Raw genomic sequence first — 57671 nt, 5'->3', positions numbered from 1 at the left:
GGTTGGTGGGAGTTCAGACGGTGCCGATAAGGGATGAGGCCGTCGGGTCGATGAGTCCCTGACCGCCGGGGCAATTTCCTGGAACAATCGACCGCCGCATACATGGGGCGTATTCCGCGCACTTCCGGGCCGGTGAAGGGCTGCGAGACCGGGGGAGGCCAGGCAGTCGCGGGCGGGGGCGTAGCAGTGGTTGGGTCTGCGGTGGCAGCGCCATCGACGGCGGGATCACAGGCTTTACGATCTCCCACAGTCGTCCGGAGTAATACATGTTCACCCCACGACCGACTTGACGAGCCGAACTCACATAGGAGACGACCTTATAGTCGGTTCTAACTCCAGTTCATGCTGACTGCCGCAAAGGAAAGGATCCACGTCAGTGTCAGGATGAAGGCGACGCGAACGAATCCCTTGGGCCACCCTGCCGAGTTTCGCGTTGTGGGGTCCTTGGCGTCCCTGACCTTATAGGTGGAGCGCAACTTGGTGCCCCAGCCGATGGTCGCAATAGCGAAGCAAAGTATGGTGCCTGAAATTGCCACCACGAAGGCCGAGATAGGTTCGTCCTTTGACTGCGAAATCAGAGCCCCTGCGCCCGCTGGAAGGAGGCCACCGACCGTCGCGAGGATTCGCTGACGCCATGAATGCATTAGCATCGAGAAGCGGATCCCGAAAATTACCCAACACAGAACTAGGAAGATCAGGATGAGTGAATTGCTCGGTTGTGGAATCATTTTGCCTTTAGATTGAATTACCTGGACGGTATCTCGTGAGCCGGGAGTTTAAATCGATGCGATCCTATGTCGATCTTCATGTCAGATGCCCAAGATCCCTGCGGCCACCGCGCAGACCATGGCGCCCACCGCGCAGACGTCAGCGACCCATGAGACCGTGAACCCCTTTGTCACCTGAGCTTCTTTCGCACCCCTCCGCCCTCGTCCCACTTGTTTTTCGATGCGCGCGACAGCGCGGTCGGCTGACCCTACAAAGTTGTCGATGATCGATCCGCCGAATCCGGTGGAGTAGATCTCGTCTCCTGTCCGTGTGATCAAGTTCAGCGTTCCTCCGCCACCACCGCGCACCTCGGCGACAGCGTCGTACGGGACCGAGTAGGTGACCAGTGGGTTGATCACGGTCACGAAAGAGGAGCCGAGCCTGATGTGTGAACCCATGACGCGTCGACTGAGCGCGATCGTGAAGAGACATGCGGCTACACCCGACAGCGGTCCTCCTTCGAGGTTGTGGGAGAGGCTGACAAGCAGACCAACCGCTACCAATCCGAAGCCCACGGTAAAGACCCAGGACAGGATCCTGAACCAAGTCCTGCGTAGGATCTCGTCCTCACGGTTCTTCTTCGACACCAGCGCGACTTCTTTCTTGGTCGTCCGATCGAGGTCACTGTGGCTACCTCCATTTCCTATCGGTGCTCGAGTTAGTGGATCGGCTGCCGGGGCAGGTGCGGGGCCTGCCCCGGCATGTCGTTCACTAATGCGAGATCGTTAAGCCCCCAGCAGGAGATGCTATGCAGAATGCACCCTTCCCAGTACTGATGACCTAAGAGGGTGGCACATCAACCTCTTAGCGGTGTGCTATTCGGCTCGTATCAACTCACTGACCATTCTGGAGTGGCGAGGGTCACTCAAGTTGATCTCTTTGAATGACGCTGCCGGCCATACCGGTCTGTCGTTGATCCACGGAACCACCACCGAAGCGCCACTGACTTCTCCGGTTAGTGCAGCGATACCGATGGGCTCTGGCAGATCTCGAAGACGATCACGCATGGGACCATACTTGAGAGCCAGAGCGCCCATTGGCTCGACCTCGTCGCCCCCAGATCGAGGGAAGAAGACGAGCCAGGGAGCTTCGGATGCGTAGCTATGAAGCAGCACGTATCTGACATGGACGCTTGGTTGCAGGCGGGCAACGCGCGCCATCCCCCATGCTCGCCGGCAGCCGAATGCCGCAATGACTGCCCAGACGACAGTTATCAGCGGAAGGATGAAGATCCAGAATGGAATGCTGTCCGGATTCCGAAAGCCCATCATTGCCGCCAGAGCACTCAGGCAGAGAGTGCCAAGGAAGGGGAGCGCATGGCTCGAGTTCTGCAGCCCTCTGACCCGCCACCATGCAGCTCGTCGAATATCTACCTCTCGACGCATCGTCGATCCCGTCAAGCCTCGATATTTGGCTTGGCTTTCACTGGCTTCGATCATTCGGCCGAGAGCGAAGCTGGCCTGTCCCTCTTCGTTTTGCATGTTCATCCCTATCCCCTTCATGTCAGCAGAATCCAGGGTTCACCACGGCAGGGACGGCGCAGGCCCCGAGTCCGGTTGCACCCGCGAACCCTAGTTCGCCACCCCTGACCAGCGGGTCACGCTTGGCGCCGTGCCGGCTCCGGCCGCTTGCGTGGCGGCCCATGGGAAGCTCTTCAACTATTCGCCCGGAGCGAACTCCCATTTGCCAGGCACCGCCGGCCGATGCTCCTAACACTGAATTCCTTTCCTGGATGCGCACGCGCATGCCAGCGCGAGGAACGGGTGGGTGAGCCATGCGGGCTCACCCACCCAGGTTGGGTTCCTCGATCAGCAGGCGCCGGCGTAGGCGCCTAGGCTGGCGCTGCCGGAGCCGCGGAATCCTGTATTGAATGCCGCGTTGATCCCCATGTCGCCGTACGTGCTTCCCTAGTTTCCGTTATTCGGGGCGCAGCATTTCAGACAACGCCCGAAGATGCTGAGGATCACCCAGGTCAAGCGGTCGGAATCCGGATTCGGGCCAAACGGGCCGTCCTTCGATCCATGGAATGGCTATGGCTCCTGCAAGCAGACGTCCTGCAAGTGCGGCTTTGCCGACTGGTGAAGGAAGCTCCCTGAATCGATTGCGCAGCGGTCCATAACGGAGCGGCAGCATGCCCAATGGCTTGGCGTCGTCATCCTCTGCTTCATCGAAGAGGACGAGCCACGGAGTCTCTGAGGCGTAACTGTGCAGCAGGGTGTAGCGCATGCGCTGTCCCGGTAGCCGTGCCGCACGTGCCATCCGTACGGCTCGCCGACAGCCGACCCCGGTCATGCCGAGGACGATGGCAGTCAGGAGCGGCAAGGAATAGATCCAGAAGGGAACGCTGGCATGGGGGTGCTGGGCCTTGATGAGTAGGACTGCTCCGTTGAGAGCCAGCACGCCGAGGAGCAGCGGAAGGTGGGCCGCGCGCTGGAGCCCACGTACACGCCACCAAGCGACTCGTCGAACGTCTGCTTCGGGCCGAACGGCCGGCGTTTCCAACCCTCGGTAGGTTGCCTGGCTCAGCGCAGCATCAGCCAGCGCTGCGAATCTGAGCGAACCTGCGGTGGTATCCATTTGTGCCTTTGCCTCGTTCATTAGCAGTATCCGGGGTTAACCGCCGAAGGAACCGCACACGTCGCGAGTCCGAAGCCGCCACCACCTGCGAACTCAAACGAGCGCACCAAGGGGTCGCGCCGCTGTGCATGCCGACCATTTGGTCTGGCATGCCTACCGCTGCTCGTTCTCGCATGTCGCCCCATGGGCATGTGCTCTACGATTCGACCGGTTCTTGCTGCTGCCTGCCACAGCGCGCCGAACCCCGCGCCAACGCCAAGCCCAACTGCACCGTACTGCATATTTAGGCTGAAATTTTCTGAGGCGTAGTCGAGTCCGCCGGTTGAAAGGTCAGCCAGAGCCTTTGCTGTGATTACCGCTGCTACGGCAAGAGCGCATACTCCGAGTGATACGAAACATGCGGAGAATGCAGCCACGTCGGCTATGGTGCGCCAATTATCTCCAACCCAGTTTCCGACGGAAGAATTTTTGACACTGTCCCAAGCGCCCCCGATTCCGGACTTGATGCTGCCCCAGATGCTGTCCTTCTTTCGACGTTCTGCGTCGGCCTTGGCCTTGGCTGCCTTGATGGCTTGGGCGCGGTCTGCGGCCTGCTGCTTGGCGCGAGCTCTCGCGTGACCGTCGTCGATCATGTAGTGGGTGGGGTTGGCCTTGTACGCGGCGTACTTCTGGCGGGAAGGCTTGTCCTTCTTGGGTGTCTGGGTCCAGACGTACTTGCCGCTCTTGTACGTGTACTCAGCCGTGACGCCTCGGTCGTTGCCCCATTTGTAGTCGGCGGTTGTGCCGCCGTCGGTCGGGCCCAGCGGGCGCAGGCCGGAGGGGTCCGACTGGGTGACCGGGTTGTTGTGGGCGTAGGAGTAGGCGTTCATCTGGGCCGGGTCGTCGTGGTCGATGACGGGGTCGACGGAGAGGAAGCGGCCGAGGTTGGGGTCGTACTCGCGGGCGCCGAGGTGGGTGAGGCCGGTGGGGTCGGTGGTGCCGCCGACGAATCCCTGGGTTCCGGGGAATGCGCTGCTGCCGGCGGAGCGGGTCTTGCCGAAGGGGTCCTGTTTGCGGCGGGTGATGTCCAGGGTCGTGAGTGCGACCGCGGTCAGCGAGGTGCCCTGGTGGTCGCTGAAGAGGTAGGAGATTCCCTTGCTGGTACGGACGGCGACGTTGTTGCCGTTGTGCTGGTAGTAGCGGGTGCCGGCTTTGGTGCCGGTGGTGGTCAGCGTGATCTCGTTGCCGTTCGGCAGGGTGAGGGTGCTGGTGCCGTCGCCGTTCTTGGCGAGCAGGCGGTTGCCGTCGGCGTCGTAGAGGTAGCTGGTGGTCTTGCCGCTCTCGGTGAGGGTGGCGAGGTGGCCTTCCGCGTCCCAGGTCAGGTCCTGGCTGCGGGTGCCGATGACGCGCTTGGTGGTGTTGCCGGTGTTGTCGTAGGAGAACGTGGACTTCTGGCCGTTGTTCGCGCCGCCGCTGACGGTGGCTTCCTGGACGGCGTGGGGCAGGCCGGTCTTGGCGGCGGGGTGGGTGTAAGTGGTGGTGGCGTCGGTGCCCGTCTGGGTCCCGGTGCCGTGCTCGATGAGCTTGGTGCGGTTGCCCAGGGCGTCGTAGCCGTAGGTCTGCCAGTACGTGTCCGGGCCGCCCACCGTCGTCGCCGAGGGCGCCGTCGAGCAGTCCGTCTTGGCCGTCCACGCCTCGGTCAGGCGGCCGAGCTTGTCATTGCTGAAGCACTGGGTGTCGACGGTCCGGGCGGTGTCCTGGCCACTGGCCGTGGTGATGCCGGTGACGTTGCCTGCCTGGTCGTAGTTGTAGGTGCTGTCGTCGATGCGCTGCGGCGCCAGGTCCCGGTCGGTGGTCTGCCGGGTCATGAGGCCGGTGAACTCGTCATAGATCTGGGACTGGTAGACCTGCTTGCCCAGTACGCCGAACTCGGTGCGCGTGGGGCGGGAGAACACGTCGTAGAGCGTGTTGGAGACGAGCGTTGCTCCGGCTCGGCTGGTGCGGATCGGCAGGTCATCGCCGTTGTAGTTGACCGTCACTCGTTCCGAGGTGACGTCGCCGATCGCCGGGTTCATCGTCCAGTCGAGGAGCCCGGTTTCGGCGTTGTAGCCGTAGGTCCATCCGTAGCTGCCTGCCAGGCTGCCTGCGCCTGAGGGGATGGTGACGGTGGTGGAGGTGGGCTGGTAGCGGTCGGTGAATCCGCCGGTGGCGGTTGTGTAGGCCGCACCGCCCGTGTAACGGGTGCTGGAGGTCAGCTGGCCCTTGGCGAGCGTGTCGTAGGTCCACTTCGCCAGCGAGGTGCTGCCCTGCTTCAGCTCGGTCTGCCGGCCGAGTTTGTCGTAGACCGTGGTCAGCGTGGTGCCGCGCTCGTCGGTGCTGCTGGTTGCCTGACCGGCCTTGTCGTAGCCGGTGGTGACCAGGCCCTTGTCCGGGTCGTCGGCCTTGATCTGCTGGCCGCGGCCGTCGAAGGTGTAGGTCCACTCGTTGCCGGACGGGTCGGTGACCTTGGCCGGCTCGTCGTACTTGCCGTAGCCGTACGTCGTCTTCTGCGACGTGGTGCGCGCGGCGTTCGTGTATTCCAGGAGGTCCGTGGTGCGACCGAGCGCGTCCACGATGGTGGTCGTTGCGGTGGCGCCTGACGGGGGGATGACGGTGGTGCGGTCGCCGTCGTACGTGGTGGTGGTGCGCCACTGCTCGTCGCCGAGCTTGCGGGAGATGGCGGCGGTAACCCGGCCGAGCCCGTCGTGGACGTTCTCCACTGCGGCTGGGATCTGGTTGTCCGCGCCGGTCACCAACGTGGCCGAGGGAGCACCGTCCGCGTAATAGGCGCCGTAGGTCTTCCAGGTGAAACCGCGGGTGTCGTACTTCTTCTCGGTGATGATCCGGTTGGCGGTGCCGACCGCGGGGGCCTGCGTCTCCCGCTCGCGCATCAGTCCGTCGTACAGGGTGTAGCCGGTCGCGTAACTGCCATCGCGCTTCAGCACGTTGGTGGTGACGGCGTTCGGCTCGGTCTTGGAGATCTTGTAGCTGTACTGCTGTGAGGGCTGGTCCGCGTGGTCGGCCTTGGCCCAGCCGGGAGACCACACCTTCAGTACGCGGCCGAGACCGTCGTGCACGGCGTCGGTGCGCTTGCCGTTGGGGTCGATGTTGGCGGTGGCCACGCCACGGGCCGGATCGTACTCGGTAGTGGTGATGTGGCCGAGCGCGTTGGTCTCGGTCTTCTTGGTCGCCGCCTCACCGGTGGCGGGGGTGTAGGCGGTGGTGGTGGCGGCGCCCAGGGCGTCGGTGCTGGTCAGCTCCCTGCCGTGGATGTCGTAGGTGTCGGTGGAGGTGGTCAGGTAGCCGGTGCCGGCCTCGTCCTGTTCCTCCAGCCTGGTGACGTCGCCCTTGGTGGGGGCGGTGTCCAGGGAGGTGGCGTCGTCGTAGTAGTGCCGCTCCACCGAGACCAGGTCGGCCGGCAGCGACGGGGTGGTGCCGCACGCCTTGGCGACCGTCCGGTTCTCCTTGATCAGAGTGAGGATATTCAGCGTGGTGTTGCGGGCGTACGTGGTCGTGGTGCACTTCTCGTCGCCGGTCTTGGCGGTGTCGCCGAGTGCGGACTCGGAAGTGATCTGGCCGTAGCCGTCGAACTTCCGGTCGACCTGGGTGGAGCGCCAGCCGGCGCCGACCGCCGTACGGGTCTTCTCCGACGCGTTCCCGGTCGCATAGGCATGCAGCGTCGACAGACCGGTGCGGGCCTGGTCGGCGGTGGCGGCACCGTGCCAGGGCTGGTAGGCGGTGGTGGTGGTCAGCGAGCCGCCGGCCCCGTTGAACGTGGCTTCCTCGCGGGTCATACCGGCGAAGGCGGGGTGGTCTGCGACCTTGATGCCCTCGTGGTCGGCGACGTCGGCTCCGTCGATGCCACGGAAGTAGCGGTACTCCTTCAGAGTCTGCTCACCGTCGGCCGGAGCACCGGTACGGACCTGGACACGGCCGTAACCCTTGCGGTCGCCGTAGGTGAGGTACTTGGACTTGGTGAACTCGTCCTCCGCCTTCCCCCAGGCCAGACCGTCCAGGTAGGTGTAGTCCGTCTCCTTCACCGGTGCGCCGGCGGTGTTGTCCGACTCCAGGACCTGGGTGACCACGTAGGTGTGGAACCAGTCCAGATACGGTTCGTAGTTCTCGGCCGGGGCGTCCGGAGGCGACCAGATGACCGGGTAACAGCGGCGGGTGTTGGTAGCCGGGGCCGGTACGTCACCGGCCTTGCAGTCCGCCGGGGAGTAAGTGACCCCGAGCGTTCCGCCCGTCTCCGTCTTGATGGCGTAGAGGCGGTAGCGAATCATCGGGGGCACCGGGTCGGGGTCACCGCCGGTGGTGGCGCCCTCGACACGGTTGGCCAGCTTGACGCCGTAGGTGGCGACCGACGGCAGGGTGACGTCGCCGGTGCCCGTGTGCCCGGTGCGAGTGATCGATGCCAGCCACAGGGCGGGCGAGGTGCCGTCGCCGGTGGAGGGGAACTGCTGGGTCAGTGCCCAACTGTCTACGGGCTTGAACGCCCCGCCGGTGACGATCGAGGTGTCGATCTTCGTAAGGCGCTTGCGGGTCCAGAACGACGGCGAGAAGCGGCTCGTGCACTCGGCCCCGGAGGCGCAGTACTGGTCGAACGGTACGTCCGGCCAGTTCTTCGCGTTGGCGGAGTCGAAGGTGGTGCAGGTGCTCAGACAGCGCTCCGACACGGTGAAGTCGACTTTGGCCGCGGGGGCGTAGTAATTGGTGGTCCGAAGGCCGTACTCGATGCGCTTGAGGTAGCCGCCGCGGTCGTAGACAGTGGCGGTGGAGGCGCCGGTGGAGTCATTGACGTTGCGGCCGTAATAGTTCGTTTCCTTGCCCCAGTAATAGGACATGGCATCGCCGTGCGGGTCGATGACCAGATCAAGATTCCACCGCCACGCCTGCTGGCACCAGGAGTCCTTGAACTCGGTGGCGTGGCAGGGCTCGCCGCTCTGGTTCCCGAACACCGGGACCGTCCAGGCCGAGTTGGTCTCATCCTTGGCGGACGTCCAGCCGGGCGCGTGGTTGTAGCCGAAGTAGTAGCGGGTGCCGTCCGGCGTCGTGATCCGCCAGTACTCCCCGTTGTCGTCGCCGTTGGCCAGGGCGGTGTTGGTGAACTTCTCGGCCTTGCTGCCGTCGTCACTTTCCAGGTGCCACTCGCCGGTGGTGTCGTCCTTGACCAGGGTGTTCGTCTGGCCGCCGAGGTTGAGGACGGCGTTGTCCTTCTTCCAGCACAGGTCGCCGACCTTGGCGGTGGTGTTGCTGCCGGATGTGTCGTCGGTGCAGGAGACGTACTGGCGCTCGATGTAGCCCGGCTCCATGGACCAGCCGTCGCCGATCCAGTTGGCCTGGTTGTTCGTCGCCGCGGTGCGGCCGTCAACCGCCTGCGAGGAGTACGACAGGCTCAGATCCGGCTCCACACCTCCGGGTACCTCCGGGGTGTCGATGTCGTAGGCCCAGGAGAACCCGCCGTTGCTTCCACCGGCCGACCAGGAGCCCGACGGAGCGAGCGAGGTAGCCCCGAAGTCACCGGAGGAACCCGATGCAGCAGCCGTCGCGGCCAGCAGCACCGTGCCCCCATCAGCGGACAGACCAGTAACCGAGCGCTGACCGGAGAGGGCCTTGCTCACCGGCGCCGACGCTGCCTCATCAGCTGATGCCACATCGTCCGCAGGGTCTGCGGCAGGGAGCGCGACGGACGCTGTGAGCGTCCCGCCCTTGGTGTCGTTGGCCGTTTCCAGGGCCCTGCCGAGCCGGCAGCCCTTTGCCTCAGGTGTCACCAGGGCGCAGGACGGCAGCGGACGCAGCTCCAGGCGTGCGGCCCAGTCGCCTCCGTAAGCCTGCCGGAAACCGGAGTAGTCGACCTTCACATCGACCGAGCCCTTCGCACCGGCAACGGGTTGGACGGCGAACAGCACGCCCTCGACGCCGAGCTTCCCGGCGGTATTGCGGTCCAGAACCTGAACCTGCGCGCGTTCCGGCCCGGCAGTGGCGCTACGGCCCTTGTCAGGGGTGCGACCGATGCGCACCTCCGGTGAACCCGCGCTGACGGAACCAGACTTGGGGAGGGTCACCGTGCCCGTCCCGGGCTTCGGCCACGCTATCTCCGGTGCGGACTTCCAGGCGTTCTGCGCGGCCTGGTCAGGCTTTGCAATTTGATGCTTCGTCACATTCGACGTAGATACCGGGTCCGGTTTCCGAAGCTTCGAAAGACTCAGCTCCGCTGCAGCGGCCACTGGCCCCCCAAGCAGGCCCGCGAAGAGATACACCGCGAGAGACGCGGCGATCAGCCGCACTCTCGCGACACGTCTTCTGGCACCACGCCGAGAGAGACGGGTACCCCCAGTCAGCAATCTGGACACAAATTCCCCCAACAGGAGAAGCGCAGGGTCGATTAACCCAGGGACGTTAACACCGGACCTCGGCTCCACGGTCGAATCGGTAGGCGTAAATGCAATTCCTTAACCAACCTGTAAGCGAAAATGATCAAGATGGGGCGAGACGGGTGCTTTGCGCCTTTTCGGTGTCGCTGCGGACGGAGCCAGATGCGCTCTTGACCTGCTGAAAGTGCCTCCATGAGGCAGCTACTCGCCACCTTGGTGGTCGTAACGCAAATATGCATTGCAATGGGACATTTAGGGTGTGTTGAAGTGTCGGATCTGCGTCCGGACGTCAGCTCATTGCCCTGTATGGTGCGCCGGAAAGATGTGTACGGTCCGAAAGGGAACCCAGATGGAAAGTCCGCGAGAGAGAACTAGGCGTTCGGCGCCCCTGCGCATATCAATGGCAGCAGTGGCAGCTATTGTTGTAGTGATGCCCGCCGTAACTGCCTTGCCCGCTATCGCCGATGAGAGTAATCCGGCCACATCGCCTACCAGCCTCGAGCGTAACTCCGAAGAAGATAGTGCTCTGAGTAGAGCCGTCAGCTCCGGTGAGCCGGCAGAATTGCTGTCCCGCAGGACCGAAACCACGCAGCTGTTCGCGAATCCTGACGGATCATTCACTCAGGACACCTACACGCTGCCGCAGTTCGTGCGGAAGTCCGGATCCCTCGTAGAGATCGACACGACCCTCAAGGCCAACAGCGACGGCTCCTACTCGCCGAAGGCCACGGAAGTGGGCGTGCAATTCTCCGGCGGTGGCAACGGACCACTCGCCACCGTCATGCGCGACGGCCGCAGCATGTCGTGGAGTTGGCCCAAGCCACTGCCCAAGCCGACCGTGGACGGCGACTCCGTCACCTACGCAAACGTCCTGGAAGATGTCGACCTGAAGCTCAAGGCGGGCTCCGCCGGCTTCGGACAACTACTCGTGGTCAAGAGCGCCCTGGGCGCCGCAAACCCGGCACTGGCCGAGATCAAGCTCCCGCTGACCACCGACGGACTGACGGTGAACGCAGACGCGCACGGCAACATCCGCGCCGTCAACCCCGCCGGCCAGGAGGTCTTCACCGCCCCCACTCCGATGATGTGGGACAGCACGCAGCCGGTTGCCGCCCGCAGCAGCGAGCCCACAGCTCCGCCCCAGGCACACGAACTGGAGGCCCCCTACGGAGCACAGCAGGCCGCCATGGACGTCGAGATTGCCGACGGCTCCCTGTCGCTCACTCCGGACACGGACGTCCTCAAAGGCGCGGACACCACGTATCCCGTCTACATCGACCCGTCGGTCTCCGGCTCACGCGAAGCGTGGACCATCGCCTACAGCACCTCGCCCAACACCGCCTACTACAACGGCAACGGCTGGGACGAAGGTGACGGCAACAAGACCACGAGCTCAGCACGTGTCGGCAACCCCGGCGACGGCACCTCGCGTTCCTTCTTCCGGATGGACTCGGACAACCTCTGGAGCACCAAGAAGGTGATCTCCAGTTCCACCTTCCGGATCAAGAACAGCTACTCCTACTCGTGCACCAAGCGTGAAGTGCAGGCGTGGCTGACCAGCACCATCACCTCGTCGAACACCTGGAACAACCAGCCGTCGTGGTCGAGGAAGCTGGACACCGTCTCCGACGCCAAGGGATGGTCCTCGGCCTGCCCGGCCGGCAACCTCGCCTTCGACGTCACCGACGCAGCCAAGGACGCTGCCTCCGGGCACTGGCACAACATCACCGTCGGCCTGCGCGCCACCACCGAAGGCGACGCGTACGCGTACAAGCGGTTCACCGCCAGCAGCGCCGTGCTCTCCACCACCTACAACACCACCCCCAACCCGCCCTCCGGCCTTGACACCATCCCCAGCACCAAGAACTCCGCCGGCTGCGGCGACACCGCCCCCTACGGGCTGATCGGCAACACCGACATCTACCTCACGGCGAAGGTCTCCGACCCCGACGGCGGCACCGTCAAGGCCCAGTTCAACCTCTGGCCCACCGGCCACCACCCCAACGACGACCCCAACGGCGTACTCGTCGTCAGCAAATGGGTGTCCGTCACCTCCGGCACCGTAGCTAAACTGAAGGTCACCAAAGCCGAGCTGACCCCCTACCTGTCCATGGGCAACGGCAACTTCTCCTGGAAGGCTCAGGCCGAGGACGGGACGCTCCAGTCCGACTGGGTCCCCGGCACCGGCAAGCCCGGCTGCAGGTTCGTCTTCGATCCCACCCGGCCCTCCACTCCGCCGACCGCCACCTCCAGTCAGTTCCCCGACGGCTCCGACGGCTGGCCCGCCACCACCGGGAAAGCACGCACCGAAGGCACCTTCACGATCAGCAGCGGCGGCGTCACCGACGTCACCAAGTACGAGTACTGGACCGACTGGGACGGCACCGTCCGCAGCGCCACCCCCAGCGCCCAGGGCGGCTCCGTCGCCATCAAGCTCACCCCGCTCGCCGCGGGCAACCACACCCTCTACGCACGCAGCATCGACAAGGCCGGCAACATCTCCGATCGCGCCGTCTACATCTTCTACGCCGACAGCCCCGGCATCACCGACAAGCCCGGCGACCTCAACGGCGACGGCAACACCGACATATACGGAGTACGCACCGACGGCACACTCTGGCTCTACCCCGGCCAGGGCGACGGCCGGCACGCCCCCTACACCGTCGCCAGCGCCACCAAGTTCAACGGCGCCTCCATCAGCCACCGCGGAGACTGGACCAACGACGGCTACGAAGACCTCATCGCAGCCGTCCCGGATGCCAACAACCAGAAGAAGCTGTACCTCTACCCCAACAACGGCCTCGGCTACGCCTGCACAACACTGGGTGAATCCGCCGACGGCGCCTCCAAGTCGTGCAGCTACGACCGCCAGGAAATCACCACCTACAGCACCGAGAACAACCACTGGACCGACGCGTCCCAGATCCTCGCCATCGGTGACGTCGACGGCCCCCTCGACACTGACGGCGACGGCGCCCCCGACACCCCCGGCCACACCGACCTGCTCGTCAAGGAAGGCAACTTCCTCTGGCTCTACTACGGAGCGGACACTCTCAGCCTTGACGAGTACGCCGACCCCATCCTCATCGGCAACGGCAGCTGGGGCGACTACGACATGACCGCCCCCGGCGACGTCAACGCAGACAACCGGGTCGACATGATCGCCCGTAACCGGACCGACGGCCGCCTGCGCCTCTACGCCGGCACCGGACCCGCCGGCGAAGGCTTGGGAAGCAGCACTGCCACCATCAGCGCCACCGGCTGGGACAGCACCACCCATCCCTTGATCACCTCGTCCGGCGACGCCAACGGCGACGGCAAGCCCGACCTCTTCGCCACCAGCCACGACACCGGCAAGGAGTTCTACTTCTATCCCGCCGTCACCCCGACCGGCATCGGCACGCCCACCGCTGTCGGCACCAGTGGATGGCTCAACTTCCAGCAGCTCAGCTGACGTTCAGGATCACGCAGTGATGGTGGGCCTCCTCTGCCGGGGCGGTCCACCATCACTCAACCCGCCGCACCGCGAGCACTACACGGCGATTCACCCTCTGTTGAGGCCGACAATCAGCAAGGGGCGTCGGATGATGTGCCTCGCCACGGTCCCTATGCGGCTGCCTGCCTGCCCGGGCCCGGGTGAGCCGTTCCCACTCTGACGCTGCATGCCGTCACCATTGAGCCTCCGCCATCCTGATCTCTGCTGGTGGGCGGGGGTGGCGTGACGGCCCGGCGTGATGCTCGGCCTGGTGGCGGGCGGCAGTCACGCGTCTTGATCACCTGGCAGGCGTCAACGCCGGTCTGTCCGTTCACAGGTCGTGGGGCCGGGCGGGTTCGTAGGCTCGCGGGATGACGGAGATCACCGAGGTGTCCGACCGTGTCGCATCCCGCCGGGCGGAACTCGACGAGGAGGAGAAACTCCTGGTCAAGCGCCTGGAGGAAGTTTGTGCCGAACGTGAGGAACTCGCGGTGGCCGAGCGGGTGTGGGAACGGACGCGTGCCCAGCTGGAGGCGGAAGGGCCGTCGACGCAGGCGGTGACGGCGCAGGTGGGAGGCCGTGGGGTGCTGCTGATCCCGCACCGCGAGCCCGGCATGGGAGAGGAGAGCCTGCCACCGGACTACCGGCGGATCATGACGATCGTGCGAGATTCCGGCGGTCCGGTGCGGGTGAAGGACGTCGGCAGCGAGCTGGGCCTCGAAGTCGAGGTAAAAGGTCGGCTGGAACCGCTGCGCGCGAAGATGACCAAGCTCACCGACCGGGGCTGGCTGCGCAAACTGCCCGACGGAGGCTTCCGCGTGCTGCCCTGACCGCACGACCTGGGCCGTAACCGCAGTGCCCCCGGTGGCCGTTGACTCGGCATGGGCACATCGGCGAGACGACCTTGCGCCGCTGGCGCGACGAGCTCCTGGCTCTGCTCGCCGCCCAGGCGCCCCGCCTGGACCGGGCGTTGCGGAAGGTCGCGCGACGCGGCGGCGAAGTCGTACTGATCGACGGCACCCTCGTTGCGACCGTCCGGCGCACCGGAGGCGACAACCGGCGTAACTACTCCGGCAAGCACCGGCGCCACGGCCTGCACTTCCTCGCCCTCACCGACGAGAAGGGGCGGCTGTTGTGGATCTCCGCAGCCCGTCCCGGCGCCACCCACGACGTCACCGCCGCCCGCCGCGACAACGTCGTCCGCCACCTGCGCGAGGCCGGGCTCGGCGCGCTGGCCGACCTCGGCTTCGTCGGCCTCGATACCACCCCCGACTCCGACGACCCGGTCGTGATCACCGGCTTCAAGGCCACCCGCGCGGCCAAGCTCAACCCCGCTCAGAAGCAGGCCAACCAGGTCCTCGCCGCCGCACGAGCCCCCGTCGAGCACGGCTTCGCGAACCTCAAATGCTGGCGCATTCTGACCAAACTCCGCACCAACCCGGCACGGGCCACCCACCTCCTGCGGGCCCTCCTCGTCCTCACGAACCGCGAGATCCGCCGCTGAATACTGGCTAACGATCAAGACGTGGGACTTCCGCCGCCGACCAGCCCGAGTACCCCACCGACACGTCACACCCAGCCCCGTTCACCAGCGGAAAGGCGGCCGGGCCGGGCGGCCTCGCCGCCATGCTGACCATGTCGCTCCCTCTCCGCGGCGGGCGCCGGATCAGCCGACCTGGAGGCTGACTTCGATGCCGTTCCGTGTCATTCGGGAGTACGGGCAGATCTCGTGCGCCTTGTCCAGGAGCTTCTGCGCGACCGCGGGCTCGACGCCAGGCAGGTGCGCGGTCAGGTCGGCGAGGATGCCGAACCCGTCGCCGTTCTTGCCGATCGAGACCCGGGCGGTGACGCTGGAGCCGTTGATGTCGACCTTCTCCGCATCGGCCACGATGGCGATGGACGCGTGGAAGCAGGCGCTGTATGTGGCGGCGAAGAGCTGCTCGGGGTTGGTCCCGCGGCCGGCTCCGCCGAGCTCCTTGGGCTGGCTCACGGTGACGTCGAGCCTTCCGTCGTCGGACGAGACGCGGCCCTCGCGGCCGCTTTCCGCGGTGGCGACGCCGGTGTAGAGCAGGACGTCGGTCTTCTGGATGCGCATGACTGGCCTTTCCGTTCTGTTGGTTGAGTGTCGAGAATGTGACGGAGGCGCAGGCGCACGAGCAGCACGTGCCTCCGGAACCGCGTCACCGGGCCGGGATCGGCTGAGTGAGGTTCACCGGGTTGCCGTCCGGGTCCTTGATGTGGGCGACGCGCTGTCCCCACGGCATGTCGTTGGGGCCTCCGCTGACCGAGCCGCCGAGCGCCTCCACCTGGCCGAGCGTCTCGTCGACGTCGTCGACACCGATGCTGAGCAGGATCCGCGACGCCGCCCCAGTCCCCGGGTTCGCCTTGGCCACCAGCCCGAGGTCGGTGTCGCCGATGCGCAAGCCGAGGTAGAAGGCCGGGCCTTTCGCTGGTACCCGGAAGATCTCCTCAGCGCCGAACAATTTCGTATAGAAGCCGAGCAGAACGTCCTGGTCGGCAGTCACGATCACTGGCTGGATGGTGGACATTGCACTCCTGTCGAGAACGGTCGTATCGCTTGGTAGACCGTTGGAGGACGGTGAACTCATCGGCAAAACCAGCCCGCAGGACGATCTACAACTCAGGCTGCCGCCCACGACCAGCACGAGCACCCCGAAACGAGTTCACGCCACCCCGCTGACCAGCCGCTTCAAGGTGGCGGAACCTCATTAGGGCCGGCGCGGGCAGCCGGTGCCTGGAATTGCGCGCTTGGCCGGATGTTCGGAGGAGCTGACGCCGGTCCTTGGCCGGAGGTTTCCGCGCCGGGCGTTTTTGCGTGGGTGGCCATTGAGCTCGGTGGCGGCGTTGAAGTGCTCACGGCGGGGCCGAGGCGCCCGGCCACTGACGGATTGACCGCGGCGGCATGTACCTGGCAGGAGTGCGTCAGGAGAGTGTAAAATCCTCCTCGGAGTGCCGGGAAGCCTGGTCGGCGAACAAGGGACAACTGTCTTCGCTGACCGAGGGAATCCACTCATGGTGCTCGTTGCCGTCTTCGGAGCCGCGCTGCTCATCGCGGTGCTGCTCTCCGGGCTTGCCGCCCGGACCGTTCTGTCCACCTCCTTCCTGTTCCTTGTCGGCGGTGCACTGGTCAGTGACGGTTTCCTCGGCCTGATCCACATCACTCCCGACAGTGAAATCGTCGGTGTCACTGCTGATCTGGCGCTGTTCGCTGTGTTGTTCACCGATGGCATGCACGTCTCGTTCCCGAAGCTGCGCGCCCAGTGGAAGAACCCAGCCCGGGCCCTTGGCCTGGGAATGCCCCTGGCCTTCGTCGGCATGGCGCTGGTCACCCACTACGTGGCGGGGCTCGACTGGATGACATCGTTCCTGGTCGGAGCGGTACTGGCGCCCACGGATCCGGTCTTCGCCTCCGCGATCGTGGGGCGTAAGGAAGTTCCGGCCAAGCTGCGGCAGTTGCTCAATGTGGAGAGTGGTATCAACGACGGGCTCGCGCTGCCGGTCGTACTGATCCTCATAGCGGCTGCCGGGCCGACCACCGGTCACGCCGAAGCCTCCCTTCCGAAGATCGGTCTCGAACTGGGCCTGGGGCTCGCCTTCGGGGTGGTGCTGCCCCTGCTGGTCAACGGGCTTGTGCGGTTGCGGCTACTGGGTGCGGAGCCGAAGCTGCAGCCCTTGCTGCCGCTGGCCGCAGGGATCATCCTCTACGCGCTCTGTCACCTCACCCACGCCAACCCGTACCTTGCCGCGTTCTCCGCGGGCGCTGTTCTCGCGGCGATCTCCCCGGAAGCGAAGGCCGCTTTCGAACCGCTCGGCGAGGCACTGGCCGAGCTGGCCAAGTTCGCGGCTCTGCTCGTCTTCGGTGCTCTGCTGACACCTCAGCTCTTCGGAGACCTGTCCCTGGGCGGATACGTGGCGGTGGTGCTGGCCATCGTGCTGATTCGGCCGGCCTCACTACTGCTTTCCCTGATCGGGACGCGCTTCGACCGCCGGGAGCGGATGGTCGCTGCGTGGTTCGGGCCCAAGGGCTTTGCTTCGGTGGTCTATGGCCTACTGGTGCTCCAGGCGGGCATCCCGCAAGGAGAAGCTGCGTACACCCTGATTGCCGTGTGCATTGCGTTCTCGATCATCGCTCACAGCAGCACGGACGTACCGATCGCGCGACTCTTCGATATTGATGACCTGGCAGGCATTCCTGAGAACGCCGCCGTGGAACCGGCGTCGAGGGGCGTGGCCGAGAACAGCAAGGAGATCAGTTCCGTCTGAAGCCGACCACAGGAAGGGGAAAGGCCCATGGCCAAACCGGTACATGCGCTGCTCGGCGGTATCTGGTTCCGCTGTCATGTCTGCGAGTGTGAGATCTTCCGGGACCGCGAGGTCAAGCTCAACAGTTCCGGCATGGAGTTCTTGAAGCTGGCGTGGGCCGATGAGTCGGCGACAGGTCTCATCTGCTGGGACTGCGGATACGTCCACCTGTTCGTGAACCGCGACATAGAGCTCTACCGGGTCAAGCGGTGACTTGCAGCCGGAGGGTGTTCCTACGGGATTGGTCAAGACACGTTACTCGCGATGCGGGCATGAATGACCAGGGTGGGGACTCGGTGTCGGTGTGGCGGGTGGAAGGGCCGGTTCTCGTGGCGGCCTATGTCATTCCTGTCGTCGTAGGGGTGAAGGCGGTCATTGGCTGGGGAGTGTGGGCCTTGTCTCCGGCAGCGGAGACCGCGGGGTCGGCCGGACTGTGGACGGGGCTGGCGGTTGGCGTTGTGGTGTTCTTCTGGTGGACGATTCTCAGGGTCCGGCTCGAGGTCGGCCCTGGCGGCATCGTGGCGGTCAACCCATGGGGGACCGACCGTCTTCTCCTGGACGAGGTGGCTTTCGTGCGGCTTGGCGCGTGGGGTGCGGAGTTCCACCACGGAGACGGCTTCAAGACCACGGCATATGCTCTCAGCGAGCTGGCCACGGGGACCTCGCGGGACCAGCGCTTCGCGGAGCTGCTGGCCGTTCTGGAAGCAGACCCTGATTCCCCGCCGGGGTGACGCCTGACAATGACGGCGGTCATGGGCTGACCGGCCGCGGTTCGTAGAGAGTTCCGTCGCGCAGCATGGCGTAGTGGACATCGGCCCGACGCCTGGCAAGGCCCGGCAGCGCTTGAGTGTGGTGCTTGCCCTGCGCGATTTTCTCGTCGGAGTAGCCCGGGACGTGGGGTCGCCCGAGCGGCGAATGCTGAGAGGAGGAAGGCGTTCGAGCTGCCGGTCCCGTGCGCCCTGAGTGGAGGCCACTGCACACAGGAGCCTGCCTGCGCGGTAGAAAGGGGGCATGGCCGAGAGAGAGGCCCCGATCGGGGGCACGAGTGATGTTGAGGGAGTGACCCGTGCGGTCATCGCGGCGTCGCGGGTACTGGTTGCTGTGTCGGCACGGTCATTGTCCGAGATCGAGGAGCGTGTGACGCTCGCGCAGTTCCGCATGCTGGTGGTGCTGTCGACGCGCGGGACCACGAAGCTCGTCGCTCTGGCCGATCTGCTGCACGTGGCGCCGTCGACCGCCATGCGGATGGTCGACCGGCTGATCGCCGCAGGGCTTGCGGACCGGCAGGTCAATCCTGACAACAAGCGGGAGACCCAGCTCCGGCTCACCGAAGAGGGCCACCGGACGGTCGAGGACGTCACCGCGCGCAGGCGCCAGGAGATCACGCGCATTGTCGAAAGGCTCGCTCCGGGGCAGAGAACGGTTCTGGTCGAGGCGCTGACGGCATTCAGTGAGGCGGGCGGGGAACCGATTGCGCAACCGGCTGAGCCTGGCGGCGCGTACCCGCTGGGCTGGCCTGATCTCCAGGCCGGTCCCACCACCTGACAACCCCTTCGAGCGGCGGGACGCATCGTCGGGCCGCATCTGAACGAGGGAGGCGTTGCCAGGGGCGGCGACGCTCTCAGGCGGGTGTCTGTGAGTGTGTCGATACGCTCAGAGGCACATGTGAGGGGGCGCGTTGGGAAGGCGGGGTCGAGGGTGCTGCGTGCAGGGCGCGCAGGGTTCCCTGGTGGCTGAGCCAGCCGACGGGCCTGCCTGTCGTTTCATCCAGGACGGGGACGCCGGTGCCTGATGCGTCGACCAGTTCCTTCAGGGCGGTGGCGAGCGAGTCGCTCGTAGTGACGCGGGGTGGCTGCTCGGCGATCTCACCGACCAGCGTCGGCGCGCCTGCGGGCTGCTGGGCGAGTGCCTGGGCGGCGGACTGTGCGGTGACCACTCCCAAGTAGTCACCGGAGGCGTCGAGTACCGGCAGTGCACCGTGCCCGGACAGGCTCAGCAGCCCGGATGCCTCGCTCAGGGGACTCGTCGCCGGCACGGCGGTGGGAAGTGTTTCCATGACATCGGCGACCTGTTGCCGGCCGATTCGGGCACCGTGCGCGGGGCGTGCGAGATCGATGCCCCGGCGAAGGAGTTTGAGGGTGTAGATCGTCTCGTGGGACAGCATGCGGCTTGTTGCCGTCGCGAGCACGATGGCGAGCATCAGAGGCAGGATGATCGTGTACTCGCCGGTGAGTTCGAACAGGATGACGACTGCTGTGATCGGTGCCCGTGAAGCGCCGGCGAACACTGCGCCCATGCCCACCAGAGCGTAGGCGCCGATTGCCCCCGCGGTGGCAGGCATGACTTCCGCCGCCGTAGCGCCGAAGGCGGCGCCGAGCATCGCCCCGATGAACAGACTCGGCGCGAAGACTCCGCCGGACCCGCCGATGCCGATCGTCACGCTGGTGGCCACCATTTTCCCGACCAGGAGCAGCAGGAGGAAGCCCACGGCATAGCGGCCTTCCGTGGCCTTCTCCAGCACGGGGTATCCCACGCCGTACATTTCGGGGAGAGCGAGGAGGACCAGTCCGAGGGCCAGGCCGCCCACAGCAGGGCGGAGCCATTCCGGGCCGCGCCAGGCCCAGTCGCAGGCGTCCTCGATCGCGTACAGAACGCGCGTGAAGACGATGCCGGCCACGCCCGCCAGGATGCCGAGGAGAGCGAACAGGCCGTACTGCGTCAGGTGCTCGACGTGGAACGCGGGGAGGCTGAGGAAAGCGACATCGCCGAAGGCGGCGCGCCCGATGACACTGGCGGTGACGCTGGCGAGCACCGTGGCGCCGAACGCCTCCACGCTGAACGTTCCCAGGATCAGCTCCATGGCGAAGAAGACGCCTGCCAGTGGTGCGTTGAACGTCGCCGCGATCCCGCCGGCCGCGCCGCAGGCGACCAGGAGTTTCATCCGGCCCTCGGTCACCTTCGTCACCCGTCCGAGGGTCGAGCCCAGAGCGGAGCCGATCTGGACGATGGGCCCTTCCCGGCCCACCGATCCGCCGGAGCCGATCGTCAGCGCGGACGCGAGCGTCTTGACGACGGCGACCTTGGGACTGATGCGTCCGCCGCACTGAACGACGGCGAGCATGACCTCGGGCACCCCGTGCCCGCGTGCCTCCTTGGCGAACCGGTTGACCAGCGGACCGTAGAGAAGACCGCCGATCACCGGGGCCAGGACCACGAAGCCGGGGCCCAGCCACGCCACATGCGGATGGTCGCTGCCGGGAGCCGACGCGTAGTCGGTGTGACCGGAGAACAGCCTGGTGAACGCTTCGATGCACCATCGGAAGACGATCGAACCGGCCCCGGCTCCCGCTCCGATGACCAAGGCCATCACCATCAGCCCCAGCGGAGCGGTCCGGAACCGTTGGAAACGGGCCATGCGGAATCTGTCCCCATCCTTGCCGTCGATCGCCGAGGGGCGTGAGCTGCTCGGCCCTCTCTTTCATTGCATTATGCAAAGCTAGTCAAGTCGGCCCTTCGCCGGCTTGGCCGGGCGGTCTCGGTGCGCGCCGAATTAGCCATGTATGTCCGGTCTCTGGCGCTGGTCGGGGGACAGCAAGATCGTCGGGCGACCCATCTGCGCTGTGATGCCGATCATGCGGTGGGCGGCCTGCCGGGAGGAGAATGTGCAGGTCCGTACCGTTGGTGGACAGCGGATTACGGTCCGGCCGGAGCGAGTCGGTAGGAGCGCACCACTGTGATCACGCAGACCGTGCCGAAGGTGGCGGCAAGCAGGACGCACCAGGTCAGTGGCCACAGCGGATTCCAGGGCGCCACACCGCGCGGGGGGACCCGCCCCGCGGGGTCGTAGACCATGCCGATGCGGTCACCTGGCCCGACGGCGGGACCGCAGCCCCTCCAGAGCTGGACCGGTACTTCCGTGCCGTCCATGTGCCGCACGGAGCAGAGGTACTTCGCCTTGCGTGTTGTCCCGTCGGGGGCGTACGCCACTCCCGTCACCACCACGTCCTGCCGTCGGCCCAGTTCGGCCAGGACCGAGTCGGCCGTGGTCCGTGGAACCGCGAAGGCAAGCAGCAGGCCCACGACAGCGGCTGCCCCCACCAGCAGCTTGCCGCTCTTCGCCGCCAGGAGGTAGATCAGTACGCCGCAGACGGCGGCGGAACCCAGCCCTTCGGCATGTTTCGTCGGAATTCCGACGAGGACCGAGGCGGCTCCGAGGCCGGTCACAGCGAGCACCGCGACAGCGGCGACGACAAGCCCCTCGGTCACCAGCCACACCGGTGGGGCACCCGGGTATTCGGCGGGCCCCAGGAGGGTTCTGCGCATGTGGTTGGCCAGGGGGCTTCGGTCCTGCATACTCCCCTCCGGGGCTTGGTTGGGTGGGTGCTTGAGGGAGGCAGTAGCGATCTGTGTTGCCTTGGGCGCTGCCCGGTGGACAGCAGGACAGTGCGCTGTCTCAGGGCGGTGGCCGTACCCACTCGATGAGGCAGGTCCGACTGCGCATTCCGGACCCGCGGAGCCGGAGGGGTATCGGCCACAGGGTCTCGTCCGTGGCCCCCCTTCCGCCCGGACTGGTTCTTCATTGCTGGTGGTAGCGCAGCAACAGCATCGCGGCGTCGTCGTGCAGGGGGCCGTCGACGTGGCGGACCACGTCTTCGCGCAATGTCTCGAGGGCTGTCTGGGCGTCGGTGGCTGCGAGCAGAGCGGTCCGGTTACCCAGAGGGTAGAAGGTGCCTGTACGGTCCCGTGCTTCCGTGACGCCGTCGGTGTACAGCAGCAGCTGGTCGCCCGGGCCGAAGCGGGCGCGGTAAGGCTGTGGGGGTTGCCCGCCGTGCAGGCCCAGTCCCAGCGGAAGCGCGTAGGCAGTGGGGAGCGGAAAATCGACGGTGCCGTCACGACGGACGAACATCGGGGCCGGATGCCCATGGTTGAGGAGGACCACTTCCTCGTCCCTCACCTCCGCCAAGACGGCGGTCACGAACTTCTCACCGTTCACCTCGCGGGCCACGCTGCGTTCGAGACGAGTGCCGAGTTCCGTCAGGTCCCGCGCGTCGTGTGCGGCCTCGCGGAAGGCGCCCAGAACGACAGCGGCTGTCTCCACCGCCGCAAGGCCCTTGCCCTGCACATCGCCGACGATGACGCGGATCCCGTGAGGTGTGGACACCACCTCGTACAGGTCTCCGCCGATCCGGGCCTCCGCGACTGCGGAGGTGTATGAGACGGCGATGCGCAGCGAGCCCGCGCTGGGCGGCACCGGCCGCAGCAGTACTCGCTGCGCCACCTCGGCGATGGAGCGGACACTGGCCAGCTCCTCCTCGCGCCGCCCCCGCATGAAGGCCGCGGCGACAGCGGCCACGGTGACTCCTGCCACCGAGCACATGGCCGTGAAGCCGCGGCGCGTGTCGAACAGCCCGTCGTACATGCCGAGGCCCACGCAGAGGACCAGCGCTGCGGCACCCGTCAGCGCGGGACGCCGCCACGTTCCGATCAGTCCGGCGAAGGCCGGCCCGAGCGATACCAGAGGAAGGAACCCCACGGTGGGGCCCGCCGTGAGGTCCACCAAGGTGACGATCACCATGGCCACGGCCGGAAAGCAGGCCAGCAGCACGGCTCTGTGCCGCTGCTCGCTGCTGGTCATGGTGTTTCTCCGCTCGTGCCACCCTCCCGGCTGTGCCGAGTGCATTCCTTTAGGTTACGCAAAGATTGCACCAGCCAAGAGTCCGCGGGGAAGCCTCGTTACGCAATCGAAGCCTCCCCATGCCAGCCTTGGTACCGGTCTGGCCAGGCGGTCCGCCGGGCTTTACCCCCGGTGCTGTCCTGAGCATTTCGCGCCTGATCCGTGCCCCGCCGTACGGTTCACCGGCGGGCCTACAGCTTCTGTTCGGGCCAGTTGAGGAGGCGGGCCCCGATCACGGCTGTCTGCAGTGTGTAGCGGTGGCGGGGGTCTGTCGGGTCGGATCCGGTGAGTTGGTGGATGCGTTCAAGGCGGTAGGTGAGTGCTCGCACGCTGAGGGCGAGCCGGCGGGCGGCCTCGGCAGCCACGCAGCCGGCGTCGAAGTAGGCCGTGAGGGTCTGCAGGAAGGGTTCAGGGCCACCGCGTGCTGCGAGGAGTGGACCCAGAGTCGTGAGGACTAGGTCGGCCATGGCCTGACGGTCCCGGGTCAGGACGGGGTAGACGAGCAGGTTCGAGGCATGAAGTACGGGCTCCTCCAGCTCCAGCCGGCCGGCCAGGTCCAGGGCGCTGCGGGCTTCCTCGTAGGAGTGGACGACTCCGCCGGCGCCCCGGTGGGTCCGCCCAATCGCTGTGCGGCCGCCGTCCGTCGCGGCGTACGCCTGCCGGGCGAAGTAGGTGAGGACGTCCGTCTGGTCGCCCGGGGCGACGCAGACGAGCAGACCCTCCTTGGTGGTGAGCAGAATCCTGCGTTCCCCGAACCGGCCGATGACCGCGCGTTCGACACGCCTTGGTACCGAGTCGCCTTCTGCGTAGGGGGCAGGCCCCTGCGCGACGGCCACGGCATGGGCGTGGGAGAGCTGCAGGCCGAAGCGTTCGGCCCGCTCGGCAAGGCGGCCCAGGTCGCTGCGCCCGTAGAGGAGGTCATCGATGAACTCACGCCGCGCTGCCTCCTGCTGCCGCACCGCAAACCGCTGTGCTCTTTCGTACCCCTCACAGAGAGCTTCGACAGTCTGCTGAACCGCGCTGAGCACGTCGTCCGGAGTACCGGGCAGACCCGGCCAGGCGGCTCGTATCTCCGCGATGTGCTGAACGATCGGGGAGCGCAGGGACGAACCGCCGCCGGCTGCCTCCTCCCCGAATTCGCGGAGCGGTTCCAGTTCGGTCCGGGTGAGCCGTCGTCCGGTGATCGAGGAGGACGCCAGCAGCGCGGCATAGTCGTCGAACGTGTCGGTGGTGCGGTCCTGCCCCATGTTCGACCCCCGCTGTCACGTTCCGGGCCCGGCGCTGAGCCGGACCAGGAGAGCTTGGTTCTGGTGGGCACGATTCAGGTGCCGGTCTTATCGGTGTAGGTGAGGAAATGGTCCAGGCCGACACGGTGGAGGGTGCTGCGTACCTGGGCGTTGGCGCCGATGACCACCACGGAGGTTTCTCTGTGGCGTGCGTTGCGCACGGCCGTGAACAGGACCTGGGTGCCTTCCGTGGTGAGGAGGCTGACTTGGCGCATGTCCACCTGTAGTTGCGGTGGCGTGGAGGTGAGTGCTGTGGTGATGCGGCGGCCGAATCGCTGGGCGTTGCGTGCGGTGATCTCTCCGCGAAGCCGCACCACGGCCGGTGCAGAGACATCTATGCCCCTGTGCAAGTACAGCAGCGAACGGGCGGTGACCAGCATCATCCGGAGCGCGGTCGCTGCTGCCAGTAGGCAGAGCAACTGCGCGGCGTCGGAGTGAAGTGTGGCGCCGGCCCAGAGTGACACAGCGGTGAGGGCCAGCCAGACGGCTGCCTTGGCCAGGTACGCGTGGTGCTGGTTCATCTTCCACCGCCCGGGTTGTGCTGGTAGATGTCGGGAATGCCGTCGTGGTCGTCGTCCAGGTCTTCGGCCTTGCACAGGCGCCGGTAGATGCGGTCACGGCGTTTGAGGAGGATGGCTGCGACCGTGGCGGCGGTGAGGGAAGCCACGAGGACCGCGGCTTTGATGTGATCGGCCTGGGCCGGGTCGGGGAAGGAGAGTTCCCCGATCAGGAGTGCCACGGTGAACCCGATGCCGGCCAGGACCGAGAGGCCCAGTACATCGGCCCATGCCAGGTCCGGGTTGAGCCGGGCCCGGGTGAAGCGGGCGGTGAGGTAGGTCCCGGCGAAGATCCCGACGGTCTTGCCCACCACCAGACCGACTATGACGCCCAGTGGCTCCGGGCGGGTGAACACCGCCTGCAGAGCCGCCGGAGAAACACTGACACCTGCGGCGAACAGTGCGAACAGCGGGACGGCGACGCCTGCGGAGAACGGCCGCAACAGATGGGCGGTGCAGTCGCCGGGCGAGACCTTCTCGGCCCGCCGCCCCTCACCGGGGCCGTCCGGGGTGGTCCGGAGGATCAGCCCCATAGCGACCCCGGCGACCGTGGCGTGGATGCCGCCGTTGTACATCAGCACCCAGGTGACGACGCCCAGTGGCACGTACCACCACCAGCCGCGCACCCTCATGCGCTGCAGCAGCCAGAAGAGGACGAGACCGGCAACAGCGCCGGCCAGGGCCAGCAGGTTCAGATCACTGGTGAAGAACACAGCGATGATGAGAATGGCGCCGAGGTCGTCGACGACCGCCAGCGTGAGCAGAAAGGCGCGCAATGCGGAGGGCAGACTCGTGCTCAGCACCGCGAGTACGGCCAGTGCGAACGCGATGTCGGTCGCCATCGGAACGGCCCAGCCGGTCAGGGAACCGCCCGACGCCGACGAGACGGCGACGTACAGAACAGCGGGCACCGCCATGCCGCACAGGGCAGCGGCGACGGGCAAGGCCGCTGCGGCCGGAGTGCGGAGCTCCCCGACCACCAGTTCCCGCTTCAGCTCGATTCCGGCGACCAGGAAGAACACGGTGAGCAGACCATCCGAGGCCCAATGCCCCACAGACAGGTCCAGGCCCAGCCACGGGATCCCGAAGTGGGCATCACGCACCGCCTCGTAAGCCCCGCTCCACGGAGTGTTCGCCCACACGAGGGCGACCAACGCGGCAACGAGCAGCACCAGGCCGCCGACCGTTTCGGTTCGCAGTGCCTCGGAGACGGCTCGGCGTTCGCCCCAGGGCAGCAGCCCAAGCAGCGTCGGACGTTCACGATCGGCGTCGGACAAGACGTACCCCTCGGGGAGATGGACGACTGACGGAGACACCTGTCCCCTGAACGCCGACCAGACTTCCCGGCACACCAGCGCGAATTTTGACGCGTTGCTCACACCCTACCGAGCCCGGCCCGCCGCCACTGGGCCAGTTGAGCGAGCGCACGGGCAGCGGCCGCGTCACGCGCCTGGTCGCTGCTGAGAGCTCATCGACGATCTCGGACGAGTTCCGCACAACGTCCAGACGCAACCGAAGCAATAGCGGGCGGCTTCATGCGCGCGTGACAGGGCCAGAAGCGTCATGCGTACGCCGCTGAGATCCGTACCGAGACTGTGATCATTGTGTGGTGAGGCCCTTTGCGGCCCTTTCCGTCTCCCGCACAGGCGGTGACGTTCCGCTGACGGTCGCGGAGACCGCGGTCGACACCGTCGTGGTCATGGGAGCGACCAAAATGGGGGCCACTCTCGGAGCCACGATCGGCACCGCCATCGCGCCCGGCGTGGGAACCGTCATCGGCGGGGCCATCGGCGCCGGCGCGGGAGCCGTCGCAGGCATCATGGCGACGGGAACCGTCAACAACGTGATGTCGAAGGGATGGAAGGGAGTCAAGGGCTGGTTCAGCTGACAGCCAGGCCGTCGCAACGCGCCGGGCAGGCCCCGCAGGCCGTCACGTACCCGCAGGGCCTGCCCGGCGGCTCCCTCCCAGCAGGAGGGACCGTGCACGAACAGCACATGGAGGGATCGCGCAAATGCCGTACTTCATCGGACTCTTCTTCGTGACCGGGTCCGCATTCATGACCTGGAAGGTCACTCAGCTCTGGCGCGACGCCGGCTTGGTCGACCACTTCATGCAGACCTTCGCCTTCATGCCGTTCGGCAAGGAAGTCAAACGAGGAGAGGTACGGTCCCTCGCCCTGACCGTCGTGTCCCTCTGGGGCGTCACGGTCCTCCTCCTCCTGGGTCTCTTGGACGTGGAAATGGCCGGCCCGATATCGGTTCTCTTCGCCCTCACCGTGGCGGTCATCCTCCTCTGCATCCTGTGCGAGGTGGCTGTCGTCCTGTTCAACGCCCCGAAGTTCCTCGTGCCGCCCCACATGCGTGCCGACCTCGGGGTACTGGCCGCCCGCCGGGCCGAGCGGGCGACGCGAATGCGGAGAGCCGGATCCTGACCTCTGCGCATACGCTGCTGTCGTGAATTCCGCCGAGATAACACCAGCCGCGGCCCGGTCCCGTGCCCGACTCGCGGCCTCCGGCGCCGCATTCCTCATTCTTTCTCCCTTTATCGCCTGGTTGCTGGCCCTGGTGGACATCCTTCCCGATGGCACGTCAGTGATCCTCGCGGTGACCGCGGGGCTGGCCGGATTCCTCCTACTCCAGGTGCTGTGCGAGGAAACGGGGCTGGTTCAGTGCTCGATGTCGCGTGTGACCGCCCGGACGCTGACCGGCGCGCGCATGCTGGACCTCACAAGCATCCGAGACGTCCGGCTGCTCACCAGCATCACCCGCGGCGGGCGGACGTCCCATGCTGTCGTCGTGCGTGACAGCCATGGTGTGCGCGTCGGTCTCACGTCGGTCAGAAGTCAGCGGGCGTTGGTGCGTGCGCTGCAGCGCACCGGTGCCGACGAGCAGGCTGCGCCGAGCGTCAGTGCGGCTGCCAGTGCGCACCTCGGCCTGGGAGACCGGTGGCATCGCGCAGTGCACACCATCATCACCCTTCCCCTGCAAGTCCTCGTCCTGGCGCTCTACGTGGCGCTTGTTCTCGGACTCGCTAGGTTGCAGTAGGGTCGCCGGCCCTTGCAGCTACAAGCAGCGCAGAATTTCATCTTGGGGCGGCCCGATAAACGCCGTTCCGCTCCGCCCCAACCCGCTACGCCCCCCACCTGGGCCGTGGACTTCACCTACGTTGCGACCTGGACGGGCGTCGTCTACGTCGCCTTCGTTGTGGCTACCTTTTCACGCCGCATCGTGGGCTGGTCCGCCTCCACGTCGAAGGAGACCCGGCTCGTCCTGGACGCGCTGGAGATGGCGCTGTGGCATCGCGACTGCGGCCAACACCCTTATGTGCACAGTGAGTTGATCCATCACTCAGATGCCGGGTCGCACTACACGAGTTTCCGTCTCGCCGAGCACCTGGATGCAGCCGGTCTCGCGGCGAGCATCGGATCGGTCGGGGACGCCCTGGACAACGCTCTGATGGAATCAACCATCGGTCTATACGGAACCGAATTGATCAAGCCGCAACGGCCCTGGAATACGCTCTCCCCGGTCGAACTGGTCACCGCTGAATGGGGCGACTGGAACTGCCACCGGCACCTCCACGGTGAGATAGGCCACGTCCCGCCCGTCGAGTACGAGAACAACTACTACCTCACGCCCACGAAACTCCAGGGTCACAACCACTATCTGAGGTCTCTACCGAACCCGGGGCGATCCAACCGTGCGGCCCTCGCGGGCGGTCGGCATAGCCGCGACGGGCAAGCTCTCGCCTCGCGAGGCGGTGTGTAGCAGATGATCCCCGGTTACCGAAACCGGGGATCGTCCCGAGTATTGAGGGTGTTCGCACTCGGCTGTGCTTGGCAGCGGAGCCGTGGCGGATGCAGCAGACAACACCACAAGCCCCGGACGGGGCGAGCACCGTTGTCTGCTGCCATGACGACCGCGGTGCCCTTCGCTGAAATGTAGCGGCGCCTTCGCTGATGTGGAGTTTCCACGCCCCCTAAGGAGAGTGAGTGATCCTGTCTGATCCGATCAAGAAGCTGCCGCCGAACGCGAAGGGGCAGGTCCGGTACCGGTTTGTGGTCGACGTCGGGACCCATCCGGCCACTGGGAAGCGTAAGCAGTTGACCCGTACCTTCGGCACGCTCAGGGAGGCGAAGGCCGAGTACGCGCGGATCACGGTGCGGAGTCATGAAGGGGCGTTGGTGCCACGCCACACGATGACCGTGAACGTGTGGCTCGATCAGTGGCTCGCGAAGAAGGCGGAGGACCTGGAAGAGTCGACGATCTCCACCTACAGGGTGACCCTGGACCGTGTCCGGGGCAGGCTTGGGCACATTCGGCTTCAGGAGCTCACCGAGGACGATGTCGAGGCGTGGATGCTGTGGGCGCTTCGGGAGGGCCGGGTACGCGCTACGAAGGCCGGGCCCGGGCTGGGGGTCACCTCGGTGGAGATGTCTCTCACGCGGCTGAAGGAGGCCCTCAACCGGGCCGTGACACGGGGCCTGGTTGTGGTGAATGTCGCCCGGGAAGTGACGATCCCCCGGAAGGTGCGCAGGGCCGAGCGGCGGGTCAAGGCAGAGGTTCCGCCCTGGAGTGTCGCGGAGGTCCGTGCCTTCGTGCTTGCCGTGAAGGACCACCGGCTGTACGCCCCCTTCCTCCTCTCGCTGATGGGGCTGCGCCCGGCGGAGGTGTGCGGCATGCGGTGGGCCGATCTGGATCTGGACCGAGCCACCCTGGCCGTTGCCAACACCCGCACATTGATGGGGAACACGACCGTGGTGGAGAAGGACACGAAGTCGCTCGCCGGCGATCGGAGCCTTCCGCTGCCTGCTCCCGTCAGAGACGCTCTCAGGAGCTTCAAGGCCACGCAAGCAGCGGATAAGCTCGCGGCGGGGCAGACGTACGAGGGCAGCGGGTATGTGCTGGTGGACGATCTCGGGGCGCCGCTCGACGTGCGGCAGTTGCGCGAGCAGGCGTACAAGGTGATGGCCGGTAACGCGCTGCGGCGGGTGCGTTTGTACGATGCCCGTGCGAGTTGCTTCACCTACCTGGCGAACCATGGGGTTCCTGATCACCTTCTCGCGCGGTGGGCGGGGCACGCCGACGTCGGGACGACGAAGCGCTGGTACGTGAAGCCGGACGTGGAAGATCTTCGTTCTGCGGCGGATACCTGGGGCGGTCTGACCGGTCTTCCGACCCCTGTCGTGAGAGAAATGTGAGACGTGGGAGCGTGGTCGGGTGAGTGAGACGACTACGAACACCCTGCAATACCGCTTTGACGGGCCAAAAGACGCTCCAGTCCTGATCCTGGGCCCTTCCCTCGCGACAACATGGCACACGTAGGCAGAACCGTCTTCTGGCGTCCACCTGGTCCAATTCGACGCTGTTCACGCGGGTTTGGACTTGGTGGTCCAGGTGCGTCGACGGTGTTGGTGACAGGCGCCGTGACAGGACGTGTGTGACGGCATCGGTAATAGGGCGAAGGACTTGCCGATGGGCCACGCGGGGCCTCTCCCGAAGCCATGAGGCGAGGCCCCACTGGAGCGCTCTGGTTGGGCGTCGCCCTGAGTTCGACTGTGCTTGAACGCCTGACGCGTTCGGCTTTTCCGCAGTTCGTGGCCGTGTGATGCTCACGGGAGCGGCGGATCTGCGATCGCGGCTACAGGCAACGTCGTAATCGTGAGACGGCGGGGAGGCACGGCAGGGCTGGCACGAGGAGGGTTTCGTGTCAGGGGCCGTAGGGGGTCCAGTGCCCGAGGAACGGCTTCAGGTCGTCTGCTCGTGGTTCGGGGATGAGGAGCATCCGGAGTGGCGTGTTCAGCGGGTCGAGGCGCTCTGCGGTGGCTTCTGCCCCGGAGTCACGCCACTGGGGCGTCGATCCCCCTGGCCAGCCGTGGACGCTAGCCGTCTCGTCGACTTCTACCCGAACAGGTAGCTGCTCGAAGCTGTCGACCTGAGGGCAAGTCTGAGAAGTATGTGGCTACGCCAGTGGGCGCCTCGCGCCCCAACTGCCCAGAGGGCCTGACTGCCTGGGCGACTAACGCCTCGCATACGGAAGATGATCTAGATTGGTTTCCTGGCTCCTTCAGTGGCGGCAGTCGCCCTTACGCAGGCGGAATGAAGTCTGCGCCGCCCGCGACGGCGTCCAGCTCTGGACTCAGCGGTGAAGCGACGTCAGTGGAAGGCGTGCTTCACCGAGCACCACAGGGACTTCCCGCCTGGCGGGCGGCGAAGGCTGCCACCTTGCACCCGCCGACCTTCGATCTGACGCCGCGACGCGGTGCACTGATCAGCGGCCGAATTGTCAGTGCCTCTCCGTATGGTGTCGTACAACCATGCGACAAAGGGGTGGATGTGGCCGTGACCAAGCAGGATGCGCTGAGCAGGGACCGGGGCAACCAGCCGCTCTGGGTGTGGATCATGGTCCTAACTGCCCACGCCGGTCGCTGCGTGTACTGCGACGAGAGGCAGTCAGAAACGCTGGAGCACGAGGCACCCCTGGCTAGCGAAGCGGGACGGGACATCTGGTGGAACCTTGTTCCAGCCTGCGACCGGTGCAACGGCTGGAAACACAAGAAGAGTGCGAGCGAGTGGGCGTTTGACATGAAGATGCACCACGCTCACCCGAAGGTCGGCTTCGCCCGCCACGCACTTCCGCTCCAGGCCGTTGAGGGAATCAAGGAGCGAATAGCTCAAGTGCAGCGCGAGATTCAGGGCGCCGCCCGGCGCACGTGGTTCGAGCGTCACTACGGCGACGTGAAGACCCCGCGGCTCCGGTTCGAGAAGCATGAGGAAGTCGAACGGTGCACGAAGAAGCTGCAGGGCTACTCCTATCCGCCGTGGGAGTCGACAGAGGCAGGGCAGTCAGAGACGACCTGTATGCGCATCCTGTGCTGCGGCTACCACCAGAAGGACTCGACTCTGGAGTTCGTCACATTGCCCAAGGCTGATCGCAGGGACCTGGAGCGGATGGCGTACGCGAGGGGGCTATGGACTGGCGACTTGATCGGCGCTCTGCTGAAGGCGGCACTCGACGAGTGGCGTCAGTCCCGGCCAGCTGAGGGGAACCCTCAAGGCGGCGCAAAGTTGCCCCTCTCGCCTCAGTCCTGACGTGCGAGGACGCCTCCAGGACGACCTTGAAATGGGGGCACGGTCTTGGCTGCTAAGAGGTCTTAACAGAGGTCGCTAGGCTTGGATGATCGTTGGACCGTTCGTAGGGAAGAGGGAGCCGCCTCCATGAATCATCTCGGAGGTCAACGCGCTGCTCACCAAGGTGTTCGCAGCCCGCGACCACGACTGGTGGCAAGAGCGCCTCACGGCGATCGGGGCGCCCTGGGCGCCGGTCATCACCCGCCCCGCCGAGCTCCTGGCCGATCCGCACGCCGTGGCCCGCGACCTCTTCACCCGCCCCGGCGGGCCAGGCACACCACCTCAGGCCCGCTTCCCTGTCACCTTCGGGGCCGGTCTTGACACCTTCCGTGCCGCGGCCCCCAATCTCGGCGAACACACGCGGGAACTCCTCACCGGAATCACTGAATAACGCCCACCGCGCTGCGCACCGAGGAAGGACCTCAATCGGTCGATCTGCGTGATCTGCCGACGGGCTTGCGGTACCGGGCTGTTCCCGCGGTAGCGGTGAGCCCTGTGTCCTGGGTGCCGGTGGCGACATTTACGGTCTGCGCATGACTGATCAGTGGTGGGTGGACGTACGTCAGCGGGCTGCGATCGCAGCGTGTGGCGCGGTGAGCTGTTCTCGGCGGCAGCGCTCGTGCGCGGCAGCGGAGGGCGCCGTGCTCGACGGTCCAGCACGTGACGCCGCCTCGCCCCTGTTCCCGGGTCGGTGCGATGCGCCCGACTCTCCTGGGTCTGCGGTTGTCAAGCCTCGTGTGGACGGGCCGGTTCGGCCGTCATCGTGGCCAGGATGTCCCGGACGGTGTCCATAGTCAGGCCCGGGTGCAGGAAGGCGAACCTGGTCACGGTCTCGCCCTCCCATACCGTCGGTACCACGAAGGCGATCTGCCGCTCCAGGAGCTGGCGCGACCATGTGTCGTAATCTTCGGGCCGCCAGCCGGTGCGGCGCAGGAGCACCACCGACAGTTCCGGGTCCCGCAGCAGTTCCAGGCCGTCGGTGGCACGGATCAGCTCGGCGGTTTCCGTCGCGAGCCGGTGCCCGGCCTCGACGGCCTCACGGTAGGCGTCGGTGCCGTGGACCGCGAGGGAGAACCAGAGCGGGAGGCCGCGAGGGCGCCGCGTGAGGTGGTACGCGTAGTCGCTGGGGTTCCACTCCTGCGGGGCGTCGGTGTGGATGCAGTCCAGGTACGAGGCGTCCTGGGTGTGCACGGTGCGCGCGAGCGCCGGGTTTCGGTAGATCAGGGCGCCGCAGTCGAACGGGGTGAACAGCCACTTGTGCGGGTCGATGACGAGGGAGTCGGCGTGCTCGATGCCCGCGAAACGCTCGCGCAGGCGCGGCGAGAACAGAGCCCCGCCGCCGTAGGCCGCGTCGACGTGGAACCACAGGCCGTGCTCGCGGGCCACCTCGGCGACTCCCGCGAGGTCGTCGACGATGCCGGCGTTGGTGGTGCCCGCGGTGGCGACGACGGCGACGACACTCGCCGCGTCGGGATCGGCTGCCAGCGCGGCGCGAACTGCCTCGCCGGTGAGGCGGTGGTCCGTGGTGGGGACCACGAGGGCGCCGACGCCCATGATGCGCAGGGTGCTGCCGATGGAGGAGTGGGCCTGGTCGCTGACGGCGACGCGGGGCCGGGCGACTGGGGCGCCGTCGAGGGTGCGGGCGGTGTCGCGGGCGACCAGGAGTCCAGAGAGATTGCCCGCCGAGCCGCCGCTGACGAAACAGCCGCCGGCGTCAGCGGGCATCCCCGCGAGGTCGGCGAGCAGGCGCAGGACCTGGTTCTCCGCGGCAACTGCCCCGGCCGCCTCCAGCCAGGAGACTCCGTGCAGGGACGAGGCCGAGAGCACCATGTCGAAGAGGGCGGCGGCTTTGGTCGGGGCGCCCGGGATGAACGACAGGAAGGTCGGACTGTCGCAGGAGACGACGGTGGGCTCGATGTGGTCGGCGTACAGGCGCAGTACCTCGGTGGCGTCGGCCGGTTCGCTTCCGAGGGCGTCCTTGAGTGCGATGTCCAGCTCCGTCGCGTCGCCCAGCCGGCCGAGCGGTGCGGGATCCAGCCGCAGCCGGTTCTCCACGTGAGCGAGAACGGTGCGGGCGAGGGCTTCTTCGTAGCGGTGCACAGTGCCGTACCTCCAGGAGCTGGGCGCCCGAGGCGGCGCCTGACACGGGTGCGGCTTAATTGGATTCATCCGGACCCATTTTGGAGGCTAGCCACAGGTGCGCCCGCAGGTCAATGCGCGGCCGCGCTCTTCAGCTCTCGCCCATCGTCTCGAAGTGGTCGAGCAGCACCAGGAACTGGCGGTGGGAATCCTCCAGGTGCTCGCGCATCCGGGTCTCGGCCGCTTCGGCGTCCCCGGCGAGCACGGCGAGTGCGATGGCCCGGTGCTCCTCGCAGAAGACCTCGGAAAGGTCGCTGTCGGCCGGGTAGACGAGCGACCAGTCGCACTCCAGCCACAGTGCGTTGGCGCGCACGAACATGTCCGTGCGGGCCGATGCCACAGCCTCGGTGAGCACCTCGTTGCCTGCCGCTGCGGCGATCGCCAGGTGGAACCGGGAGTCCACCTGGTGATAGGCGGCCAGGTCGGCAACTTTTTCGTCGAGCATGCGCACCAGGGCGCGCCGGCCCACGGTGGAGCCCCGCCGGGCCGCGAGCCCGGCCGCGAACGGCTCGACGGCTGTGCGGTACTCCATGTGATCGCGGATGGTGGCCCGGAAATCGGCGACCACGGCGGCGCGTTCACCGGTCACCGCCGGTGCCGGACGCACCCGCGTGCCGCCGGAACGGCCCAGGGTGGTGACGACTAGGCCCTCGTCGGCGAGGTGGCGCACGGCCTGGCGCACGGTGTTGCGGCCGACGCCGAGGGCGGCGGCCAGCTCCCGTTCCGGGGGCAGCCGGCTGCCGGGTGCGAAGCCGCCCAGGGCGATGCGCTTGCGCAGGATCTCCGTGACCATGTCGCGAGAGGGCGTGCGCTGCCCCGGCCGCGGCACCCCGTCATCCGTCGCCGCCCCGTTCGTACCCGGCTCGTTCGCCACGTGCGCTCCCTCGTCTTATTGGACTCAATCGGACCCTATTGACAGTGCAATCGCCGCGCCATAGCGTCCGGTTACCACTTTATGGGTCCAACCGAACCCATAGTGCTGGTCTGCGTATCCCCGGTCGGCCGTCAGCACCACCACCCCCCGCTCCCTCGCGGTCTGCCGTCCTGCCCTCAGAAGGAGCCCCGGCCCATGACGCACCCCGCACCACCGGCCACCGAACGCCGGCAAAGTCCGCTGCGCATCGCGACCGCCACGCTGATCGGCACCAGCGTGGAGTGGTACGACTTCGGCATCTACAGCACCGCGGCCGCCCTGGTCTTCCCCAAACTGTTCTTCCCCGACATGAGTCCCGCGCTCGGCGTGCTCAGCTCCTTCGCCACCTTGGCCGTGGGCTCGCTCGGCCGGCCGGTCGGCGCCATCCTCTTCGGACACATCGGCGACCGGTACGGTCGCAAGCGCGCGCTCATCGGCTCCCTGCTCCTGATGGGCGTGTCCACCTTCCTGATCGGTGTGCTGCCGAGCTACGCGGTGGCCGGCGGCCTCGCCCCGGCACTGCTCCTGCTCATCCGGATCACACAGTCCCTGGCCGTCGGCGGTGAATGGGGCGGTGCCGTCCTGTACGCGGTGGAGAACGCACCGCCGGGCCGCAAAGCCCTGTACGGATCGTTCCCGCAGATCGGCGACGGGATCGGCTTCTTCCTCGCCACCGGCGCCTTCACACTTGCCGCGCTGCCGGGACACGACGCCCTCCTCGCGTGGACCTGGCGCATCCCCTTCCTGTTGTCGAGTGTGCTCGTCCTCACCGGGCTGATCATCCGCACTCAGCTCGAAGAGTCACCCGAGATCAAGGAAGCGCTGCGACAGGAGAAGGAAGGTGGTGACCTCGCCGGGAAACTGCCCCTGCTGAACGTCGCACGTTCCTCCTGGCGCACCTGGCTGCTGGCCATCGGAGCGTTCCTCATCACCATCGGCGGCTTCTACGTCATTGTCACCTTCATGTCCGCGTATGCCGTGGCACACCTCGGGTTCACCGACGCCGAGACGTCCGCCGCCGGCATGTTCGCCTCAGTCGTGGTGATCGTCTTCACACCGCTCACGGCGCTGCTCGCCGACCGGTACGGCGTGCGGCGCATCACCCTGATCGGGATGTCCGCGCACCTCGTGGTCGCCTTCCCGATGTTCTGGCTCGCCGGGTCACAGAGCGTCGTAGGGCTGTGGGCGGGCATGGGACTCGGCATGCTCGCCAGCACCATCGCCTACGCAACCGTCGGCACGATGATCAGCGAGTGGTTCCCACCCCGGATCCGCTACACCGGCCTGTCCCTCGGCTACCAGATCGCCGGCCTCCTCGGCGGAGGCATCGTCCCGCCGCTCGCGCAGTGGCTGGCCGGCGGGTCGGGGGCCTCCTGGACCCCGGTGGCCGTCCTCTTCGCCGTGATGACCCTGATCAGCATCGTCTGCGTGCTGGCGTACCGGCCGGACACCAAAACCGGCACCACCACCACCGCGGCCACGGCCGACACTCTTCTGCAAGGGACCCGATGAACTCGTCCACCACACCGCCCAGCGCCTCGCCGGCGGGCCGCGCCCACCTGGAGCGGGCCGCCCGCGCGGCAGAGCGTGCCGCTGCCGCCGCACCCGCCTGGGACTCCCCCCACGACGGGGCGGGCGAGGCGGTGCACGCCCGGATCGACACCGCTGTGGCCGAGCGCCATGCCGAGGTGCTGGCGCTCAGCCACGCACTGCACGAGGACCCCGAGCCGGGCTTCGAGGAACACCGCGCCGCCGCCCGCGTCGTAGAGCTCCTGCGCGCCCACGGCATCACGACGGAACTCGGCGTGCACGGTCTGCCGACGGCGCTGCGCGCCACGGCCGGATCAGGCTCCGGACCCACCATCGCCGTGCTCGCCGAGTACGACGCGCTCCCGGGCATCGGACACGGATGCGGCCACAACATCATCTGCGCCAGCGCGGTCGGCGCCTTCCTGGCACTGACCACCGTGGTTGCTGAGACCGGCGGCACCGCCGTTCTCCTCGGCACGCCCGCCGAGGAGAACGGCACCGGCAAAGAACTCCTGGCCCGCTCAGGCGCGTTCGAAGAAATTGACGCGGCCGTGATGATCCACCCCTTCGCGGGGCCCGACCTGGCCGATGCCCCGTTCCTGGGGCTGCGCGAGGTGGTGGTCGAATACACCGGCCTGGCCGCGCACGCCTCCGGCGCCCCGTTCATGGGGCGCAACGCGCTGGACGCGGTGGTCGCCGCGTACCAGGGCGTCTCCGCGCTGCGCCAGCACATGCTGCCGTCCGACCGGGTACACGGTGTGATCACCGACGGCGGCACACGTCCCAACGTGGTACCCGAGCGCGCCGAGGCCCACTTCTATCTGCGGTCGGCCACCGTCGAGTCACTCGCGGAACTCTCCGACCGGGTCCAGCGGATCTTCGAGGGCGCCGCAGCGATGACGGGCACCCGCGCGACCGTGCGCTGGGACGACTGCCCGCCATGTCTGCCGGTACGCAACAACGACACGCTCGCCTCGACGTTCGCGGTGCACCTGACCGGCCGAGGCAGGACCGTCGTGTCCGGGAGAGCGGCACCGGACAGCGCCCACGGCTCCACGGATCTGGGCAACATCAGCGTACGCATCCCGGCGATCCACCCGATGCTGTCGATCGCGCCGACCGGAACGGCCCTGCACACCGCTGAGTTCGCGGCGTACGCGCAAGGTCCCGAGGCAGACACCGCCGTGCTCGACGGTGCGGCGGCACTGGCCCGCACCGCCGCCGACTTCCTGGCCGACGCCGGGCTGCGGGCTGCGGTACGGCGTGAGTTCGCGGAGGCGGGCGGCACCATCGACGTACCGCATCTGCTGACCGCCCCGAGTCCCGCCTGACGGCCCGCCGGGCGCCGCAACCCGCTGCCGGCCCGGCCCGCGCATCCACCTGCGGGCCGGGCCGGCAACGCCCGACCAGAGCTCCTCTTCCGACCCGCGCCACGCCATGGAGTCCCGCATGCCCACATCTCACGTCCCGGCCCCCGACCTGATCCTCACCGGCGGCACCGTCCATACGGTGGACCGCACCCGGCCGCGAGCCGAGGCGGTGGCCGTGACCGGCGGCCGCATCACCATGGTCGGCTCGGCCGCCGAGGTGTCGGCGGTGGCGGCCTCCTCCACCGAGGTCGTCGATCTGTGTGGCCGGCTGCTGCTGCCGGGATTCGTCGACGCGCACAACCACGTACGGCTCGGATCCGACGAGGACAGCGCCCAGCTGGCGGGCGCCGACAGCCTCGCGGAAGTGCACCGGCGGATCGCCGCCTGGGCCGCGGCCCACCCGGGGGCCGACTGGATCGAGGCGGAGGCTTTCGACTACGGCGCGATTCCCGGCGGCCGGATGCCCACGGCCGCCGACCTGGACGTGGTTACGGGTGACCGGCCCGCGTTCGTGCTCACTTACGACGTGCACAGTGTGTGGCTGAACACGGCGGCGCTGCGTCGGCTCGGCGTCACCCGGGACACCGAGCGATTGCCGTTCGGCGTGGTGGAGAAGGACCCGGCGACCGGCGAACCGACGGGCTTCCTCACCGGGTTCGCGGTGCTGGGACTGGCCCGGGACGGGCAACGGGCGCTCGCGGAGTTCCTACCGTGGGCGGGCGACAGCCGGCGCTACCACCGGCTGTGCCGCTCTCTCGACATGGCGGCGGAGAGCGGCCTCACCACCGTGGTCGAGCCGCAGAACTCGCTGGACGACCTGCCGCTGTTCGAGCGGGCGCGCGGCGAGGGCAGACTGCGCTCACGGCTGATCGCGGCGCTGTTCCATGGGCGCGGCACCACGGCGGCCGAGCTGGACGAATTTGCCGCAGCGGCGAAGAAGTTCGACGACGACCAGTTCCGGGTGGGCCCGCTGAAGCTGTACATCGACGACGTCGTCGAACCCCACACCGCCGCCCTGCTGGAGCCGTACGCCAACGAGCCGGGCAACTCGGGCCGCACGTTCTACGACCCCGAGGAGTTCGCCGCCGTCCTCACCGAGCTCGACCGGCGTGGATTCCAGACCTTCACGCACGCCACGGGCGACCGGGGCATCCGGGTCGCGCTCGACGCGCACGAGGCAGCCCGCCGCGCCAACGGCCCGCGCGATGCCCGCCACCAACTCGTACACGTGGAGTGCCTGCACCCCGGTGACGTCGACCGGTTCGCCCGGCTCGGCGTGGTCGCCTGCATGCAGCCCCGGCACGGCGCGCCGGATGTGGCCGGGCCGGGCAAGGACTGGGCGGAGGGCGTCGGTCAGGACCGCTGGGCGCATGCCTGGGCGTTCCGTTCGCTGCGCGACGCCGGTACGACGCTGGCGTTCTCCAGCGACTGGAACGTCGCAGAGATGGATCCGCTGGCCCACCTCTACACGGCGGTCACCCGGCGCGACCGTGACGGTGGCCGCGCCTGGGTCCCCGAGCAGGCCATCACCCTGGAGGAGGCCGTGGAGGCGTACACGCTGGGCAGCGCGTACGCCAACTTCTGCGAGAATGACCGGGGTTCGGTAACCGTCGGCAAGTATGCGGACTTCGCAGTGGTGTCGCAGGACGTGTTCGCCGCGCCCGCGGAGGCGCTGCGAGACGCGGCGATCGACCTGACGGTGGTGGGCGGTGAGATCGTGTACGCCCGCTGACGGCCCGGCGTGCCGATGCCTGCGGGCTGCCGGGGCTCATCCTGTGGACTCTTGCTCACAACCGTGGGGAGATCGCCACGGCTGGCATCGAATCGCGCACCGAAGCCCCCACAGAGTTTTGGTGAGCAAGCCTACGAAGTAGCGCGGGGCTGGACCTGCGCGAAATGGCGAGGTCGCCGATGTCGACAGATCTCAATTGTTAGAAACGCTGTCGTCCAAGCAGAGCGGCAGGTGGCGACAGTTCTATCGTGACGAAGCCAAAGGTTGTTGCAGGAGGGTGGGTGTGGGCAGGCCGGGATGGCGTTTGACCTGCAGCGGAATGACAGCCGTGGCGGCGCCCGCCCGGTGAATGAACCGACCTGGAATCCATGCCTGCCCGTGGCCGCGTCGGGTGGGAGCGGGCGCGGCTCAGTTGCCGGGTAGGAATCGCGCACCGGAGTGGCCGGCACGGGTTCTGACCCGTCGAGACAGCTGTGAAGTTCACTGCCCGAGGGCCTTCGGCTCGACGGCAGCCGGCGTCTCTTCGTCCAGATCAAAGCCTGGGATCCGGATGAGCAGGACGTGACGCTGCGCCACCTCATACGCCCCGAGGCATGCCTCCGGCGAACGCGTCCGAGCAGCTGACCGAGGCGACGCCCGCCGACGGATCGGTGTCCTGGGTGATCGATACGGTCACGGGCATGGGATTGGACATCACGGTGCTGATTGCCGACTGGTCGTGGCTGGGTGAGGTCGCGCCAAGGCAGAGGCTCTCGCGGTTGAGGGACGCCTGGTACGACGACGAGACCGGGATGTGGGATCACGACGCACCGGCGCCCGAAGGCGACTGGGAATGGCCACGGGGACCGCACAGCGACTCCTTCGCCGTCTACGAGTTCCGGCGGACCGCCGGCTCGTTCAAGGCGCACTTCTGGGCCGGGGAGCGGTGGGAGTCCGTACGCGACCACGCCGACCCGCTGCTGCGGACCGGGTTGGACACGTTGCTGCTCGGGCTGATCTGGAGAGGGCTGGACGGCGAGGCAGAGCACATGGATCCGGGCTTTTTCGACGATGACCCCGCCGTCTCCTATGGCGTGCTGCTCGCGCGGTCGCCGGACAGCGTGCGGGAACTGGCCGCGACGTGGGGTCGGGTACGTCCGCTGCTCGGCGGGCTGCGTGGGGCCTTCGACGAGCATGCCGCCGTTTCCCGTGGGTGGGTCGGCGAATTCGACGGTTTCACCGACTTGTTGGACGACTGGGGCCACGTCCTGTCCGAAGCAGCCCGGCGAGGCTGGGGGGTCGTGGGTCTGAGCGAGTAGGACGCGGAGGCGCGGCCGGTCACGCACCGACTGCACCTACGCGCCGAGAGTGTGGGCCGGCCGCGGGCCAACCCCACTTCTCTGGCTGAGGAGGTGGCTGCGTGGTCAGAAGACCTGCCGCACGGTGCGTAGCCGATGTTCGTCTTCGCGCATGTCTTGTCGGTGCTGGGCATCAACTGTCAAATGTTCTCAACTGGCCGTCAGGTTGGAACACCGGCTTCGACGTGCAGTGAGGGTCGGGAGTATAGGTGGGTGCTGTCCCGGGTCTGGGGTCTGACTCATGACTCGTCTGACCGAGGTGTCCTGTTGTCACATTGTCGGCCGTTGACCGGGGATGGTGCGTTGTCGGTGCCGGGCCGACGGGGTGTGTCCCAATAGGGGCCTGCCGAATGATATGGCGTCCTCACGTTCCTGACCGTCCGACGTGGCCCGGTACCGGCAACGCGACGCGTCATCGGATCGGAGGGACGGCGGCATGCTCAGTTCAACTGTGTCCAGCGCGGCACCTGCTCCGAAGTCCCTCCGCCGTCGGCCTGTGCGGGAGGTGGCTTGGGAGTAGACCGCATCGGGGATACGCGGCTGAACAGCGAGGCGTCCCTCGCCGCGCTGCGCGGTGCCAGTCCGTCGAGCGTTCCTCGGGACGCCGGCGGTCCCGTCGCCTCAACCGCCGGCGGCCGCCGTCAAGCAAAATGCTGCACTCCACCGCATTGTGCACATGTGCAAGCGGGTCGCCCCACGCGCTGAGGGTCACCTGAGCGTCGGATCAAGGAGGGCAGGACCCGACGCAGGAACGTCCTTTACCTGAAACGCTAGGCTGCCCGGGAGGTCTTTCACCTGGTCGGATAGCTGGAACCAGACCCCCGATCATAGGGGCTGTCGTGACAGATGAGAGGGTCGGGCGGGTGAGCGAGACACCTCCGAACACCCTGCAATACCGCTTTGACGGGCCAGAAGATGCCCCGGTCCTCGTCATAGGCCCCTCCCTCGGTACTACATGGCACATGTGGGACCGGCAGATACCCGAGCTCACCCAGCACTGGAGAGTCTTCCGCTACGACCTCCCGGGGCACGGCGGCGCGCCCGCGCATCCCGCCATCGGCGTCGGGGAGCTCGCGGACCGGCTGATGGCGACGCTCGACGGACTCGGGGTGCAGCGTTTCGGCTACGCGGGCTGCTCCATCGGCGGTGCGATCGGCGCCGACCTCGCGCTGCGCCACCCGCAGAGGCTCGCCTCGCTGGCTCTGGTGGCGTCCTCGGCCCGGTTCGGCAGCGCCGACGAATTCCGTCAGCGCGGGGTGATCGTCCGTACCAACGGGCTGGAGCCGATGGCGCGCACCGCGCCGGAGCGCTGGTTCACGCCGGGCTTCGCCGCTGCGCAGCCGGCCATCGTCGAATGGGCCGTCCAGATGGTCCGTACCACCGATCCCGGCTGCTACATCGCCGCCTGCGAGGCCCTGGCGGCCTTCGACATCCGCGGTGAGCTCGGCAGGATCGGTGTTCCCACGCTCGTCCTGGTCGGTGCCGAGGACCAGGTCACCGGTCCCGGTGACGCCCGGACCCTGGTCGCGGGCATACCCGACGCACGGCTCGCCCTCGTCCCGGGCGCCTCACACCTGGCTCCCGTCGAGCAGCCGGGAGCCGTCACCGACCTTCTGCTCACGCACTTCTCCACGGCCTGGCAGGACACCCTGGCCGCGATTCCCGCGACCTCGTTCGCACCCAGGCTCTCCGCTCCTGTGCTGCCCGTCGCGGAGCTCACCGCGGCCACCGCGCAGCCCGAAGCGGAGACCGGTGGGCGCGCCGACCCGTACGGGCGGGGTATGAAGATCCGCCGTGAGGTGCTCGGTGACGCCCATGTGGACGGGGTCATGGCCGCCGCCGACGACTTCACCGGCGACTTCCAGGAGTTCGTCACCCGCTACGCCTGGGGCGAGGTCTGGGGCCGGGAGGGCCTTGACCGGCGCACCCGCAGCAGCGTCACGCTGACCGCGCTGGTCGCCTCCGGACACCTGGAGGGCCTGGCCGCTCACGTCAGCGCCGCCCTGCGCAACGGACTCACCCCGGCCGAGATCAGGGAAGTGCTGCTGCAGACCGCCGTGTACTGCGGGATTCCGGCCGCCGGTGCCGCTTTCAGGATCGCCCAGTCCGTGATTCAGGCCGAAACGACGCCTCCCGCGTAGCAGGATGGGCCGTATGAACGCCCAGAACTCCGAGCCGCTCGCGCTCACGCTGACCAAGCAGTCCCACTCCTGCGTCCGACTGGAGAAGGACGGGCGCACGCTCGTCATCGACCCGGGCGGGTTCTCGGAGCAGGACGCCGCGATCGGCGCCCAGGCGATCCTGGTGACGCACGAGCACCCCGACCACTTCAACGAGGAGCGGTTGCGGGCCGGACTGGAGGCCGACCCGGCCGCCGAGATCTGGACGCTGCGCAGTGTGGCCGAGAAGCTCGCGGCCGCGTTTCCGGGGCGTGTCCACACCGTCGGGCACGGCGACACCTTCTCGGCCGCCGGGTTCGACGTCCAGGTGCACGGCGAGCTGCATGCCGTGATCCACCCGGACCTTCCGCGGATCACGAACGTCGGCTACCTGGTGGACGGGTCCGTCTTCCACCCCGGCGACGCCCTCACCGTGCCGGAGCAGCCGGTCGACACGCTGCTGCTTCCGGTGATGGCGCCCTGGAGCAAGATCTCCGAGGTGGTCGACTACCTCCGCGAGGTCGAGCCGCGCCGCGCCATCGACATCCACGACGCGCTGCTCACGGATCTGGCCCGCCCGATCTACGACACCACCATCGGCAACCTGGCCGGCGCGGACCACGCCCGGCTGGCCCCGGGGGAGTCGACCGGCGTGTGACGGGCGCCGCCCCCGCCACTGTCAGTGGGAGCCGCTAGGTTTACGTACATGCGCATCGCCACCTGGAACGTCAATTCGATCACCGCCCGCCTGCCGAGGCTGCTGGCCTGGCTGGAGAGCACCGGCACGGACGTGCTGTGCATCCAGGAGACCAAGTGCACGGCCGAGCAGTTCCCGGCCGACGCGCTCCGTGAGGCCGGCTACGAGTCCGCGGTCAACGCCACGGGCCGGTGGAACGGTGTGGCGCTGGTCTCCCGCGTCGGCCTCGCCGACGTCGTGACGGGGCTGCCCGGCGGCCCCGACTACGACGGCGTGCAGGAGCCCCGGGCGATCAGCGCGACCTGCGGGCCGGTCCGTCTCTGGTCGGTCTACGTGCCCAACGGCCGCGAGGTCGAGCACGAGCACTACGCGTACAAGCTGCGCTGGTTCGAGGCACTGCAGAAGGCGGTGGCGGCGGACGCCGCCGGGGCGCAGCCGTTCGCCGTCCTCGGCGACTTCAACGTGGCCCCGACCGACGAGGACGTGTGGGACCCGGCCCTCTTCGAGGGCGCCACCCATGTCACCCCCGCCGAGCGGGCCGCCCTCGCCACCCTGCGCGAGGAGGGCCTCGCCGACGTGATGCCCCGCCCGCTGAAGTACGACCGCCCGTACACCTTCTGGGACTACCGCGAGCTGCGCTTCCCGAAGAACAAGGGCATGCGGATCGACCTCGTCTACGGCAACGCCCCGTTCACGGCCGCAGTCAAGGACAGTTACGTGGACCGCGAGGAGCGCAAGGGCAAGGGCGCCTCCGACCACGCCCCGGTGGTCGTCGACCTCGAACTCTGAGCAGGGTCCGTGCTCGGGCGCCCGCCTGCGGCGTCTGAGCACGCACGACCTCCCGCACTTGGCGCATCGACGGATTCACCACGGCCCTTCCGCCCACGGTGACCGTCGGCACGGTCTCGTTCCCGTCCGTCACCGAGCGGACGAACGGCCACCTCGGCATGGTGCTCAGCCATCCGAACTCCCCTGTCCGCGCACGTGTACGGCGGAGTCCCGTGCCGGGTCCGGCGCCCGGACCGGACGACGGCCCAGGGCGGCGGCCGCGGTGGCCAGCGCCAGAACCATGAGCAGCGCGCTCACCCACAGCGGCGACCGGAAACCGAACCCCGCGCCGATGGCCAGCCCACCGAGCCAGGGCCCGAGCGCGGCGCCCACGTTGAACGCCGCGGTGGAGAACGAACCGGCCAGGGTCGGCGCGCCACCCGCCAGCCGGAACACGTGGGTGATCAGCGCGGTCCCGGTGCCGAACGCGAGCATGCCCTGGACGAGGACGAGCGGAACCACCGCCACGGGGCTGCCGGCGGCCGAAGCGAACAGAGCCCACCCGAGGGTGAGGGCCACCAGGCCGGCCACGGTCGGGGCGAGCGGCCGGGAGTCGATGACCCGGCCACAGACGGCGACCCCGATGAACGAGCCCACACCGAACAGAGCGAGCAGGGCGGGCACCCACGCGGCGCCGAGTCCCGTGATGTCCCGGGCGACGGGTTCGAGGTAGGAGAACGCGCAGAACGTCGCTCCCTGGACGAGCGCGCTTGTGAGCAGGGTCAGGAGCAGCCGGGGCCCGGCAAGGGTCCGCAGTTCGGCGTACGCGCTCGGCGGAGTGGCCGCGGGCCGCCCCGCCGGAATCGTCGCCGCGATCACGGCGAGCGCCGGCAGCGCGACGAGGGCCACGGCCCAGAACGCCGCACGCCACCCCCACTGACCGCCCAGCCACGCTCCTGCGGGCACCCCCGCCACACAGGCGACGGTGACACCGCCGACCACCACGGACGTGGCCCGCGCTCGTGCCTCGGGTCCGGCCAGGGCGACCGCGGTGACCAGGGCGACGGCCCAGAACCCGGCATTGGCCACCGCCGCGACGGCTCGCGTCGCCAGCAGCACCCCGTAACTGGAGGTGACCGCACCGACGACGTGCACGGCGGCGAAGACGCAGAGGAAGGACAACAGGGCACGGCGGCGCGGCCAGTTCCGGCCCAGGAGCGCCATCGCGGGCGCCCCGATGACCATGCCCACGGCGAAGGCCGAGGTCAGCAGCCCCGCGGCGGGAATGGAGACGTGCAGGTCCTCGGAGATGCCCGACAGCAGGCCGGACAGCATGAACTCGGACGTGCCCTGGGCGAAGACGGCGAGCCCGAGAGCGTAGACGGAAAACGGCATGAAGAACCCCATGGACGGCTGATGGACAGAACCGGTCGGGGATGCGGGCCGCACCCGCCCGTCGTGACGAGCGGCAACGCGGCAGAACGGCAGAACCGTGGAACGGCAGAGGTGCGGCAGCAGAGCCGTGCGGTGCGGTGCCGGGAGGGTGATGCCCTCGGACGGTGCCGGGAAGAGCTTTACCCGTACGCAGTGCCGAGTGCGACCCGCATCGCATGGGTCCGGACGGCGGCAGCGCGACAGCCGTGCCGACGCGAAGGCGGTCGGGCGCGGACGCGGGGAGCCACCGGGGGACCGGCGGCTAGCGTCTGTCGGACTCGGGGCTGCTCATGAAGGGGGAACCTACCAGCCGGGGGCGGGCTCCTCCACCTCCTTCACCCCGGTTCCCGGCGTTCGTGGAGCGTGTCCGGGTGAACGCGGGGCGTACGCGTGGTGTTCAGCACTCGAACGACAGGCCGCGCGCCCTGTGGTGCGGATCCGGGCAGGGATGGGAACCTGAGTGGTATGAACATCCCTTTCTTGGACAACTGGCGTAAGCGTCACGACGGAACGCGGGAGGCGGGGCTCGCGGCCGCCGTCGAGGCCGATCCGGAAGGCGTGGCCGCGCTGCTCGCCGAATGTGAGCTGCTCCGCGTCCGGGTGGGGGACAGAGGGCTCGAACTCGACGACAGCCCGGCCTCGTTGGCGGCGCTGGACCAGTTGCCGCCGCGCTGGCGCGACGATCCTGAGGAGCTTCCCTGGATCGGCAATGACGCGGGGCTCTATCTGGGCACGGTCCTGGTGCGCAACGTCGACGGTGCGCACTGGCACATCTGGCCCAGCGGCCAGCCCGTGGTGCGCCTCGCGTCGGGGCGCGAGATCGATGTGGTCGAGGCCGGTCTGGACTGGGCGCTGACGGGCAGCCCCGAGCTGTCGCAGGTGTACTCGGAGTCGGCCGAAGGGTGATGAGCGGCCGTGCGCACCGTGCGGCGAGATAAAACGCCTTATGACCCATTTACGCGTGTCGGGTGTGAAGTCCCTTTCCGGGGTGGATAGTTTGCGCTGACCTCGACAAAGCGATACTTGGGTAGGGCAGCGTATGGCCGTCGATCCGTTGATCGAGCTGCGTGACGTCAATAAGTTCTACGGAAAGTTGCACGTACTGCAGGACATCAATCTCACCGTCGGCCGCGGGGAGGTGGTGGTGGTCATCGGCCCCTCCGGCTCCGGAAAGTCGACGCTCTGCCGGACCATCAACCGCCTTGAGACGATCGAGTCGGGCCGCATCACCATCGACGGCAGACCCCTCCCCGAGGAGGGCAAGGGACTGGCACAGCTGAGGGCCGAAGTCGGCATGGTCTTCCAGTCGTTCAACCTGTTCGCGCACAAGACCGTGCTGGCCAACGTCTCGCTGGCGCAGCTCAAGGTCCGCAAGCGGAAGAAGGAGGAGGCCGACCGGCGGTCCCGGGAGCTCCTGGAACGTGTGGGTCTCGTCGGTCAGGCCGACAAGTTCCCCGCCCAGCTCTCCGGCGGCCAGCAGCAGCGCGTGGCCATCGCCCGCGCCCTCGCCATGGACCCCAAGGCCCTCCTCTTCGACGAGCCCACCTCGGCCCTCGACCCGGAGATGATCAACGAGGTGCTGGAGGTGATGCAGCAGCTCGCCCGCGAGGGCATGACCATGGTCGTCGTCACCCACGAGATGGGCTTCGCCCGCTCCGCGGCCAACCGCGTCGTGTTCATGGCCGACGGCCGGATCGTCGAGGACCGCACCCCGGAGGACTTCTTCACCTCCCCGGAGAGCGACCGAGCCAAGGACTTCCTGTCCAAGATCCTCAAGCACTGACGGGGGGCCCTGTGTTGCGTACGAGAAAAGTACTGGCCGCCTGTGCCGGCCTGCTGCTGGCCGTCCTCGCCGCGGGCTGCGGCAAGGAGGGCAGCCCGCCGGTGAAGGGGCCGAAGGCCGAGGCGCTGCCGGTCTACAAGGTTGACACCTCCTTCAGCCTGCCGGACTCCAGGACCTGGCGGCAGGCGAAGAAGCGCGGATACCTGCGGGTGGGAGCCAAGGAGGACCAGCCCTACCTCGGCGAGAAGGATCCGGCCACGGGTGTCTACTCCGGCTTCGACATCGAGATCGCCCGGATGATGGCGGCCTCGCTGGGCTTCGACCCGAAGACGATCAGGTTCAAGACGATCGCCTCCGCCAACCGTGAGACCGCCCTGCAGAACGGGCAGATCGACTACTACGTCGGCACCTACACCATCAACGACATGCGCAAGAAGCTCGTCGGGTTCGCGGGTCCCTACTACATGGCGGGCCAGGGGCTGTTGGTCCGTACGGACGAGGACGACATCCACGGACCGCAGGACCTGGCCGGCAAGACGGTCTGTTCGGCGGCCGGTTCGACCCCGTACCAGCGGATCGCCGCCGACTACCCGAAGGCGAAGCTCGTCGCCTACGACACGTACTCGATCTGTGTCGACAACCTGCTGACGTACCAGGTCGACGTCGTCACCACCGACGACGCGATCCTGCTGGGCTTCGCGGCGAAGGCGCCCGAGGAGATGAAGGTCGTCGGCAAGCCGTTCTCCGAGGAGCCGTACGGCATCGGGGTCCCGCGCAGCGACAACGCGCTGCGGTTCGCACTCAATGATGCGTTGGAGGCCAACGAGAAGAACGGCAACTGGAAGAAGGCGTTCGAGGCGACGCTCGGCCTCTCCGGGGCGCCCGCGCCGAAGCCGCCGCCCATCGACCGCTACCCGGCGAACTGAGAGGACGGCCACGACACATGGACGTACTCACCGACAACTTCTCGCTCTACGGCAAGGGCTTCCTCGGAACCGTCGAACTGACCTTCTACGCCTCGATCCTGGCGTTGGTCGTCGGTTTCGTCATGGCCTCCTGCCGGGTGGCGCCCGTCGGCTCGCTCCGGGTGCTCGGCACGGTCTGGGTGACCGTGCTGCGCAACACTCCGCTGACGCTGCTGTTCTTCGCCGTACTGCTCGGTCTGCCGCGCTTCGGCCTGGTCCTGCCGTTCAACGTCTTCGCGATCCTCGCCCTCGGCTGTTACACCTCCGCGTTCATCTGCGAGGTGCTGCGGTCCGGCATCAACACCGTGCCCACCGGGCAGGGTGAGGCGGCACGGAGCCTCGGCATGACGTTCGGTCAGACGCTCGGCAACGTGGTGCTGCCGCAGGCGTTCCGCTCGGTGATCCCGCCGATCGGATCGACGCTCATCGCACTCGCCAAGAACTCGGCGATCGCCGGGGCGTTCAGCGTCACCGAACTGCTCGGTACGTACAAAACCCTCAACGAGCTGGGCTACAGCATCATCTGGACCTTCGTCTGGATCGCCGTCGGGTACCTGATCATCACTCTGACCATCAGCGCGATCTTCAACGTGCTGGAAAAGCGCTGGGGAGTCGCCCGATGACCGCCCACTCCACCCCCAGTGCGACCGTCCTGTACGACATCCCGGGGCCGCAGACCCGCAAGCGGCACCTCATCTACGGGATCGTCTCGACGATCCTGATCCTCGCCCTGGTCGGCTGGGTGATCTATCTGCTCTTCGACACCGACCAGTTCACCAGCGACAAATGGACGCCCTTCGAGTACAAGGGCATTCAGGAACTGCTGCTGCGCGGGCTCGGCAACACCCTCAAGGCGTTCGCGTACGCCGCGGTGCTCTCGCTGGCGCTCGGGGCCGTTCTTGCGGTGGGCAGGCTCTCCGACCACCGGCCGGTGCGCTGGGTGGCGACGATCCTCGTCGAGTTCTTCCGCGCCATGCCCGTCCTGGTGATGATCTTCTTCATCTTCGTCGCGCTGAAGGTGCAGCCGCTGCCGGCCCTGGTCGCCGGACTGACGCTGTACAACGGCTCGGTGCTCGCCGAGGTGTTCCGTACCGGCATCAACTCGGTGGAGCGCGGCCAGGGCGAGGCGGCGTCCGCCCTGGGCATGCGCAAGACGCAGGTCACGACCTTCGTCCTGGCCCCGCAGGCGGTGCGCGCGATGCTGCCCACCATCATCAGCCAGCTGGTGGTGGCCCTGAAGGACACCTCGTTGGGCTACCTGATCACCTACGAGGAATTCCTCCACGCGGGCAAGCTCATCGCGTCCAACCTCGACTACGATCTGCCCTTCATCCCCGTGGTGATGGTGATCTCGCCGATCTACATCGGGATGTGCATGCTGCTCTCCTGGTTCGCCACCTGGGTGGCGAAGCGGCAGCGGCGCAACCCGAAGACGGAGGCGACGGGCGTCGGCCCGGCTCAACCGGGCACCCTGATGCCGCGAACGCAGTAGCCGGGACCGGTCGCGAGGCGGTCCCGGGCAGTGGCGCCCGTCCGGCAGCAGCCGGTGATCACTTCTCGCACCTGGCACGGACGCCTGCGAAGGCCCGTGCCGGGCGGGGAGAAGGTCAGCTGCGTGCCGGTCGTACCGGTGATGCGGGCCGTGCCCGCCGTACCGTCAGCCGAGAGCGCTCCTGGTCCGCCAGTCGGACCAGGAGACGTTCCACGCCCCGTAGCCGTTGCCCTCCGCGACCGTGCCCTTGGCGTCCGCGCCGGTGATCTCGAACGGGTCGCCGACGCGGGCCTGGCGGTAGAGGGAGGCGGCGTCGGCGTCGCTCATGCCGACACACCCCGAACTGTGGTTGGCCACCCCGAAGTACGCGGCGTTCCACGGCGCGGCATGGGCGTACATGCCCGACCAGGTCAGCCGCATCGAGTAGTCGACCATCTTGTCGTAGAGGTCGCCGAGGCCCACCGTCTCGGAGCGCATGTTGATCGTGCCCTCCTTCGCCATCAGTACGGCCGTGCCCCGCCAGGACGCCCTGTCGCCACCCGGTGTGCCGGCGGACACGGGCACGTCCATGACCGTCCTGCCGTCCCGCTTCAGGGCCAGCCGGTGACGGTCCAGGTCCACCTCGACCACCTGGCTGCTGCCGACGGTGAACGTCGTCGCGTAGTCGCGTACGAACCAGCCGCCGGAGGGGCCCGAGTCGACGCCGTTGAGTTCGGCGTCCAGGGTGATCCGCGTGCCGGACTTCCAGTACTCCTTGGGCCGCCAGTCCACGCGGTCGCGGCCCGAGTAGTCCCGCAGCCAGCCCCAGGAGCCCTCGGTGCCGTTCGAGGTGGAGACCTTGAGCGCCTTCTCGACCGCCGCCCTGTTCTTCACCGGGTGGTCGAACACGATGGACAGCGGCTGGGCGATGCCGACCGTGGTGTTCTTTCCGGGAGCGAGGGTCAGCTTGTTCACCGTGCCGGCCGCCGCGGTGGTGAACCCGGCCGTGGCACGGCCGTCGCCGGTGTCCTTCACCTCGACGCGGTACGTGGTGCCGGGCGCCGCCGGCCGGTCGGAGGTCCAGGTCCTGCCGCCGGGGGAGAGCCGGCCGGTGAGGGCGTCGCCGCCGTCCGCCGAGACCGTGACGGTGCGCAGTCTCCCGGCGGCCAGAGTCACCGTCACCGGCCGGCCCGCGGCGGCCGCGGTGCCGTGCAGGTTCACCGAGATCCGGGTCTCCGCGGCCTTCGAGGAGCCCGTGCCCTGCGCCTTGCCGTCATGGCCCGAGGCCGCGGCGCCCCCGGAGCAGGCCGTCAGCGTGAGGCCGAGCACCGCGGTACCGGCGGTCAGGGCGAGCCGGGCGGGACGGAGGGGCGAGGAGAAGCGGGCGGTGTGCCGAGCGGCTGATGTGGGAAGGGCGGGTATCAACGGAAAACCTCCTGGGCCTTGCTCTGTCGTCGAGTAAGAGGAATGCACCGGAGCCTAAGTTCCGTAAATCCGTGGAAATACGGGAATGCGGTGTGTGACAAGAAGCGCAGCGCAACGGTCACCGTCCGGTCACATCCGGCGCGCAGCCCGGTCATGGTCCGCTGTGAGCATCCTGTGCAGCCCCGCAGAACCGCCGCGGGGCCCACGAGGGAGGGCCACGGACATGTCAGCGCTGCTCGCGACCGGAGACCGCAGCCGTCACCAGGAACTACGGATACGTGGTCTGACGGCCGCCGAGCACCGCGCGCACCTGGCCGCGCAAGCGGACGCGAGCTTTCTCCAGTACCCGTCCTGGGCCGGTGTGAAGGACCAGTGGTCGTCGGAAAGGGTCGGCTGGATCGGCGAGTGCGGTGAACTGGCCGGCAGCGCGCTGATTCTCTACCGGCAATTCCCCGGCACCCGTAAATACTTCGCCTATATACCGGAAGGGCCGGTGGCGGACTGGGCCGATCCCGGGATCGACCGCTGGCTGCGGCCCCTCATGACGCACCTGCGCGGCGCGGGGGCGTTCGCCGTACGCATCGGGCCGTCCCCGGCCTACCGCAGCTGGGACACCGCCCGCCTCAAGGCCGCCACCGGCCCCGGCCGCACGGTCGGTGACGTACTGGCGCGGGAGGTCGACCCGCTCGGCGCGGCCGTGGCCGACCGGCTGCGGGCCCGTGGCTGGCGGCGCTGCGGCGGTGACGGCGACGACGCCGACGCCCAGCCCCGGTACGTCTTCCGGGTGCCACTCGCCGGACGGACCCCGGACGACCTGTGGGCCGGGCTCAACCAGGAGTGGCGCCGCAACGTCCGCAAGGCCGGCCGGGCGGGGGTGCGCATCGTCACCGGGAGCGCGGCCGAACTCCCCGAGTTCCACCGCCTGCTGCGGATCACCGAGGAACGCGACGGTTTCCGGCTCGGCCGTTCCCTGGCCTACTACCAGCGCCAGTACGCCGTGCTCAACGCCGAACAGCCCGGCCGGATGAAGCTCTGCCTCGCCGTGCACGAGGGCGAGATCCTCGCCGCCCACACGATGATCAGTACCGGGCGCCGGGTCTGGTACCAGACGGGCGCGTCCGCCGACCACCGCCGCGAGGTCCGTCCCAGCAACGCCCTGCAGTGGCAGATGCTGCTCGACGCCCAGGCCCAGGGCGCGGAGGTGTACGACATGCGCGGGGTATCCTCCACCCTCGATCCCGACGACCGCCCCTTCGGGCTGCTGCGCTGGAAGTTCGGCACCGGCGGGCAGGTCGTGGAGACGCTCGGAGAGTGGGAGACATCAGTGGGCGGAACCGCCAACAAGACGCTGTACCGGGCCTTCCAGGCCTACCTGGCGCACCGGTGACGGCCGCGGACGCGACCACCGGCACGGTCGCCCCCGAACAGCGCGAACGCCAGGGCTCCGGCTCGGTGCTGCGCAGCGGCGCCGTCATGGCGGCCGGTTCCGTCGTCTCGCGGGCGACCGGGTTCATACGCTCGGCGGTCGTCGTCGCCGCACTCGGCACCGGACTGCGGGCCGACGGCTACACGGTCGCCAACACCGTCCCCAACATCCTGTACATGCTGCTGATCGGCGGCGCCCTCAACGCCGTCTTCGTCCCCGAACTCGTCCGGGCCGCCCGGGAGCACTCCGACGGCGGGGCCGCCTACACCGATCGCCTGCTCACCCTCTGCACCGTCGGGCTGCTCGCCCTTACCGCGCTCGCCGTCGTCGGCGCCCCGCTGATCATCTCGGTGTACGCCCCCACGTACGACGGGGACCAGGCCGAACTCACCATCGCCCTGGCACGCTACTGCCTGCCCCAGATCCTCTTCTACGGGCTCTTCACCCTGCTCGGACAAGTACTCAACGCCCGCAACCGGTTCGGGGCCATGATGTGGACCCCCGTCCTCAACAACCTCGTGATCATCGCGGTGTTCGGGCTCTACCTCTGGACCGCGGCGAGCTCGGACGGCGAACTGACCTCCGCGCAGGCACAGTGGCTCGGCTGGGGGACCACCGCCGGGATCGCCGTGCAGACGCTCGCGCTGGTGCCCGCCCTGCGCGCCGCGAAGTTCCGCTGGCGGCCCCGGTTCGACTGGCGCGGCAGCGGACTCACCCGGCCGCTGCGAGCGGCGGGCTGGCTCGTCATGATGGTGCTCACCAACCAGGCCGCCTACTGGGTGGTGACCCGGCTCTCCACCGCCACCGGCCAGCACGCGGCGGACCAGAACGTCGCGGGCGGCGCGGGCTACACCGCGTACAGCTACGCCTTCCAGCTGTGGGTGGTGCCGCAGGGCATCGTGACCGTCAGCCTCGTGACCGCGCTGATGCCGCGGATGAGCCGGGCCGCCGCCGACGGCGACCTGGCCGGGGTGCGGCGCGACGTCTCGTACGCGCTGCGGACCTCCGCCGCCGTCGTGATCCCGGCCGCCGCCGCGCTGCTCGCTCTCGCCCCGTGGGTGATGGGGTCGGTGTTCGGATACGGACACACCGGTCCTGCCGACATCACCGTGATGGCCGGCATGATGGCCGCCTTCGCTCCCGGACTCATCGCCTACTCCGGTCAGTACGTGCTCTCCCGGGGCTTCTACGCGATGAGCGACACCCGAACCCCCTTCCTCCTCAACCTGGTCATCGCCGCGCTCAACGCGGGGCTCTCGGTCGCCGCCTATCTGCTGCTGCCCGCGCGGTGGGCGGTGACGGGAATGGCGGGGGCGTACTCCGTGGCCCTGTTCGCCGGGTTCACCGTCACCGCGTACGTACTGCACCGCAGGGTCGCCGCTTCCGGTGCGCCGAGGCCCCCGCTGCTGCGCTCGCCGGGAGTGTGGGCGCACGCCCGCCTGGTGACCGCGTGCGTGCCCGCGGGGCTGCTCGCGTACGGGGCGGCCCGGGTCGTCGACACGGGCGGTGCGGGACTCGGGGACTTCGCCGCGGCAGGGGCCGGGGTGCTGGTCCTCTTCCTGGTCGTGGCCCTGCTGGCCCGCCCGCTGCGGCTGACCGAGGTCAGCACCGCGCTGGGCGCCGTACGCGGCCGGCTGCGGCGCGGCTGAGCGACCACCGGCACCGCCCACACTGTTCGAATCCACTCCTTGACCGCTGGGATACTGACGCCATGCCTCGCGTGCTGTTGATCGAAGACGACCCCTCCGTACGGGAAGGGGTCGAACTGGGGCTGCGCAGGCGCGGGCACGAGATGCGGACCGTCGGCACGGGTGAGGCCGGGCTGGCCGCGCTCGACGAGTTCCGCCCCGAACTCGTCCTGCTCGACCTCATGCTGCCCGGCATGAACGGCGTCCAGGTCTGCCGACGCATCCGGGAGACCAGCCAGCTGCCGATCATCATGCTCACCGCACGCGGCGACGACTTCGACGTCGTCGTGGGGCTGGAGGCGGGCGCGGACGACTACATCGTCAAGCCCGCCCGCACCGAGGTCATCGAGGCCAGGATCCGCGCGGTGCTGCGGCGGCTCGCCGAACCCGCCGGGCGCAGCGGCGTCGAGACCCACGGGGCACTGACGGTCGACCGGGTCGGCCTCACCGTCGCCAAGGCGGGGGAGCGGCTGCTGCTCGCCCCGTCCGAGCTGAAACTGCTGCTGCATCTGTCGGCCGCGCCGGAACAGGTCTTCAGCCGCCAGCAACTCCTCGAATACGTGTGGGAGCACAGCTACCACGGCGACGCCCGGCTGGTCGACGCCTGTGTGCGCAGGCTCCGGCAGAAGATCGAGGACGTGGCGGGAAACCCGTGCTACATCCAGACCGTCCGCGGCTTCGGCTACCGATTCGGGCCGCTCGGATGAAGCTGGTCTCCGCCCGGTTCGGCCTGCGCACCCGCCTGATAGCCGCGTTCCTGTTCGTCGCCGCGGTCAGCGCGGCCACCACGGCGACCCTGACCTACCGCGAGGCGCGCTCGGCGATCCTGCAGCAGGCACAGGACACCGCCGTCGCCCAGTTTCGCGACCGGGTCAGCGCACGGGGCATCGACCTCCCGCCGGACCGGCTCGGGCTGCGCGACATGTGTCTCGCCCTGGCCCGCGACGGCAAGGCCCGTCCCTGGACCGTCTTCGCCGAGTACGGGAACCTGCGGGTCTCCTCCTCGGACCGGCCGACCTCCAGCGTGATCACGGCCGCCCTGCGAGCGGCTTCCCGGGAGAACAGCCACGGCTCGTTCCAGCGGGTCGTCAAGGACGGCAAGCCCTGGCTGACCGTCGGCATGCCGACCCTCTTCAACCGCGGCGACGGCCGCCAGCCCACCGGACTCGTCCTCTACGCCGTGATGCCCCTGGCCACCGAGGAGGCGAACGTCGCCGCCATGGTCAGCGCGGCCCGCGACGGAGCCCTGCCCGCCCTGCTCATCGCGCTGGTCCCCGCCCTGCTCGCCGCACGCAGCGTCCTGCGTCCGGTACGTGATCTGCGCCGCGCCGCAGCGGGCATCGGCAGGGGCGAGCTGCACACCCGGATCACGGTGCGCGGATCCGACGAACTCGCCGGACTGGCGCGGACGTTCAACGACTCCTCGACCAAGCTCGCGGAGTCCGTCGAGGAGCTCCGCCGGGCCGAGGAACGGGCCCGGCGCTTCGCCTCGGACGTCTCGCACGAGCTGCGCACCCCCCTCGCCGGCATGCTCGCCGTCACGGAGGTCCTCGACGAGGACGCCGCCGGGCTGCGCCCCGACACCGCGGCGGCCGTCCGGCTGATCAGCGCGGAGACCGGAAAGCTCGCCACGCTCGTCGAGGACCTGATGGAGATCTCGCGGTTCGACGCCGGGGCCGTCGATCTCCACAGTGACGAGGTCGACGTGGCGGAGACCATCCGCAAGACCCTCCAGGCCCGTCACTGGGAGGACCGGATCCGTACCGAACTCCCCGAAGACGTACGCGCGGTGCTCGACCCGCGCCGCTTCGACGTGGTCATCGCGAACCTGGTCGGCAACGCCCTCCGGCACGGGGCCGAGCCCGTCACGGTACGGGTGCGGACCGGGCGGCGGGACGGGGCGGCCCGGCTGGTGACCGAGGTCGAGGACAGCGGCCCGGGCATCGACGCGGCCGTGCTCCCGCACATCTTCGACCGCTTCTACAAGGCCGACGCGGCCCGCACCCGGTCGACGGGCAGCGGACTGGGCCTGGCGATCACCCGGGAGAACGTCCGGCTGCACGGTGGCACGGTCCATGCGGCGAACGGGCCCGCGGGGGGCGCGGTGTTCACCGTCGAGCTGCCGCTGGAGGGCGCATGAGGAGCGGGCGCGTGCTCGGCGCGCTGCTGCCCCTGACGTTGCTGGCCGCGGGATGCGGCATCCGGGCCACGGAGGTCGTCGAGGCGGGCGAACCCGCGATCGTGCAGGTCGCACCGGCGGGGCAACTGGGCACGGTCCTGTACTTCGTGTCCTCGTCGACGGCGTCCCGGCTGATGCCGGTCGTGCGCTACGCCGAATGGGCGGAGGACGGATCCGGGCTGCCGTACGGCGAGAAGCCGCCCGCGGGGGCGACCAAGGCTCTCGGTCTGCTCTTCTCGGGCCCTACCGGAGCGGAGCGTGACGCGGGCCTCCGCTCCGAACTGCCCGAACAACGGGTCAAGATCGGCGTCGAGCTGAGCGCGCAGGGCGTGCGCGTCACCCTGAACACCCGGGTCACCGGGCTGTCGGAATCCGCACGCCAGCAGCTCTTCTGCACCGCCGCCCAGGCCCGGACGGCCGACCGGGGCGAGGCGGTGACGGTGACCGGCAGCGACGGCGTCATCGGACCGGC

General features: G+C 68.0%; 47 protein-coding genes and 1 pseudogene (1 of these 48 cut by a window edge). 31 read left to right on the top strand and 17 right to left on the bottom strand.

Going from position 1 to position 57671, the window contains the following annotated elements; translation table 11 throughout:
* Window positions 1-809 precede the first annotated feature (809 nt).
* From OG959_RS04275 to OG959_RS04260, 4 genes are all read right to left on the bottom strand, one after another.
* Window positions 810-1355, bottom strand: coding sequence for a hypothetical protein (locus tag OG959_RS04275; RefSeq protein WP_326656679.1), 546 nt, complete (start codon window positions 1353-1355; stop codon window positions 810-812).
* A 228-nt stretch (window positions 1356-1583) separates the two neighbouring features.
* Entirely contained in the window at window positions 1584-2255 is a 672-nt protein-coding gene (locus OG959_RS04270) for a hypothetical protein (protein ID WP_326656678.1), read from the bottom strand.
* A gap of 430 nt (window positions 2256-2685) precedes the next feature.
* Window positions 2686-3366, bottom strand: coding sequence for a hypothetical protein (locus OG959_RS04265; protein WP_219573212.1), 681 nt, complete (start codon window positions 3364-3366; stop codon window positions 2686-2688).
* Window positions 3366-9524, bottom strand: coding sequence for an RHS repeat domain-containing protein (locus tag OG959_RS04260; RefSeq protein WP_326656675.1), 6159 nt, complete (start codon window positions 9522-9524; stop codon window positions 3366-3368). The genes OG959_RS04265 and OG959_RS04260 overlap by 1 nt, the downstream gene beginning before the upstream one ends.
* 862 nt (window positions 9525-10386) lie before the next feature.
* Between OG959_RS04260 and OG959_RS04255 the strand changes: the two genes are divergently transcribed.
* The 3 genes from OG959_RS04255 to OG959_RS04245 all read left to right on the top strand — a co-directional run bounded on the left by OG959_RS04255 (window position 10387) and on the right by OG959_RS04245 (window position 14716).
* Window positions 10387-13191: an FG-GAP-like repeat-containing protein gene (locus tag OG959_RS04255; protein ID WP_326656674.1), complete on the top strand. Its 2805-nt coding sequence runs from the start codon at window positions 10387-10389 to the stop codon at window positions 13189-13191.
* 392 nt (window positions 13192-13583) lie between these two features.
* Window positions 13584-14042: a hypothetical protein gene (locus OG959_RS04250; RefSeq protein ID WP_326656673.1), complete on the top strand. Its 459-nt coding sequence runs from the start codon at window positions 13584-13586 to the stop codon at window positions 14040-14042.
* Window positions 14043-14083: 41 nt separating this feature from the next.
* Window positions 14084-14716, top strand: coding sequence for a transposase family protein (locus OG959_RS04245; protein WP_326656672.1), 633 nt, complete (start codon window positions 14084-14086; stop codon window positions 14714-14716).
* A gap of 162 nt (window positions 14717-14878) precedes the next feature.
* On the opposite strand, the gene OG959_RS04240 is transcribed toward OG959_RS04245, so the two are convergent.
* Together OG959_RS04240 and OG959_RS04235 are read right to left on the bottom strand one after the other, a co-directional pair.
* Window positions 14879-15307: an organic hydroperoxide resistance protein gene (locus OG959_RS04240; protein ID WP_148017125.1), complete on the bottom strand. Its 429-nt coding sequence runs from the start codon at window positions 15305-15307 to the stop codon at window positions 14879-14881.
* A gap of 85 nt (window positions 15308-15392) precedes the next feature.
* Window positions 15393-15761, bottom strand: coding sequence for a VOC family protein (locus OG959_RS04235; protein ID WP_326656671.1), 369 nt, complete (start codon window positions 15759-15761; stop codon window positions 15393-15395).
* A 484-nt stretch (window positions 15762-16245) separates the two neighbouring features.
* On the opposite strand from OG959_RS04235, the gene OG959_RS04230 reads away from it, so the two are divergent.
* Genes OG959_RS04230 through OG959_RS04220 form a run of 3 tightly spaced genes read left to right on the top strand, consistent with a single transcriptional unit; the run spans window position 16246 to window position 18266 of the window.
* The gene (locus OG959_RS04230; RefSeq protein ID WP_219568460.1) at window positions 16246-17496 is read left to right on the top strand and encodes a cation:proton antiporter; all 1251 of its coding nucleotides are present in this window, start codon (window positions 16246-16248) and stop codon (window positions 17494-17496) included.
* 27 nt (window positions 17497-17523) lie between these two features.
* A complete protein-coding gene (locus tag OG959_RS04225; protein WP_326656670.1) occupies window positions 17524-17748 on the top strand; it encodes a hypothetical protein in 225 nt (74 codons plus the stop codon).
* A gap of 59 nt (window positions 17749-17807) precedes the next feature.
* Window positions 17808-18266 (top strand): hypothetical protein, encoded by a 459-nt coding sequence (locus OG959_RS04220; protein WP_326656669.1) that lies wholly within the window; start codon window positions 17808-17810, stop codon window positions 18264-18266.
* A 19-nt stretch (window positions 18267-18285) separates the two neighbouring features.
* Here the strand turns inward: OG959_RS04220 and OG959_RS38620 are convergent.
* Window positions 18286-18469, bottom strand: a pseudogene (locus OG959_RS38620) (IS110 family transposase); the annotation flags it as partial.
* A gap of 77 nt (window positions 18470-18546) precedes the next feature.
* Between OG959_RS38620 and OG959_RS04215 the strand changes: the two are divergent.
* Window positions 18547-19080 (top strand): MarR family winged helix-turn-helix transcriptional regulator, encoded by a 534-nt coding sequence (locus OG959_RS04215; protein WP_326656668.1) that lies wholly within the window; start codon window positions 18547-18549, stop codon window positions 19078-19080.
* Window positions 19081-19156: 76 nt separating this feature from the next.
* On the opposite strand, the gene OG959_RS04210 is transcribed toward OG959_RS04215, so the two are convergent.
* From OG959_RS04210 to nhaA, 6 genes are all read right to left on the bottom strand, one after another.
* Window positions 19157-20908: a chloride channel protein gene (locus OG959_RS04210; protein ID WP_326666203.1), complete on the bottom strand. Its 1752-nt coding sequence runs from the start codon at window positions 20906-20908 to the stop codon at window positions 19157-19159.
* Between the two features lie 320 nt (window positions 20909-21228).
* Complete coding sequence (locus OG959_RS04205) at window positions 21229-21888, bottom strand: hypothetical protein (RefSeq protein ID WP_219568456.1); 660 nt, start codon at window positions 21886-21888, stop codon at window positions 21229-21231.
* 223 nt (window positions 21889-22111) lie between these two features.
* Entirely contained in the window at window positions 22112-23170 is a 1059-nt protein-coding gene (locus OG959_RS04200; RefSeq protein ID WP_326656667.1) for a PP2C family protein-serine/threonine phosphatase, read from the bottom strand.
* 230 nt (window positions 23171-23400) lie between these two features.
* Window positions 23401-24456: a PucR family transcriptional regulator gene (locus tag OG959_RS04195; RefSeq protein WP_326656666.1), complete on the bottom strand. Its 1056-nt coding sequence runs from the start codon at window positions 24454-24456 to the stop codon at window positions 23401-23403.
* Window positions 24457-24530: 74 nt separating this feature from the next.
* Entirely contained in the window at window positions 24531-25016 is a 486-nt protein-coding gene (locus tag OG959_RS04190) for an STAS domain-containing protein (RefSeq protein WP_326656665.1), read from the bottom strand.
* Window positions 25013-26329: a Na+/H+ antiporter NhaA gene (gene nhaA / locus OG959_RS04185; protein ID WP_326656664.1), complete on the bottom strand. Its 1317-nt coding sequence runs from the start codon at window positions 26327-26329 to the stop codon at window positions 25013-25015. Before nhaA ends, OG959_RS04190 begins: the two co-directional genes overlap by 4 nt.
* Window positions 26330-26661: 332 nt before the next feature.
* Between nhaA and OG959_RS04180 the strand changes: the two genes are divergently transcribed.
* The 7 genes from OG959_RS04180 to OG959_RS04150 all read left to right on the top strand — a co-directional run bounded on the left by OG959_RS04180 (window position 26662) and on the right by OG959_RS04150 (window position 32574).
* Window positions 26662-26940, top strand: coding sequence for a hypothetical protein (locus tag OG959_RS04180; RefSeq protein ID WP_326656663.1), 279 nt, complete (start codon window positions 26662-26664; stop codon window positions 26938-26940).
* A 124-nt stretch (window positions 26941-27064) separates the two neighbouring features.
* Window positions 27065-27484 (top strand): hypothetical protein, encoded by a 420-nt coding sequence (locus OG959_RS04175; RefSeq protein ID WP_326656662.1) that lies wholly within the window; start codon window positions 27065-27067, stop codon window positions 27482-27484.
* A gap of 22 nt (window positions 27485-27506) precedes the next feature.
* Entirely contained in the window at window positions 27507-28097 is a 591-nt protein-coding gene (locus OG959_RS04170; RefSeq protein ID WP_326656661.1) for a hypothetical protein, read from the top strand.
* A 105-nt stretch (window positions 28098-28202) separates the two neighbouring features.
* Window positions 28203-28820: a DDE-type integrase/transposase/recombinase gene (locus tag OG959_RS04165; RefSeq protein ID WP_326656660.1), complete on the top strand. Its 618-nt coding sequence runs from the start codon at window positions 28203-28205 to the stop codon at window positions 28818-28820.
* Window positions 28821-29044: 224 nt separating this feature from the next.
* Complete coding sequence (locus OG959_RS04160; protein ID WP_326656659.1) at window positions 29045-30253, top strand: tyrosine-type recombinase/integrase; 1209 nt, start codon at window positions 29045-29047, stop codon at window positions 30251-30253.
* Between the two features lie 1141 nt (window positions 30254-31394).
* Window positions 31395-32144 carry an HNH endonuclease signature motif containing protein gene (locus OG959_RS04155; RefSeq protein ID WP_326656658.1) on the top strand — a complete coding sequence of 250 codons (750 nt, stop codon included), beginning with the start codon at window positions 31395-31397 and terminating at the stop codon, window positions 32142-32144.
* 130 nt (window positions 32145-32274) lie between these two features.
* Entirely contained in the window at window positions 32275-32574 is a 300-nt protein-coding gene (locus tag OG959_RS04150; RefSeq protein WP_326666202.1) for a CoA transferase, read from the top strand.
* A gap of 335 nt (window positions 32575-32909) precedes the next feature.
* Here OG959_RS04150 and OG959_RS04145 read toward each other — a convergent pair whose 3' ends face one another.
* Together OG959_RS04145 and OG959_RS04140 are read right to left on the bottom strand one after the other, a co-directional pair.
* Window positions 32910-34283 carry a pyridoxal phosphate-dependent decarboxylase family protein gene (locus tag OG959_RS04145; protein WP_326656657.1) on the bottom strand — a complete coding sequence of 458 codons (1374 nt, stop codon included), beginning with the start codon at window positions 34281-34283 and terminating at the stop codon, window positions 32910-32912.
* A gap of 130 nt (window positions 34284-34413) precedes the next feature.
* Entirely contained in the window at window positions 34414-35196 is a 783-nt protein-coding gene (locus OG959_RS04140; RefSeq protein ID WP_326656656.1) for a FadR/GntR family transcriptional regulator, read from the bottom strand.
* Window positions 35197-35391: 195 nt separating this feature from the next.
* Between OG959_RS04140 and OG959_RS04135 the strand changes: the two genes are divergently transcribed.
* The 7 genes from OG959_RS04135 to OG959_RS04105 all read left to right on the top strand — a co-directional run bounded on the left by OG959_RS04135 (window position 35392) and on the right by OG959_RS04105 (window position 44849).
* Entirely contained in the window at window positions 35392-36747 is a 1356-nt protein-coding gene (locus OG959_RS04135; protein WP_326656655.1) for an MFS transporter, read from the top strand.
* Complete coding sequence (locus OG959_RS04130; protein ID WP_326656654.1) at window positions 36744-38096, top strand: M20 family metallopeptidase; 1353 nt, start codon at window positions 36744-36746, stop codon at window positions 38094-38096. Before OG959_RS04135 ends, OG959_RS04130 begins: the two co-directional genes overlap by 4 nt.
* Before the next feature lie 118 nt (window positions 38097-38214).
* A complete protein-coding gene (locus OG959_RS04125; RefSeq protein WP_326656653.1) occupies window positions 38215-39867 on the top strand; it encodes an amidohydrolase in 1653 nt (550 codons plus the stop codon).
* A gap of 593 nt (window positions 39868-40460) precedes the next feature.
* Window positions 40461-41165: a hypothetical protein gene (locus tag OG959_RS04120; protein WP_326656652.1), complete on the top strand. Its 705-nt coding sequence runs from the start codon at window positions 40461-40463 to the stop codon at window positions 41163-41165.
* A gap of 902 nt (window positions 41166-42067) precedes the next feature.
* Window positions 42068-43345 (top strand): bifunctional 3-oxoadipate enol-lactonase/4-carboxymuconolactone decarboxylase PcaDC, encoded by a 1278-nt coding sequence (gene pcaDC / locus OG959_RS04115; RefSeq protein WP_326656651.1) that lies wholly within the window; start codon window positions 42068-42070, stop codon window positions 43343-43345.
* Between the two features lie 13 nt (window positions 43346-43358).
* Window positions 43359-44021 (top strand): MBL fold metallo-hydrolase, encoded by a 663-nt coding sequence (locus OG959_RS04110; protein ID WP_326656650.1) that lies wholly within the window; start codon window positions 43359-43361, stop codon window positions 44019-44021.
* A 48-nt stretch (window positions 44022-44069) separates the two neighbouring features.
* On the top strand, window positions 44070-44849 hold the full coding sequence (locus OG959_RS04105) for an exodeoxyribonuclease III (protein WP_219568445.1): 780 nt from the start codon (window positions 44070-44072) through the stop codon (window positions 44847-44849).
* Between the two features lie 165 nt (window positions 44850-45014).
* Here OG959_RS04105 and OG959_RS04100 read toward each other — a convergent pair whose 3' ends face one another.
* Entirely contained in the window at window positions 45015-46223 is a 1209-nt protein-coding gene (locus tag OG959_RS04100; RefSeq protein ID WP_326656649.1) for a Cmx/CmrA family chloramphenicol efflux MFS transporter, read from the bottom strand.
* Window positions 46224-46727: 504 nt separating this feature from the next.
* Here OG959_RS04100 and OG959_RS04095 point away from each other — a divergent pair.
* The 5 genes from OG959_RS04095 (at window position 46728) to OG959_RS04075 (ending at window position 50502) form a co-directional block, all read left to right on the top strand.
* Window positions 46728-47168, top strand: coding sequence for a DUF6278 family protein (locus OG959_RS04095; protein ID WP_326656648.1), 441 nt, complete (start codon window positions 46728-46730; stop codon window positions 47166-47168).
* Between the two features lie 133 nt (window positions 47169-47301).
* On the top strand, window positions 47302-48045 hold the full coding sequence (locus OG959_RS04090) for an amino acid ABC transporter ATP-binding protein (protein WP_326656647.1): 744 nt from the start codon (window positions 47302-47304) through the stop codon (window positions 48043-48045).
* Between the two features lie 14 nt (window positions 48046-48059).
* Window positions 48060-48971, top strand: coding sequence for a glutamate ABC transporter substrate-binding protein (locus tag OG959_RS04085; RefSeq protein ID WP_326656646.1), 912 nt, complete (start codon window positions 48060-48062; stop codon window positions 48969-48971).
* 17 nt (window positions 48972-48988) lie between these two features.
* Window positions 48989-49633: an amino acid ABC transporter permease gene (locus tag OG959_RS04080; RefSeq protein WP_326656645.1), complete on the top strand. Its 645-nt coding sequence runs from the start codon at window positions 48989-48991 to the stop codon at window positions 49631-49633.
* Complete coding sequence (locus OG959_RS04075; RefSeq protein WP_326656644.1) at window positions 49630-50502, top strand: amino acid ABC transporter permease; 873 nt, start codon at window positions 49630-49632, stop codon at window positions 50500-50502. Before OG959_RS04080 ends, OG959_RS04075 begins: the two co-directional genes overlap by 4 nt.
* A 165-nt stretch (window positions 50503-50667) precedes the next feature.
* Here OG959_RS04075 and OG959_RS04070 read toward each other — a convergent pair whose 3' ends face one another.
* Window positions 50668-51906, bottom strand: coding sequence for a L,D-transpeptidase (locus OG959_RS04070; protein ID WP_326656643.1), 1239 nt, complete (start codon window positions 51904-51906; stop codon window positions 50668-50670).
* 223 nt (window positions 51907-52129) lie between these two features.
* Here OG959_RS04070 and OG959_RS04065 point away from each other — a divergent pair, with 223 nt between their 5' ends.
* The 5 genes from OG959_RS04065 to OG959_RS04045 all read left to right on the top strand — a co-directional run.
* Window positions 52130-53293: a lipid II:glycine glycyltransferase FemX gene (locus tag OG959_RS04065; protein WP_326656642.1), complete on the top strand. Its 1164-nt coding sequence runs from the start codon at window positions 52130-52132 to the stop codon at window positions 53291-53293.
* Complete coding sequence (gene murJ, locus OG959_RS04060; RefSeq protein ID WP_326656641.1) at window positions 53290-54981, top strand: murein biosynthesis integral membrane protein MurJ; 1692 nt, start codon at window positions 53290-53292, stop codon at window positions 54979-54981. Before OG959_RS04065 ends, murJ begins: the two co-directional genes overlap by 4 nt.
* 62 nt (window positions 54982-55043) lie before the next feature.
* Window positions 55044-55727, top strand: a complete 684-nt coding sequence (locus OG959_RS04055) for a response regulator transcription factor (protein ID WP_326656640.1) — start codon at window positions 55044-55046, stop codon at window positions 55725-55727.
* A complete protein-coding gene (locus OG959_RS04050; RefSeq protein WP_326656639.1) occupies window positions 55724-57160 on the top strand; it encodes a HAMP domain-containing sensor histidine kinase in 1437 nt (478 codons plus the stop codon). Before OG959_RS04055 ends, OG959_RS04050 begins: the two co-directional genes overlap by 4 nt.
* A protein-coding gene (locus tag OG959_RS04045; protein ID WP_326656637.1) for a hypothetical protein crosses the window boundary here: on the top strand, window positions 57157-57671 show its 5' portion. Its footprint extends 16 nt past the window's final position; only the first 515 of its 531 coding nucleotides appear in the window; it begins with the start codon at window positions 57157-57159; its stop codon lies off the right edge, out of view. The genes OG959_RS04050 and OG959_RS04045 overlap by 4 nt, the downstream gene beginning before the upstream one ends.

Origin of the sequence: Streptomyces sp. NBC_00385 (assembly GCF_035917155.1) — a bacterium.
Lineage (GTDB): Bacteria > Actinomycetota > Actinomycetes > Streptomycetales > Streptomycetaceae > Streptomyces > Streptomyces poriferorum.
The sequence above is the reverse complement of the archived record's forward strand: the minus strand, read 5'-3'. Positions and strand labels throughout refer to the sequence as shown.

What these genes read in the sequence shown, in the direction of transcription:
- OG959_RS04270 (WP_326656678.1), bottom strand. Translation starts at nt 2,255, where the DNA reads ATGAACATGCAAAACGAAGAGGGACAGGCCAGCTTCGCTCTCGGCCGA.
- OG959_RS04265 (WP_219573212.1), bottom strand. Translation starts at nt 3,366, where the DNA reads ATGAACGAGGCAAAGGCACAAATGGATACCACCGCAGGTTCGCTCAGA.
- OG959_RS04250 (WP_326656673.1), top strand. Translation starts at nt 13,584, where the DNA reads ATGACGGAGATCACCGAGGTGTCCGACCGTGTCGCATCCCGCCGGGCG.
- OG959_RS04240 (WP_148017125.1), bottom strand. Translation starts at nt 15,307, where the DNA reads ATGCGCATCCAGAAGACCGACGTCCTGCTCTACACCGGCGTCGCCACC.
- OG959_RS04235 (WP_326656671.1), bottom strand. Translation starts at nt 15,761, where the DNA reads ATGTCCACCATCCAGCCAGTGATCGTGACTGCCGACCAGGACGTTCTG.
- OG959_RS04230 (WP_219568460.1), top strand. Translation starts at nt 16,246, where the DNA reads ATGGTGCTCGTTGCCGTCTTCGGAGCCGCGCTGCTCATCGCGGTGCTG.
- OG959_RS04225 (WP_326656670.1), top strand. Translation starts at nt 17,524, where the DNA reads ATGGCCAAACCGGTACATGCGCTGCTCGGCGGTATCTGGTTCCGCTGT.
- OG959_RS04220 (WP_326656669.1), top strand. Translation starts at nt 17,808, where the DNA reads ATGAATGACCAGGGTGGGGACTCGGTGTCGGTGTGGCGGGTGGAAGGG.
- OG959_RS04215 (WP_326656668.1), top strand. Translation starts at nt 18,547, where the DNA reads ATGGCCGAGAGAGAGGCCCCGATCGGGGGCACGAGTGATGTTGAGGGA.
- OG959_RS04210 (WP_326666203.1), bottom strand. Translation starts at nt 20,908, where the DNA reads ATGGTGATGGCCTTGGTCATCGGAGCGGGAGCCGGGGCCGGTTCGATC.
- OG959_RS04205 (WP_219568456.1), bottom strand. Translation starts at nt 21,888, where the DNA reads ATGCAGGACCGAAGCCCCCTGGCCAACCACATGCGCAGAACCCTCCTG.
- OG959_RS04200 (WP_326656667.1), bottom strand. Translation starts at nt 23,170, where the DNA reads ATGACCAGCAGCGAGCAGCGGCACAGAGCCGTGCTGCTGGCCTGCTTT.
- OG959_RS04195 (WP_326656666.1), bottom strand. Translation starts at nt 24,456, where the DNA reads ATGGGGCAGGACCGCACCACCGACACGTTCGACGACTATGCCGCGCTG.
- OG959_RS04190 (WP_326656665.1), bottom strand. Translation starts at nt 25,016, where the DNA reads ATGAACCAGCACCACGCGTACCTGGCCAAGGCAGCCGTCTGGCTGGCC.
- OG959_RS04175 (WP_326656662.1), top strand. Translation starts at nt 27,065, where the DNA reads ATGCCGTACTTCATCGGACTCTTCTTCGTGACCGGGTCCGCATTCATG.
- OG959_RS04135 (WP_326656655.1), top strand. Translation starts at nt 35,392, where the DNA reads ATGACGCACCCCGCACCACCGGCCACCGAACGCCGGCAAAGTCCGCTG.
- OG959_RS04130 (WP_326656654.1), top strand. Translation starts at nt 36,744, where the DNA reads ATGAACTCGTCCACCACACCGCCCAGCGCCTCGCCGGCGGGCCGCGCC.
- OG959_RS04125 (WP_326656653.1), top strand. Translation starts at nt 38,215, where the DNA reads ATGCCCACATCTCACGTCCCGGCCCCCGACCTGATCCTCACCGGCGGC.
- OG959_RS04120 (WP_326656652.1), top strand. Translation starts at nt 40,461, where the DNA reads ATGCCTCCGGCGAACGCGTCCGAGCAGCTGACCGAGGCGACGCCCGCC.
- OG959_RS04110 (WP_326656650.1), top strand. Translation starts at nt 43,359, where the DNA reads ATGAACGCCCAGAACTCCGAGCCGCTCGCGCTCACGCTGACCAAGCAG.
- OG959_RS04105 (WP_219568445.1), top strand. Translation starts at nt 44,070, where the DNA reads ATGCGCATCGCCACCTGGAACGTCAATTCGATCACCGCCCGCCTGCCG.
- OG959_RS04100 (WP_326656649.1), bottom strand. Translation starts at nt 46,223, where the DNA reads ATGCCGTTTTCCGTCTACGCTCTCGGGCTCGCCGTCTTCGCCCAGGGC.
- OG959_RS04095 (WP_326656648.1), top strand. Translation starts at nt 46,728, where the DNA reads ATGAACATCCCTTTCTTGGACAACTGGCGTAAGCGTCACGACGGAACG.
- OG959_RS04090 (WP_326656647.1), top strand. Translation starts at nt 47,302, where the DNA reads ATGGCCGTCGATCCGTTGATCGAGCTGCGTGACGTCAATAAGTTCTAC.
- OG959_RS04080 (WP_326656645.1), top strand. Translation starts at nt 48,989, where the DNA reads ATGGACGTACTCACCGACAACTTCTCGCTCTACGGCAAGGGCTTCCTC.
- OG959_RS04075 (WP_326656644.1), top strand. Translation starts at nt 49,630, where the DNA reads ATGACCGCCCACTCCACCCCCAGTGCGACCGTCCTGTACGACATCCCG.
- OG959_RS04065 (WP_326656642.1), top strand. Translation starts at nt 52,130, where the DNA reads ATGTCAGCGCTGCTCGCGACCGGAGACCGCAGCCGTCACCAGGAACTA.
- OG959_RS04055 (WP_326656640.1), top strand. Translation starts at nt 55,044, where the DNA reads ATGCCTCGCGTGCTGTTGATCGAAGACGACCCCTCCGTACGGGAAGGG.
- OG959_RS04050 (WP_326656639.1), top strand. Translation starts at nt 55,724, where the DNA reads ATGAAGCTGGTCTCCGCCCGGTTCGGCCTGCGCACCCGCCTGATAGCC.